This window comes from Dietzia aurantiaca, from assembly GCF_021033825.1.
In the GTDB taxonomy this organism is placed as follows: domain Bacteria; phylum Actinomycetota; class Actinomycetes; order Mycobacteriales; family Mycobacteriaceae; genus Dietzia; species Dietzia aurantiaca.
On the sequence record NZ_JAIFXZ010000006.1, the window covers coordinates 1 to 57,671 of the forward strand.

The following is a 57,671-nucleotide window of genomic DNA, read 5'->3' on the forward strand; positions in this document are numbered from 1 at the left end:
TCGGGCCGCCGTGTCGGGGCTGAGAACCGCACCGTCCCCGACCCCGATAGCAGAGGTAGCCCCATGCAGTTCTCCACCCCGATTGCGTTCAGCCCGATCGACCAGATCCTCGACCTCGCCCGTGCGGCAGAGGATGCCGGTTTCGCGCGGATCACGCTCCCCGATTCGCTGTTCCTGCCGCACCGGCAGGACACCGACTACCCGTACACCCCTGACGGGTCGCGGATGTGGGACGAGAACACCCCGTGGGTCGAACCGCTGACCGCGATCGCAGCCATGGGTGCGGTCACCTCGACCATCCGGTTCTGCCCACAGGTGCTCAAGTTCGGCCCTCGTCAGCCCCTCCTGCTGGCCCGGCAGCTGTCCACGGTCTCCCACCTGACCGGCGGTCGTGTGGACCTGGGCGTCGGCATCGGGTGGGACCCCAACGAGTTCGCCTGGTGTGGCGTCTCCTACCCGGGCCGCGGCAAGCGGGTGGACGAGATGCTCGAGATCCTCCGCCTGGCCGGCGACGGCGGCTGGTTCGAGTACCACGGCGAGCACTTCGACTTCGACCGCCTCACGCTCGACCCGCCGCCTCTCGCCCAGGTGCCCTTCTACGTGGGCGGCCACACCGCCCCGGCACTGCGGCGCGCTGTCCGCATCGGCCAGGGGTGGACGTCGGCGATGATGGGCTTCGACGAGATCGTCACCACGATCGGGCGCCTCGGTGAGCTGCTCGAGGCCGACGGGCGCTCGCTGGCGGACCGCGGCGACGGCCAGCCGTTCGCCATCCAGGTGGCGTGCATCGACAAGTACGGCACTCGTGGGTTCGCCGAGCTCGCCGACGCGGGCGTCACGGACGTCATCGTCATCCCCTGGCTGATCGAGGGCCACGGGTATGACGCCCCCATGGAGGTCAAGCGCGATTCCCTCGCCCGCTTCGGCGAGAAGTACATCACCGCCTGACCCTGATCAACACTCACAACTATCGCCCCTCAGGAGTCCCGAATGACTGACAACGCACCCCTCAAGCTCGGTTACAAGGCCTCGGCCGAGCAGTTCGGTCCGCGTGATCTGGTGGAGTTCGCGGTTCTGGCTGAGCGGGCGGGGATGGATTCGGCGACGGTGTCGGATCATTTCCAGCCGTGGCGTCACGATGGTGGGCACGCCCCGTTTTCGTTGTCGTGGCTGACCGCGGTCGGTGAGCGCACCGAGCGGCTGCAGTTGGGTACGTCGGTGCTCACGCCGACGTTCCGCTATAACCCGGCGGTGCTGGCGCAGGCGTTCGCGACCATGGCGTGCCTGTACCCGGGCCGGGTCTTCCTGGGCGTGGGCACGGGTGAGGCCCTGAATGAGATCGCCACGGGCCATCAGGGTGAGTGGCCGGCGTTCAAGGAGCGTTTCGCTCGGTTGCGTGAGTCGGTCCGGCTCATGCGTGAGTTGTGGACGGGTGAGACCACCAGTTTCGAGGGTGACTTCTACTCGACCAAGGACGCGTTCCTCTATGACGTGCCGGAGGGTGGTGTGCCGGTGTACATCGCGGCGGGTGGTCCGGTGGTGGCCAAGTACGCCGGCCGCGTGGGGGACGGGTTCATCTGTACCTCGGGCAAGGGGATGGAGTTGTACACCGACAAGCTGCTTCCGGCCGTGGAGGAGGGCGCAGCGATCAACGAGCGTGATTCGGCGGCGATTGATCGGATGATCGAGATCAAGATCAGCTACGATCCCGACCCGGCCGCGGCGTTGGAGAACTGCCGGTTCTGGGCGCCGCTGTCGCTGACCCCGGAGCAGAAGCACTCGGTGGACTCGCCGCGGGAGATGGAGCGCCTGGCCGACGAGCTGCCCATCGAGCAGGTCGCCAAGCGCTGGATCGTGGCCTCTGACCCGGATGACGTGGTCGAGCAGGTCAAGCAGTACGTCGACGCCGGTCTGAACCACCTGGTCTTCCACGCCCCCGGCCACGACCAGAAACGCTTCCTGGACCTGTTCTCCACGGACCTCGAGCCCCGACTGCGCAATCTGGCGTGAGCCCTGTCAGTCGGCGATGAGGCGGTAAAGCATGGTGTTGTGCAGGACGTAGTCGTCCGGGTTGTCGGGGGTCTCCGCCTCACCGAACTCGATACGACGACGATGAATTCGTGCCAGGATCACCGCCTGCCTCAGGCCCGCATAGGCGTAATAGAACGGCAGATCGCGGACCGTCCGGCCCGTGAGCTGTTCGTACTGCCGGACCACCTGAGCGTGGTCGAACAGGTCGGGTATGCCGGGGAAACCGTACGTGACCGCCAGATCCTGGAACAGGTCGTGGAAGTACAGGAACCAGCCCAGGTCCACCTCGGCCGGCGCGAGGGCCGCCATCTCCCAGTCCAGCACGGCGGTCGGGGTGGTGCCCTTGTAGAGGATGTTGCCGATCCGGGCATCACCCCAGCTGAGCACGTCCGTGCCGGGGTCCGCGGGCCAGTTGGCCTCGATCCAGGCGAAGGCCTTCTCGATCACCGGGATCCTCAGTCCGCCCTCGCGGACCGTCCACTCGTAGTACTCGCGCTGCTCGTCGACGTGCGCCCGTAGTCCGTCGCCCTCGCCGGGTCGGTCGGAGGCGAGTGAGGGGAGGAGCTCCGCGGGCCTGTCGATCCCGTGGACCGCGGCGAGCACGGCCACGGACTCGCGCTGCAATTCCGCCCGCTGCTCGGGGCTCATCTCGAGCAGCCAGCCGCCGAACACGTACGGGGGATTGTCGACGGGCGCGACGCCGGTGGCCCGGTCCATCACCAGGAACGGCGACCCCAGCACTGCCGGGTCCTCCTCGAGCCAGCGCACGCGCGGGACGGGCAGATCGGTGTGCTCGCCGACGACCCGCATCACGTCGAACTGCCGGGCCAGGTCGTACACCGGGAACACCGGAAAGGCATCGTCGAGCGGGCACATCCGGGCCACGAGCCGCGCAGACTCTCGCTCGCCGGTGTCCGCCGATGTCCAGCAGGCGTCGAAGAGGATCGAGATGTTGGACATTCCCGACGCGTCGGGCCGCGTCACCTCGCCCACCTCGACGCCGCCCCGTCCGTCGGCTGCGTCACCCGCGCCGCCGGCGACCTGGGGGCGGCCCGCCAGCCACGAGGTGAGGCGCCCGCGCAGGTCGTCGAGATCGGCCTCGCCGGACGTCACCGTCTGGTCCAGTGGCTTGTCGGTCTGTGTCATTGTTCGTCAACCCCTCACCGGGTGCCTGATGGCGCGGGCTGTGCTCGCGGCCGACCTTAGTGTGACGTACGGCACATAGGATGGGGCTCGAATCGGAACCCCGGCGGAGGCAATGGTGGGGGAGGGGGAACGGAACGTTGTCGTCGTCGTCACTCCTCCGGCGCCCCCGCCGGCGCTTGGTGATCCGTCACCGACCGGGGGATTTCAGTAGCATCGCGGCATAGTGCCGCGGAGTCCGCCTGCGGGTGTGGACCGTCGCCGCCGGCCCCCTCGACAGCAGAAGGCGAACCCACATGGCCATCCCCCTGAGCATCCTCGACCTGGTCTCCATCCCCGAGGGCTCCACCGCCCGCGACGGCATCGCCGCCTCGATGACTTCCGCCAAGCTCGCCGACGAGCTGGGCTACCACCGACTCTGGTTTGCCGAGCATCACAACACGCCCAACCTCGCCTCCAAGGCCACCTCGCTGCTCATCTCGCAGGCGGCTGGCGTCACCGAGAACATCCGCGTCGGCTCCGGCGGCGTCATGCTGCCCAACCACGCGCCGCTGATGGTGGCCGAGCAATACGGCACCCTCGCCAACATCCACGGCGACCGCATCGACCTGGGCCTCGGCCGCGCCCCCGGCACCGACGGCATGACCGCCCAGGCGCTGAGCCGCTCCTCCGCCGAGCCGCAGGCCTTCGCCCGACACATCTACGACCTGCAGGGCTGGTTCGGCGAATCCGGCACCGCGCACAGCACCCCGATCTTCTCTTCGGTCTCCCAGGGCATGGAGGTGCCGATCTGGGTGCTCGGCTCGACCGTCAACGGTGCCTCCATCGCCGGGCAGCTGGGCCTGCCGTTCTCGCTGGCCTCGCACTTCGCGCCCGACCAGATCGATGACGCCGTGCGCGTCTACCGCGAGACGTTCAGCACCGAGGCGCCCACCGCGCGGATCGACAAGCCGTATGTCATGGCCGGTATCAACGTGATGGTCGCCGACACGGATGAAGAAGCGCAGCGGCAGTTCACCACCATCCAGCAGATGTTCCTCGACATCCGTAGCGGGCGGCAGCGCAAGATCCAGCCGCCCGTCGACCTGTCCGAGTTCCCCGGCGGTGTGCCGTCGATGCTCGACATCAGCGCCGTGGGTTCGCCGGACACGGTGAAGGCTCGGCTGGAGGAGTTCGCCGAGCGCACCGGTGCGGACGAGCTCATCACCGTGACCTACGCCTACGACCCGGACGTGCGCGACCACTCGCTGAAGTTGCTGGCGGACGTCTGGTTCTAGACCACTGGCGCCCGGAGCGTCGCGTCAGATGTGCAGCACCTCGCCCATAACCACTGTGCGGTCGGGCGGTAGGTGGAACACCTCGGTGCGGTTGGCCTGGTTCTTCTCCATGGCGAGGAAGAGCCGCTCGCGCCAGTGCCGCAGGCCCGGCGGGCGCGCCGGCCGGAGAGCGAGAACGGACAGGAAGTAGGTGGCCTCCTCGTGGGCCAGGGCCAGGCCATCCAACCGCTGGGAGGCCCGCGCGAGGTGTAGCGGGATGTTCTGGGACTCGGTGAACCCGACTCGCACGGTGACCCTGACGACCTCGCCCAGAGGGGTGGCGAACGTGTCCATGCGGTACTTGTCCGCGGATCGGGCCCGGGGGACGTTGCGATGCTCCAACCGGACCAGGATCACCTGCTCCGGGAAGATCTTCAGGTCCGACACGCAGCTGACCAGGGCCAGGGGCGTGGTGCCCGGGTCGGAGTGCGGAAATACCGCCACCCGCGGGGAACGCTGCACCGGCTCCTCATTGAGGCAGGCGAGGAAATCGTCCAACGGTCGCTCCAGCCGCCTCCGCGCGGAGGCGACCGTCGCGTGGCCGCGGCGCCAGCACGTCATCACCACCACTACGGCCGCAGCCAGAAGGACGGGAAGCCATCCGCCCTCGGGGAGCTTGGTGGCGTTGGCTGCCAGCAGGACGAGCTCGAGAGTGCCCACCGTCGCGACGTAGAGGGCGACCACCGGCCACCTCCAGTGCCAGACTGACACGGCGAACACCATGAACAGCAGGGACTCGAGCACCAGGGTCCCCGTCACGGCGAACCCGTACGCACTGGCCAGCGACTCGGACGAGCCGAAGAGCAGCACCACGGCCAGGACCGCGACGAAGAGCAGCCAGTTGAGGGCCGGCACGTAGATCTCGCCCGCCCGGCGCCTGGAGGTGTACCGCATCGCCAAGCGCGGCAGGAGGGACAGGCGGACGGCCTGGTGGGCGATCGAGAACGCGCCCGAGATGACGGCCTGCGAGGCGATGATCGTCGCGGCCGTGGCCAGCACGACGAGCGGGATCTGCAGAATGTCGGGGGCGAGGTGGAACAGCGGGTTGCCCACCGCGCCCGGGTGCGAGATGACCAGTGCGCCCTGGCCCAGATAGACCAACGTCAGCGCCGGCAACACGACCAGGAACCATGCGCGCCTGATCGCGGATGCGGAGAAATGCCCCAGGTCGGCGTACAGCGCCTCGGCGCCGGTCACGGTGAGGACGACCGCGCCGAGGAGGACGAACGCCTCGAAGGGATGCCGCAGGAGGAGATCGAACGCCCAGTGCGGCGACAGGCTGGTCAGGATCTCCGGGTGGGCGACGATCTGCGGGACCCCGAGCAGCGCCAGGGCCACGAACCACACGACCATGATCGGACCGAACGCCCCGGACACCCGGGTGGTGCCGTACGGCTGGACGAGGAACAGGGCGATCAGGATCGCCACGGTCAGCGGGACGACAGCCGACTCCAGGCCCGGCGCGCTGACGGTCAGTCCTTCTACCGCACTGAGCACCGAGATCGCCGGTGTGATGACCGCGTCACCGAAGAACAGCGCTGCGCCGAGGATGCCGATGATCGTCACCATCGCGCCGATCCGGTGCCCCGGGAGCCTGCGGCGGAGCAGTGCCACCAGTGCGAGTATCCCGCCCTCGCCGTCGTTGTCCGCGCGGATCACCAGCAGCACGTACTTGACCGTCACGATCGCGGTGATGGTCCACAGGACCATCGAGATGATGCCGTAGACGTTGTGCGGCGTCACCTCGACGGCGTTGTGACGCATGCTGAACGCGGTGTGCAAGGCGTACAGCGGACTGGTGCCGATGTCGCCGAACACCACCCCCAGGGCGCCCACGACCAGCATGGGTCGAGCCGGCGCGCCGCGCTGACCAGCACGTAGGAGGCGGGTAGCGCGCAGGCCCAGTCGTCCGAGACCGTTCACCGGATAAGTGTGCTCCTCGCTCCTGGCTCGCGCCAGGTGCGATGTGCCAGGTCGGTGCGCCGCACTTCGGGCGCGGTGAGGTGTGCTCAGGGGCCGGGCCATTCGTCAGCCTGTCGGGTGGCGGCCAGGATCGCGGAGCTCTCACGGGTGCTGCCCCTTGGGTTACATCCTGCGGGACGCCTATCGGAGCACGTGGAACTGGAGCGACGGCTGTCGGCTTCGCTTGCGTGCCGGTGTTCGGCGCTAGCAGAATCGGTCCTGTGGCCGCATCGCAACAGACCCTCCGCGCCGCCGTCTTTCTCGGGCTGAGCGTCGACGGCCGCATCGCTCGGCCTGATGGCGACCTCGAGTGGCTGACCAGCCGCGGCGCCGCCGCCGGGGACGCGGGCTTCACGCCCTTCGTGGAGTCAGTTGAGGCTGTAGTGATGGGCCGGCGAACCTACGAGGCCATCGCTTCCGACGAGCACTGGCCCTACCTCGATCGGCCGATACATGTGATCAGCACGTCCCTCGCAGCAGACGGAGATCCCCGGATCACCGTGCATCGCTCCGGCGAGGCGGCTATCGACGCGCTGCAGCGGGACGGCTACCGGCGCGTCTACGTCGACGGTGGCGAGACCATCCGTTGGTTCCTTGCCTCCAAACTTGTCGACGAACTCACGCTCTCCCATGTGCCCGTGCTCATCGGCGACGGGCCCTCACTGTTCGGGCCGCTGGGCGAAGACGTGCATCTCAAGCATGTCCGCACCGCGGTTCTCGACGGCGGAATGGTCCAGACCGCCTACCGCGTCCGGGGAGGACCGACGTCGCCCGCAGCCACATAGGGCAAGCGGGAGGTCACCACGCGTCCCGTCCCAGTCGAAGAACCCTCACTGGACGCTCTCGCCCTCGACCCCGATCACAGCGGGCCGCAGCGGCCAGTGTCCTGTTCCAGTGCCGAGCCTTCACCGGGACGGAGCGCGGGCCACGTCTCAATAATTTAAAGGTTTTCGAGACACATGAACTCGCCCGGGGAGGTGGCCAGTTTTTGAACCAGTTTCTTAGACCTACAGTCACCCGCCATTGTCTCACCCAGTCGTTTTGACGGGCTGCTGGCGACACGGCAAAGCTGACCGTGTCTATAGTTGCGTGCAGCAAGCAACTATGAAGGAGTGGCAGTGACTCGACGCAGTGACGCCGGCGAGATTCTCGTGGAGCTTGTCCGCACCTTGCGTCTGTTCCGGTACGCAGGGCAGCACCGCGGACAGGAGGACATCTCTGGCACCAAGGTCGGCGTGATGCGGTTTCTGATCGACGGTGACGAACGATCGGGGGAGATCGCACATCGACTCTTCCTGTCCCCGTCCGTCGTGTCGCGGGCAGTGGACTCGCTCGAGGTGGACGGGCTGGTCTGTCGGCGTCGCGATCCTGACGATGCTCGTGCCTGGCTGATCTCGATCACTGATCGCGGCCGAGTGGACTTGCAACGACGTCAGCAGGCGATTGCCGACCGATTCGCGGAGATCCTCGCCAGAGACACCGAGCTCTGCCCCGCCCGGACGCTCCAGTTACTGAAGAAACTGAACGACCATCTCGACGAGCTCGCTGCGACCATGACCGCGGGAGAGAAATGAGTCAACGACCTATGACTGAACAGGCCAGCGCGCCTCCCGGATACCAGGCGTTACCTCATCGCGAGGTGCTCCAGGTGATGACCGGCCTCTTGGCCGCACTGTTCACCGCCTTGATCTCCAACACCATTGTGTCCACGGCGTTGCCCACGATCATGGCCGACCTCAACGGCACCCAACGCCAGTACACGTGGGTGATCACCACGAGTTTGCTGATGATGACCGTCAGTACACCGGTCTGGGGCAAGCTCTCGGATCTGTTCGACAAGAAGATGCTGGTTCAGCTGACCATCGTGTTGTTCGTGGTGGGTTCTGTTGCGGCGGGCCTGTCCACGTCGGTGGCGATGATGATGGGGGCCCGCGTCGTTCAAGGAATCGCGATGGGCGGGCTGATGGCCCTGGTTCAGTCCATCATGGGTTCGATCATCGCCCCCCGGGAACGCGGCCGTTACGCCGGATATATGGGCGGTGTCATGGGCATCGCGACAGTCTCCGGGCCACTGCTGGGCGGTGTGATCACTGATGGCCTGGGATGGAGGTGGACCTACTTCGTCTGCGTCCCGCTCGCCGTTGTGGCGATGGTTCTCATCCAGGTCAAACTCCGTATCCCGTTGATCGAATCCAGAAAGGTCACGATCGACTACGCAGGGGCCGTGCTGATCGCGCTCTGCGCGGCGCTCCCGATGTTGTGGGTGACCTTCGCGGGCAGCGAGTACGCATGGGTTTCCTGGCAGTCTGCAGCGTTCATCGGCGCGTTCGTCGTCGTGACCGCGGCGGCGGTCATCGTCGAGCTGCGGGCTGCCGAGCCGATCGTGCCCATCCGGGTGCTGCGGACCAACACCGCAGCATTGATGATCGTCGCCAGCTTGGCGGTGGGTGTGGCGATGTTCGCTCCGGCGGTGTTCCTGACTCAGTACTTCCAGCTGGGTGGGGGCTACTCACCGACCCAGGCCGGGTTGCTCATCTTGCCGATGATCGTCTTCCAGACGGCGTCCTCGGCGATCGGTGGGATGATCGTAAGCCGCACCGGCCGGTGGAAGCCGATCATGGTCATCGGCAGCATCCTGATGGTGACTGGTCTCGCGGGCCTGGGGATGGTCGACCACACAACCGGGTATCTGTGGGTCGCGGTGTCGATGGCGTTGATGGGTATCGGTGTAGGAACCCTGATCCAGAACATCGTGCTGGCAGTGCAGAATATCGTCGACGTCCGGGAAGTCGGAGCCGCTTCCGCGGCGATCGCGTTCTTCCGATCCCTCGGCGGAGCGATCGGTGTCTCCGCACTCGGCGCTGTCTTGACCAACGAGGTCGCTGCTCAGATTCGAGACCGTCTCGGCGAGCTGGGGATGACGAGCGGACAACTGGGAAGCAGCGAAGGCTCGGCAGAGACCAGCCTGGACATCAGTGGTCTGCCGGCGCCGATCCAGCAGATCTTCCATGACTCCTACGCTGATGCCTTCGGGCATCTGTTCATGGTCACGGCGCTTATCGGAGTGGTCACCGTGGTCGCGGTTCTGGCCGTTCGCGAGACGCGCCTGCGGACCACTGTGGAGTTGAACCCCACCCCTGCGAGTCAGGAGAACGAATCGCCGTAGCCCCCATCGAACGCTGGCGCCGGACGGAAGCGAGCCGTAGCAGGAAAGCGTCGGCGACGCCTCGCTGGTCCGGTGGTGTGGCGGGTACACCTCTGGCAGAGTCGTCCAACGATTAAGTCACACGTCCAGATGGTGATGAGGCAACGATGAGCCAGACAGTCGGCGGGGACCGGCAGGTCCGTTGGTCGCAAGTGGAGGAGAAGTTCTTCGTCGGCAACTTCAGGGGCAATTTCGTCGGCTACATCGACCAGACTGTCGATGGCACGTTCAGGAAGTTCGACAAGATGTCGGTGCTGCGAGGCGAGGCCAGCACGTTGGAGAGCTCCATGGCGTTTCTGAACGAACTGTACTTCGCCTCGTCTGGTGAAGGGGATCGTCAATGACCGCCGTTGTGTCCACCGATCGGCCGTCTGGGACGGGCGACCTCAAGTATCTGGTGTACTCCAGTGTGGCTACGCGACCGATGTCGCACACCGATCTCGAGTCCATCCTGTTCACCGCCAGGCGGCACAATCTGCAAGCGGGCATCACCGGCGCTCTGCTGTACAGGAGCAATTGCTTCATCCAGTTTCTGGAGGGGCCCCCGTCTGAGATCGACTCGTTGATGGAGAGCATCTGTGTCGATGACAGGCATGCCCGTGTGCGTGTTCTGGTGGTGGAGCGGGCGGTCGAGCGTAGTTTCGCGGACTGGAGAATGGGGTTCGGCGCCCCCGCGGACACCCGGCCGACCGGGGTCGAGGGGGTCCGGGACAGCTTCGATGACCTGACGAGCAGTTCGGACGACGCCGTGGTGCGTCAGGCGGCCGAGGACTTTTCGATCTGGTTCAAAGTCAAAGAGGGTTCGCGTCTGTCCTGAGGCGGCCCCGTGGCCGCGACGATGCGGGCCGTGGGGCCGCAGGACGATTCGAACGGTCGCCTCCATCTCGTTGTCGGATGCCCGGCGGCCCATCATCACCGGCGCCACGTCACCGGAAGCCCGTATCGATCCCGAGCCGTTCGTCCGCTCGGTCCTGGAGCCGATCGGGGTGAGGCACACCAAACGGGTCGCCACCATGTCGTCGCTGGGGTGAGACCGGGCGCTCCGGCCGAGCAGGCTCAGTGCGATTGGCGCGGTGCCCGTGGCGCGTTCCGTGGTCAGCGCGGCGATGGGTCGGCCCGTTCCGCGGTGAATTCGGCAAGGAGGTCGTGGACACGGCGGTCGATGTCGTCGCGAATCAGGCGCATCCTCTCCAGTCCGTCGATGCCCCTACCCGAAGGCTCATCAGTGATCCACGTGATGACGGTGCGGGCGGTGTCGTCGTCGGAGACGCCGACATCACCCCGCGCGACGAGGTCTCGTGCGGCGTCGGCGCCGAGCACCACCACCCGGTCCACGCGGCGCAGAAGATCGGGGTCGATCGCGCGGGGCACCTTACCGGACATGTCCGCGCCGAGCTCGGCCACCGCCTCGGCCGACAGCGCGTTGATCGTGGGCCCGGGATCGGTCCCCGCCGAGTGGACCTCGACCGCGTCGCCGGCGCGGTGGCGCATGAGTGCGGCCGCCATCTGTGACTTGCCGCCGTTGCGTACACACACGAACAGGACGCCGGGGACCCGAGGCTGCGGGGCGTTCGCGGTCATGACGGGTCTGCGCCCGGAGCCGGGGTGGGCACGGTGGTCCGGGCGCGGCGGGGCAGGCTCGAATCGCCGGGGAACAATCGCGGTCCGAGCCACAGCGCGCCGTACACCAGCCCGACCAACACCGGGACCTCGATGAGCGGACCCACCACGCCTGCCAGGGCTTGACCCGAGGCGATACCGAACGTGCCGATGGACACCGCGATCGCGAGTTCGAAGTTGTTGCCCGACGCCGTGAACGCGACGGAAGTGGACTTGGCGTAGTTCAGCCCCACCGCGCGCGAGACCAGCAGACTGAAGAAGAACATGAGCACGAAGTAGAGCAGCAGCGGAACGGCCATCCGGGCCACGTCCAGCGGGCGAGTGGTGATGGCCTCGCCCTGCATCGCGAACAGCAGGACGATAGTGAACAGCAGGCCGTACAGGGCCCACGGGCCGATCCGCGGCAGGAAGGTCCCCTCGTACCACTCGCGTCCCTTCGCGCGCTCGCCGAACACGCGCGTTCCGAAGCCGGCCAGCAGAGGAATCCCGAGGAACACCAGCACCGAGCCGACGATCGCCCAGACCGAGAACTCGGCCGAGACCGTCTCCAGTCCGAGCCACGACGGCAGGACCTGCAGGTAGAACCAACCCAGCGCACCGAAGGCCACCACCTGGAACACCGAGTTGATGGCCACCAGTACGGCCGCCGCCTCGCGATCGCCACACGCCAGGTCGTTCCAGATGAACACCATCGCGATGCACCGCGCCAGCCCCACGATGATCAGTCCCGTGCGGAATTCCGGCAGGTCCGGCAGGAACACCCACGCGAGCGTGAACATGAACGCCGGGCCGACGATCCAGTTGAGCAGCAGCGACAGGCCGAGCAGCTTCCGGTCGCCGGTCACCCGGTGGGTCTCGTCGTAGCGCACCTTGGCCAGGACGGGGTACATCATGACCAGCAGGCCGACCGCGATCGGGACCGAGATGCCACCGACCTGCACCGAATCCAGCGCGCGATCCAGGCCGGGGACGAAGCGGCCCAGGAGCAGTCCGGCCGCCATCGCCGCGAGAATCCAGACGGCCAGGTAGCGGTCGAGGAACGACATCTCCTTGGCGACAGGGGTGACACTGCGCGCAGAAGTGGTGGCGCTCATCGGATGTGCGGCTCCCGTCAGATCGATAGATGTCTATGGATAAGGCTAGGGTGAGGTATTGATGATCGTCAATCTAACCTCGTGGGGAGGCGGTGAGGGTATGACGACGACAACGACGACGACGACGAGTTCAGTGGCAGGCGCGGCGCTGGTCGGCGATCCCCCGGCGGGCGGATGCTGCTCGCTCTCGCGCACGCCCGTCGACTCCCCCACCGCGGAGGCGATGGCCGCCGGGTTCAAGGCGTTGGCCGACCCCACGCGGCTCAGGCTCCTGTCACATATCGCTGCGCGGGGCTGTGAATCCGTGTGTGCCTGCGACCTCCTCGATGTGGTGGACATCAGCCAACCCACGGTCAGTCATCACCTCAAACGTCTCGTCGACGTAGGTCTGCTGAGCCGCGAGCAGCGTGGCAGGTGGGCGTATTACACCGTGGTCCGCGACGCCCTGGACCAGCTGCGCGGATTCCTCGACCTGTCCTGATTCGCAATGGTTCCCGGGGCGGGCGGCTGACAGAGGGGTGCCCGTGCGAGATAGGTAAGGCTATCCTCGGCCCATGGGGAGAAAGAAGAACACTCCGACCGATCGCCAGTTCACCATGGCGCACGTACGGCGCACCGAACGCATCACTCCCGGCTTCGTCCGCCTGACCCTCGGCGGGCTGGACCACCTGGAGCCGCGAGGGCACGACCACTGGTGCCGACTCTTCTTCACGCGCGAGGGGCAGGACTCTCTGCAGTTGCCGACACGTACCAGTGAGATCGGTTGGTACCTGCAGTATCTCGCCACACCCAAGTCGCGGCGCCCGTGGGTCCGGGCGTACACGGTCCGCGCCGTCCGCCCTGACACGGGCGAAGTGGATATCGACTTCGTGATCCACGGAGACGAGACAGGGGGTCTGGGACCGGCGGCTCAGTTCGTGCTCGATGCCAGCCCTGGTGATCGCCTGGGATTCCTGGACCAGGGCATCGGTTTCACGCCTGACCACCCCCACGACTGGACACTGCTCGTCGGTGATGAGACGGCGTTGCCCGCCGTGGCCGGGATCTGTGCCTCACTCCCGGTGGCGGCCCGGGGGATCGCGATCATCGAGGTCCCTACGGCCGCCGACCGACAGAAGTTCCGGGTGCCTCCCGGGGTCGAGGTGCGTTGGGTCCCTCGCGACGAGGCGCCCGCGGGCGCCGATCGGCCGGGGCAGCTCGCGCTGGACGCGGTGAAGACGACCGTTCCACTGGACGGCGTCGTCCATGCGCACCTCATCGGCGAGTCCGGTCTCGCCACGGGGGCTCGCCGTCACCTCGTGCAGGAGTGGGGAGTGCCCAAGCGGAACGTGGACTTTGTCGGCTACTGGCGTCACGGGCGACCTGCGACGACCTGACCGGGCCCTGTTCCGACCGGCGGAGCGGGAGTCGTCGGCTCGACGGCCCGTCCCGCCCTGACGCTGGTAGAACGGGGTATGGCCATCGACGCACTGGAACCCCACCCACTGGTCCGCCTGCTCGGCAAGCCTTCGGCCGACTTCACCGCCGGTGACCTCGCGCGGGCGGTCGAGCAGTTGGAGCTGCACCAGGTCAACCTGCGCTACGTCGGCGGCGACGGGCGCCTCAAGGCGGTGGCTTTTCCCATCAATTCGCGCGAGCACCTCCTCGAGGTGCTGACGCGAGGCGAGCGCGTGGACGGCTCCAGTGTCTTCGCCAGCACTGATACCGAGTCCAGCGACGTCTACATCGTCCCGCGTCACCGCACCGCCTTCCTCAATCCCTTCGGCGAGCGACGCTCGCTCGACGTGTTGTGTTCCTTCTACGACGACGCCGGCAAGCCGCTGCCCCACGCACGCGAGCAGATCGTGCGCCGCGCCGCCGAGGTGCTCGCGCAGGAGACCGGCATGACGCTGGAGGCCTTCGGCGAGCTGGAGTACTACCTCGTCGACGAGCCCGAGAAGATCTTCCCCGTGGAGGAGGAGCGCGGCTACCAGGAGTCGGGTCCGTTCTCGAAGCACCGGCGGGTTCGAGAGGAGGTGCTGGGCCACCTCAGTGCGATGGGCGTGCCGCTCAAGTACGCCCACGGAGAGGTCGGCAACATCCCCGAGGAGGACCGGCAACTGGTCCAGCACGAGATCGAGCTCCAGCCCGTGCCGCTGGAGCAGGCGGCCGACAATCTCGTCCTGGCCAAGTGGGTGGTGCGCGAGGTCGCCTACGCCCATGGTGTCGAGGCGACATTCGCCCCGTTGGTGAGCGGCGAGGGCGCGGGAAACGGTCTGCATTTCCACAGTCGGCTGGTGCGCGATGGTGCCAACGCCATCGTGGGGAAAGACGGTCTCAACGACACCGGGCGTCGACTGATCGCCGGCTACCTGTCCGCAGCGAGGGCGCTGTCCGCGTTCGGCAACACGGTCCCCACGTCCTACCTGCGATTCGCCGAGGGAGACGAGTCGCCAGAGGACATCTGCTGGGGCATGAAGGACCGCACCGGGCTCGTCCGGGTGCCGTTGGCCTGGGGCGGCGGCGTGTTGGCCGACATGGTCGCGCACGCCAATCCCGGCAGCACCGAACCCATCCCCGAACCCGCCACGGATCACCAGACCGTCGAGTTCCGGCTCGGGGACGGCTCGGCGGATGCGCACCTGCTGCTGGCCGGCATGGCCGTCGCGGCGAAGCGGGGGCTCAGCGATCCGGAGAGCCTGGAGCTGGCCGAGCGGCTCAGCACCCACGATCACGATGACTTCGAGAGTCTGCCCACCTCGCGCCGGGAGGCCGCCGACGCACTCGAGGCCGAGCGCGAGATGTTCGAAGCCGACGGCGTCTTCCCCGGTGCACTCATCGATGCCCTGCTCGCGGATCTCCGCGACTCCGATGAAACCTACGACAACGACGGCAACGACACCGCCGCGGCCGGAGACGATGCGGCCGATCGCGAGGAACTCATCCGCCGTCACTGGCACGTCGGCTGAACTGTGGTGGCCGAGCAGAGCGGGGACGGTGTGACCGCCTGCCCGGCGAGCCCCGGAGTGCCGCGTCAGGTGCGGTAGACGTGGGCGCGATGGTCAATGTCGATGATCACCACGGTGTGCTGCTCCTCGTCGACGCGGAGCAGGACACGATAGTCCCCGCGCCGTGCGCTGCGTAATCCCTCGAGCTCGTGTCGCAGGGGCTTGCTCAGTCTCAGCGGATTCGCCGCAAGGGGGCCCGAGATGAACTCGATGATCGCGTGGACGACGCGCCCGGGCAATCTCGACAGCGCTCGCCGGGCCGGGGAGGCGACCTCGACGTTGTACGGTGACGCGTTCTCTGCGCTCACCGTGGTGGCAGACCGTATGCGGAGCGAAGGTCGGCGAGGGATGTGGTGTCACCCGCGGCGTACTCGCGCTCAGCGTCGGCCACGGCCTCTCGGGTGTCCGTACGGGAGAGCCAGTAGATCGTCTCGCGCAGGGACTCCAGATCGTCAGCCGACATCAAAACCGCAGCCGGCCGGCCATGCCGGGTGATGGTGATGATGTCGTGGGTGGTCTCCGCGCGTTCGACCAGTGCCGACAGTGTGTTCTTGGCCTCGCCCAGCGGGATCGTATCCATGATCGACACTATAGGCTGATCAATAGCCTTTCGATAGCTCAAAGTGAGGCCTAAATAGGGGCCCGGGCGTTTCGCCCGTTAGCCTCCTCGGACCACCGCGAGGGCGCCATGGTCGGCGATCGCCCGGCAGGACCGCCGCATGAGCAGCGCGAACATCTCGTCACCCCGCGCGGTCCGGGTGCCGTACATCCACCCGAAGATCCCGACCACCGGAGTCTGCAGTAGCCCGTAGACGTAGTCGTCCCAGCACTCGTCGACCGTGTAGTCCGTCACGCCGTACCCCACGAGGGCGCGGTGGTAGTCGGCGACGATCCCGCGCTCCGCGGCCCGCCGATCGTCCACCGTGAGGCTCGAGCCGAGGAACCCGCCGAGGTCCCGGCCGGGCAGCCCCGTGGTGAGCGTCTGCCAGTCACACGCCAGCGAGGGCAGCCGCCCCGCGGGGTCGATCAGCATGTTGTCGGCCCGGTAATCGGCATGCAGGAGTCCGAAGCGCTCGGCCCGGCCGTTGGCCCACTGGGCGATGAGTGGCGCGATCTCGGACAGGGCCTGCCGCTCGTCGGGGGAGAGGCGATCCCCGAGTTCGGCGAGGAATGCCTCCAATGCGGGCCCTCCCAGTTCCTGCAGGGCCACGTTGTCGTCGTCGGACGGCACTGACAGGTCCGCGGTCTCGCGCAGGGACGGATCGCACCACCGCGGGCCGTGGAGGCCGGCGAGATTCACGGCGCTGTCACGCGCGTCGGCGACGGACAGTCCGGCCAGCTGGTCGCCCTGCACGCGAGGCGCGACGTCGTCGAGCACGAGCGTGAACTCGCCGTCCCGCTCGCCGAGGGCCGCGAACCGGCAACGCGGCACCCGCACGTCCACCGTCGGCGCGAGGTCGCGGTAGAACAACACCTCGCTGCGATACACGCCGTGCAACAGGGGACGCATGCCCTCGTCCGGGTTCGGCAGCTTGACGAACAGCGTCGGTGGGAGCTCGTCGCCCTCGACATGGGCTCGGACGCAGCACCCGATCTGGCCGGTCTCGATCGTCTCCGTGCGCACCGAGTGCACAGTTGTGGCGAGCGCCGTGGAGAGCCACTCCGCGGTGACCTCCTCCGGAGTGCAGGCGACGGCGGGGCGGGCCGCGTCCGCCTGTGGGGTCTCGACGACGGTCATGACGGGGTGTCCTTCCGGGAGAGGAATCTTCCTGGATTGAGATCGAGGTGGGCGAAGCGTGCGGGGTCCCGCCGTGGCCGCCACGCCTCGAGCACGGGCGCGAGTTCGTCCGGGGTGGCGCCGTGCAGGACCACCGAGTCCGCACCGAGCGCCAGCTGGGCCTCGATCCGGTCCGCGCAGTGGCTCGCACTGCCGACGGCGGCGCACTCGAGCCACTCGTCCGGCAGCACGTCACGGGCGTGCCGGAGGATGTCGAGATCGTCGGTCGCGTCGAGCGCACCCGCGTGGGCGGACAGGCGCTCGTCTGAGCGAAACGTCTCCAGCCCGGCCGCGTCCCAGCCGTTCACGCGGACCAGGACGTCGCCGTATCCGGTCAGGTAGGTGGCCAACCGGCCGGCGAGCTTGCGCAGGCGCGCGGCCTCATCGAGCGAGTCCTCGATGGTCGCCATCACCGACCAGATCCGCACCGATGCGGGATCGCGACCGGTCTTCTCGGCGGACTCGCGGACCAACCGTACCGACCGCTCTACCGCGGCGTCCGACATGAAGGTGTGCAGCACCACCCCGTCGGCCAGCCGCCCGGCCAGGCGCAGCGAATTGTCGCCCATCGCCATGAGCAGGATCGGGATGTCCTCGTCGAAGGAGGTGTCCTGCACCAGGTAGGGGTAGGTGCCGGCGGGGCCGTCGTGCCCGGCTACCGCTCCGCCGCGCCACAGGGTGCGGTAGATGCCCATGGCGTCGGCGAGCTGCGCCGAGGTGACGTGGGGCAGTCCCATGATGTCGAACAGCAGCGGGATGCCCCTGCCCAGTCCGAACGCGTAGCGTCCGCCCGACATCCGGTGCAGCGTGGTGGCCATGGTGGCTGTGACCAGCGGGTGACGGGTGTTGTGATTGGTCGCGGCCGTGCCGATGCCGATGCGGCTCGAGGCGGCGACCGCGGCTCCGGCCAGCACTCCGGCGTCCTTGAGGGCGAAGCGCTCCGACAGCAGAATCGACCCGAGTCCGAGCTCCTCTGCGCGGGCCGTCTCCGTCAGCAGGTCGGCCGGTGATGCGGAGTGGCCGGCCAGCCCGTAACAGGCGAGTTCCGGCATGAGCGGGGCGGCGGGGTCTTCTGCGGTGACTTCTGCGGGCATGGGTGCTTTCCGGCGGCGGGGCCTCACGGGTCGTCGGCAACGGACGCCCGGTGATGCGGGTCACATGGTCGTGTCGATCGTACGGCCGGGAGAGGGCGGCGGGGCCGGTTCGCGGGCCCGGGTAGCGGTCGAGGAACGACAATCCCGTGGCAATCTGTGGCTCCACGGCTTGCGCGATCTCTCCTGGCCGACCGCCGACGTCGGGAATACTCGAGCCCGGTGGAGCGGTGGCCGTGGCGGCGAAAGGGATCGGGCATGGACATCTGGAAGGCGACGCACCAGGCGCGTCAGGATCTCGCGGATGACCTGGCCGGGCTCGATGATGCGCAGTGGCGTCAGCCGACTCTGTGCGCCGAATGGGACGTCGAGCATGTCGTCGCCCACCTCAGCGCGGCGGCATCGGTCGGAAAATGGGCGTGGATGCGCAGTATCGTCGGGTCTGGGTTCCGGCCTACCGTGCACAACGACCGCCGACTGCGTGAGCATCTGGGGTCAACGCCCCGGGAGACGCTCGAGATCTTCGGTGCGGTGATCAACTCGACAGTTGCCCCGACGGGTGATCTTCCGGCGTACCTGGGCGAGGTGATCGTGCACTCCGAGGACATCCGATATCCACTGGGGCTGCCGAGCCGATGCGACGTCGACGCGGCCACCGAGGTCGCGCGGTTCTATGTGTCCCGGAACTTCACGGTGAACAGCAAGTCCGCCGCCGCCGGGCTGAAACTGCGCGCCACCGACGGGCCGTTCAGCGCCGGCGACGGGCCCGAGGTGAGCGGCCCGACCCTCGCGCTGGTGATGGCGATGGCCGGCCGCCGGAGCGATCTCGACCAGCTCACCGGCGACGGCATGCCCCTGCTCGTCGACCGGCTGGACCGCGGCGCCGCCAGGTAGCACCATAGCTGGCGGCAACGAGAACTCGCTCGACGAAATGCGCGAGGAACGCCGAGAAATCGAGCACCGTGTCGAGCGAACTCCGCCGCGTCGTGGGCGGTCGCACTCAGGTGCTGATCGCCGCCGGTAGAGAACGCTCGAGCGTGGCGACCGTGCCCGCCTCGAACCAGTCCGGAGCGCGACGGACGAACTCGTCGGGAGTGAGCCCGCCGGCGCCGTACGGGACACGGCCCAGCACCGGCACGCCGGTCAGACGCGGCAGGTCCTCGAGGTTGCAGCGGTCGGCCAGATTCGGATCGAACGGCCACGAGCCCACCACCACTCCCGCGCATCGCAGTCCCGAGGCGTCGATCGCGCGGACGGTGAGCTCGGTGTCCGACAGCGTGCCCAGACCGGCCCGCGCCACCACGACGAGCGGGGCGTCGAGGGCGGCGGCCAGGTCGAGGATCGTCAGGTCGGTCCCGAGGCGCACGAGCAGCCCACCCGCGCCCTCGACCAGGTCCAGGCGCCGCGGCGGCGACCCGGTGGCGTGGTCGCCCGTGCCGGGCGAGCCGAGCCAGTCGCGAATCGGACCGAGCAACTCCTCGCGCGTGGACTGCGGCAACCCGGCCACTCGGGCGGCGGTCTCGGGCGCGAGCGGATCGGGGAGCCTCCGCACCTCGAGTACCCGCTCCACGCCGGACAGCCGCGCCGCCTCGTGGGCGTCGCCGGGCTCGCCGGGCACCAGCCCGGTCTGGACCGGCTTGCAGATGCCCACGTCCAGCCCGGCCGAACGTCCCAGCGCCGCCAGTGCCGCAGTCGCGATGGTCTTACCGACGTCGGTCCCGGTGCCGGTCACAATCACCGGACGGTCGACGGCCGTCATGCCGGGACCCTGCTGTCGGCCAGTACCTCGGTGAGGACATCGCACGCGGTGGCCAGGTCGGCATTGGAGAGGTCGGCGCGTGCGGTGAGCCGCAGCCGCGCCGTACCCTCCGGGACCGACGGCGGCCGGAAGCAGCCCACGCGGAGCCCCAGCTCAGCGCAGCGCTGCGAGGCCGCGTAGGCGCGTTCGGCGTCGCCGAGGATCACCGAGACCACCGCCGACGAGGGCCGGTCCGCGCCGGTCACCTCCGCCAGGTGTTCGGCAACCTCAAGCACGCGGCGGGCCCGCTCGGGCTCGCGACGCAGCACCGCCAGGGCCGCTCGCGCCGCGCCCACGCTCGCCGGCGCCAGCCCGGTGTCGAAGATGAAGGTGCGCGCGGTGTCGATGAGGTGGTCGCGCACCCGCTCCGAGGTCAGCACCACCCCGCCCTGCGACCCGAGCGCCTTGGACAGCGTCGCCGTGACCACCACGTTCTCGTGCCGTGTCAGCCCGAGCTCATCCACGAGCCCGCGCCCGCCGGCCCCGCGGACGCCCAGCCCGTGGGCCTCGTCGACGAGCAGTACAGCCCCGTATCCCTCGCACGCCGCGTGCAACGCGGTCAGTGGTGCGAGGTCGCCGTCGGCGCTGTACACCGAGTCGGTGACGACCAGCGCCCGCTCCTCGGATCGCCCCGCGAGCGCCCGCTCCACGGCCGCGACGTCACCCCGTTCGACGACGACGACGCGCGCCCGCGACAACCTGCACGCGTCCACGAGCGAGGCGTGCGAACCACCGTCGGAGACGATCAGCGACCCGCGCCCGGACAGTGCCACGACCGCGCCGAGATTGGCCGTGTACCCGGAGGAGAACACCAGCGCCGAGGGGCGGCCGGTGAAGCCGGCGAGCTCGTCCTCCAGTTCCTTGTGGTCGGTGGTCGTGCCGGTGACCAGTCGAGATCCGGTCGCGCCGGCGCCCCACCGGCGGGTCGCGGCGATCGCGCCCTCGAGCACCTCGGGGTGGGTGCCCAGGCCGAGATAGTCGTTGGAGGCCAGGTCGAGCACGCCGTCGCCGGCCGTTCGCGGGCGCAGGGCTCGGTGCAGGTGGCGGGCCCGCCGGTTCGCTGCGGCGGCATCGAGCCAGTCGAGCGTGGGGGAGTGGGTCATCGTGTTGCTCCTACCCGCGCCCCGGCGAGGGCTGCGGCACAGATCGTATCGATCTCGTCGTCGCTACAGATGTAGGGCGGCATCGCGTAGATGAGATCCCGGAAGGGGCGCAGCCACACGCCTCGCTCGGTGATGGCTGTTGTCGTCGTTGTCATCTCCACCGGCCGGTCCAGCTGGATCACGCCGATCGCTCCGAGGACCCGCACATCCACCACACCCGGGAGGTTGAGCGCCGGGGCCAGGCCGTCGCGCAAGCGCGCGGCGATCCGCGGCACCTGCGTGCGCCACTCGCCGGCCTCGATGAGGTCGAGCGAGGCACACGCGACCGCGCACGCCAACGGATTGCCCATGAACGTCGGGCCGTGCGCGAGTCCGCCCGCCTCGCCCGCGCTGATCACCTCGGCCACGTGATCGGTGGTGAGCGTGGCTGCCAGGGTGAGGTATCCGCCGGTCAGGGCCTTGCCCAGGCACAGGATGTCGGGCGCGACGCCCGCGTGGTCGGCGGCGAACAGCTCGCCCGTGCGGCCGAAGGCGGTGGCGATCTCGTCGAAGATGAGCAGGGTGCCGGTCTCGTCGGCCAGTCGCCGCAGATCGCGCAGGTAGTCAGGGTGGTGGAAGCGCATCCCGCCCGCGCCCTGGACCACCGGCTCGACGATGATCGCGGCCAGTTCGTCGGCGTGGTCGCGGATCGTGCGCTCGAGTTCGGCGACGTAACCGGGACGATAGTCGGCGGGCGGGGCGGGGGCGAACACCTGCTCGCGGACGACCCCGCGCCACAGGCTGTGCATGCCGCCCTCGGGGTCGCAGACGCTCATCGGGCTGAGCGTGTCGCCGTGGTAGCCGCCGCGCCAGGTGGCCAGCCGGGTGCGGCCCGGGCGGCCCAGCGATCGCTGGTACTGGATGGCCATCTTGGCCGCGACCTCCACCGACACCGAGCCCGAGTCCGCGAGGAAGACCTTGTTCAGCTCACCTGGCGCTATCCGCGCGAGCCGTTGCGACAGCTCCACCGCCGGTGCATGCGTGAGCCCGCCGAACATGACGTGGCTCATCGTGTCGACCTGCCGGTGCGCGGCCGCATCCAGGTGCGGGTGCCGGTAGCCGTGGACGGCCGCCCACCACGAGCTCATGCCGTCGATGAGTTCGCGGCCGTCGGCCAGGCGCAACCGGACCCCGTCGGCCGAGGCCACGGGCAGCGGCTGCGTGGACGCCGGGAAGCCGCCGTAGGGATGCCAGACGTGCGCGGCGTCGGCGGCCAACAGTGCTTCGGTCGGCTGCGGGTCCGCGGTCGACCGCGGGTCTGTGGCACACCCCGCGGAGATGGTCCCCGAGGTGGCGATCTGCGTGGGCATGTCAGGCGTTCGCGGGTTCGCTGGTGCCCGCGCCCCGGGTGCGGATCGCGACCGGATTCTGCTTGGACCCGGCGGCGGACTCGGCCGTGCCGGCCGGCTCCGGCGCTGCGTCCTGGCCGGTGGGTGTCGGCGCGGTGGTGGCGTTGTCGTCGTCGCTGTCGCGGCGCCCGGCGCGCCCGCCCTCTGCATCGGTATCCATACGCAGGACCTCGAGTCCCGCGTCGGCGATCATCTCCAGGTCGGCCGCGCCCGGCTGGCCCTCGGAGGTGAGGTAGTCGCCCAGGAACAGCGAGTTGGCCACGTACAGCGCGATGCCCTGCAGGTTGCCGAGGTGACGCTCGCGGCCGGCGGCCACGCGGATCTCGGTGTCCGGCGCGACGAAGCGGACCATCGCGAGGATGCGCAGGCAGTCGCGCGGGTTGAGCGTGTCGACGCTCTCGAGCGGAGTGCCGTCGAAGGGCAGCAGGAAGTTGACCGGGATCGAGTCGACACCCTTCGCGCGCAGGTCGAAGGCCAGCTCGACCAGCTGCTCGTGGGTCTCGCCCATGCCGGCGATGAAGCCCGAGCACGCGGACAGGCCGGCGCCGTGGGCCTGGCTGACGGTGTGCTCGCGGTCGGTGTAGGTGTGCGTGGTGCAGATCTCCTCGTAGTGGCTCTCGGCCGTGTTGAGGTTGTGGTTGTAGGCGTCCGCGCCGCTCGCGCACAGCGACTCGGCCTGGCCGTCCTTCAGTGCGCCCAGGCATGCGCAGACCTCGACGCCAGGCGTGTCCGACTTGATGGCCTCGATGATGTCGGTGACCTTGCCGACCTCGCGGTTGCTCGGGCCCGTTCCGCTCGCGACCAGGCAGACGCGCGAGGCGCCTGCCGCGATGCCTGCCTTGGCCGCGGTGACGGCCTCGTCGGTGTTCAGCCACGTGTAGCGCAGGATGCCGGCCGTGGAGTTGAGGCGCTGCGAGCAGTAGAAGCAGTCCTCCGGGCACAGGCCGCTCTTGAGGTTGACCAGGTAGTTGACCTTGACCTTGTTGCCGAAGTGGTGGAAGCGCAGGCGGGAGGCGGCGGCCACGACCTCCATGAGCTGGGCGTCCGGGGCGCGCAGGACGGCGAGAGCGTCGGCGGCGGAGATCTGGTTGCCGGCCAGGACGTGGTCGGCGAGCTCGTGCCAGCGCGGGGTGGCGGGTTGCGGGGTGGCGGACTCGATATTGGCGGCCATGGCTTCCTCCTGAACGGCGTTCATTGAACGGTGTTCAAGGTAGCGGGGCCGGCCCATCTTGTACAGCGTTCAGGCGCGGGGGTGCCCGGTCGGTAGGATCGGCGATCGTGGCCCTTTCCAAGACGTCGGTCGTCGATACCGCCCTCGAGCTCCTGCGCGAGTCCGGGCTGGCGGGCATGTCGATGCGCACGCTCGCGACGCGGATCGGCGTCCAGCCCAGTGCCCTGTACTGGCACGTCCCGTCCAAGCAGGCGTTGCTCACCGGCGTCGCCGAGCGCGTGTTGGCCTCCATGCGGCCGGTCGAGGCGGGCGACTCCGCCGCTGCCGAGCTGCGGGCGATCGGCGAGGCGCTGCGCGCGGCGGTGACCGGCGTGCCCGACGGCGCCGAGATCGTGGCGCTCGGGCTCGCGGCGGGGGCTGTGAACCCGGTGGCCGACGCCGTCGAGGCGGCCTGCGCGCGGTACGACGAGGCCGACCGGGCGCCCGGGCTCACCACCGCGCTGACCGGCTACGTCATCGGGCTCGGGCTCGAGGAGCAGACGCACCACAACCTGCGGGCCGCGGATCCCGGGATGGCGGCCGTCGACTTCGGGCCGCGTTTCGGGGCCGGGCTCGAGGCGCTGCTCGCCGGGGTGTGAGGCACTTTAGGGTTCCAGGGTCGCGGTCACTGTCGGTTCTCCACGTGGTCGACCGTGGGTTCTACCCGAAAAGCAGAAAACCCTCTTCTCCAGCGCGAGTCGAAAGCTCGGTTCGCGAGGCGAACTGGGTCTTGTCAAGGATGTTCTCGAGGTGCTTCGCGACCGTGGGCGGCGAGATGCGCAGCTGCCTGGCGATACGAACATTGGTGTCACCACGCGCAGTGGCGGCGACGACCTGCAGTTCGCGATGCGTCAGCGAGTAGGGAGGGGCCGTCTCGCTGACCATCAAGAGCAGCCCCTCGGACACTGAGACTGTCTGAACCTCCAGCCAGCCCCCGTCGTCGTGTCGCCAGAGCCAGCGTCCCAATCGCCGATCAGTCAATCCCGCCCATTGCTGCGCGATCATCGGGATCAACGGCTCATACAGTTCGGCCGGTACAGGGTGTGGACCTTGTCGGAGCGGTTGCACTCGCCCGTCTTTGTTGACGAGTACCGCAGTCGCCTCGGAACTCAGCTCTTCTGACAGGCCCCTGTGGGCCGCGATCCGATCGACCAGTGGAGACAACAAGCGCTGCATCCAGCCAGCAGCCTGCATCACGGAGTCTTCCAGTGCGGCCCGGTCGTCGACGCTGACGTGAAGTGTGCCGGTATAGCGCCCTCGCGCACTGTAAAGGCACACCGAAAATCCTTCATCGAATCCAGCAGGGATAAAGACCTCCCTTGCCGACTCTGATTGACGGTAGTTGAACGGGGTGTCCGCCCACCGCAGTGGCGCGGAGCTGTCACTCCTCATCAATTTGTAGAGCTCGTCACGTTCTATGAACCCCTCGTCGAGGTAGTTCGCCACCGGCTGCGGGTAACCCCGATCAGCAATGGTGTAATGCTTGGATTTCAGTGGGTCATATCGTGAGATCTTGGCTGCTACGTAGGGCACGATCTCGTGGATGACATCGAGGACATCGTGGGCCCGCGACGAGGCGACACGGTCGTCTGCAACTATCGTCCCGATCGTGAGGAGTTCTGGAGCATGCGGTGTTGACGGCGACTGACGCCCGGGGGAACACGCGCGAGATATTGGGTAGACGGACGGGTTCATATACTTACCTGGAGGCTTAAGAGGGATGTGATCCAGGTTACTCCCAGATGCACGTGCCGGTCGAGCCCGCGCGACACCGCGGGCCCGACCGGGACGTCAGCTACCGGCCCCGTACGGCGCCGGGCCGTCGGCGGCGAAACGATCCAGGACGTTTTTCGTCAGCCGCGAAATGTTGTTGTCGTACTGGTTGTGGGACAGGGAGCCGCAGTAGGCGATAGAACTGACTGACCACACACCGCCACCGTTCGCTGTGGGGAAGTAGACGATATCGCCACGCACGCGGGGGTTATGCGTGCCCGTCGTGCCGGCCGTGTTGAAGAACAGTTCTTCCGTGACTTCGGCGTAGGCGTCGGTGTGTGCTGCGGACGCTGCCACGACGAGTGTTTCGGGAGGTGTACCCAGGCTCGCATCGCAGATATCCAACTCCAGTCCGGCGGCGCCGTCGCCGACGAGTCCGAAATCGCCCAGTACCTCGTCCTCGATCCCCTCGAACATCCAGCTGGCTTCGCTGGAGTAACCATCGGGAGTTCGGTAATAGGGTTCGGAGACATCGAAGCCCTCGGATCCGAAGCCCACGCCGAAGAGCCGCTGAGGAGCGCGGCCACGGTGCCGCCACAACGAGCCGTACTCACCGCTGAATGACAAGTGATATTCGCCAGCGGCGGCTTTCCACGCATTATTCCCGTGACCCTTGCGTACTTCGATGACATCGCCCTCATCGCCATCGTAATTTGTGACCCAGTAAAATCCATTCGCCCCCATGTACATCAATCGGCCGCCCTGTTCGGTGTACTCGTGGAGTCCGTCGAGCATTTTTGCCGAGTAGTACTCTGGGTGCGTTCCGGTGATCACCACGTTGTAGGCCTCGAGGGTGCTCGGGCCTTCACGGTGGAGGTCGAAATCGGTCATCACGTCGAAGTCATACCCGAGTTCGATCATCCAGTCGATGAGGTGAAGGTCGGCATTGAATTGCCACAGCGACGGCGAGAGCCAGTGACGGAATCCCGGTCGCATGTTCAGAATCGGGCGCAGTCTGCTGGAGTGCGCCACTCCGGAGCCGTCTGAATGGTGATCATATGTCGACAATCCGAATTCGCGTTCTCGCGAGAGCGTGATATTCGCTTCCTGGAGGACCGGCACCCGCGCTGTCATCAATTGTGCGAGTGGTACGTCGAGTGCGACGTGGTCATTCGCATACGCCATGTAGCTCGCGGTGGGGGCCAGGAAGAGGATCTTTTTCTCCTCTCCCTTTTTCGGACGGACATAGAACGGGACGTAGTCGGTGTCGTTCTCTGCTCGTAGCCTGACTGCGTACAATGCGGAGGGGAGGTCATCAGCGATGGGCAGCGTGAAATCGACCTTCCACCGAGCGTCATCCAGGTCATCCTCATGGAAATGAATCGCGCCATATTGTTCGGGCGCGTGGATGAAGTTCTGTTCGTCGGCGAGCCAGTTGTACCCGGTGACGCCGCGGGTGGGCATATTGACCGTTCTGCCGTGCAGTTCGTTGCCGGAGGTGTCTGAGATCCTGCGTGGCTCGTCGAGTCCTCGCTTCGTGATCTCGTTCTCGAAGTCCCAGGCTCCGACGAGCCGGGGGAGGGAGGCCGGATCGGCGATTGCGGTGTGTAGATCGTCGAAAGGCACCCACGCTGCATACGCACGAGGGCTATCGATCTTACCGTTGAACAACGCGCCCGGAATCTGACCGATCAGTTCGTCCGTGTCCTTGCCGACGTGCGCAGCGAACTGGAGAGGTGCCTCGTTATGGAGGCGAGGAACGACGCTAGTGGTGTCTTCGGCACGGGCGGTCGTCGAATCGAATGAGCTCGCGATCGCGAATCGACCGTTGGTCCTGGTCACATACGGCAACTGGGTCACCTCGACCTTGCCATTGCGGTAGGCCCCGGCGACCAGGTACCAGATTCCTTCCAGGAGGGGCTTGTCGGTTGAGTGTCGAGATACGCCACCGTCGCCATCTCCGAGTCGAAGCTCGATGCAACGCTCTTCGTTGATGTACAGGCCGAATCCCGACTCGGTGGGCTGGTGCCACTTCGACATGATGGCTTGCACGCCACTTGCCAGCCGGGTCGGACAGACCATCGCGACGAAGGTGATCCCGTCTTCCGACCTGAGATCATCGGCGCGCTCCACTACTGCAAAGGAGCCGGTGTAGATCCGCTGTACCCTGCCTTCGTAGGAGTCCGGCAGATCGGTCTCTATCTCGCGGATCTTGAAGCCGGGGCCGTCAGGATTGGTGTCGCCGTGAATGAGTTGAACCACGTCTGCCCGGTAACTCTCCGCGTCGCAACTGACCAGGACGTCGAGAGCGTCTCCGGGGAAGGCGCTGAACCTGTCCGCGTAACCGATGATCTTCATGATTCCTCCTCGATCAGTCCTGCGTCCCGGAGCCGCATCAGGAATATGCCGTGCTCCGCCTCGTCGCGGTCGGAATACGCTTGGTCAAGTAGCTGTGGGAGCTCTTTGGGCATTCCAGTGATTCGGGCGACTCGCCATTCTTCGTGTGGAATGGTGCAGACGAGAATGTACTTTCCCGACATGGTTCCGTGATGCTTCCGGAGGTGGATGAGCACCCGCTCCAGCTCGTCGGAATGGTGACCGATTGGCCGTTCTCTGTGCTCCGCGATAATCGCTGAGGTGACCCGCGGACTGATGTGCTTATCGAAGATGATGCGCTCGGCAACGGCATGGACTTCGTTCTCGCGACGTCGCTGGTCGCTGAGGCTTGGTAGCGTCGGCAATTCCGATCCTTTCTAGGCCCAAACTAGGATGTGTGATCCACATCACCTAGAAAATTAATGTGTGGCTGCAGGCGCCGCTATACGCAGTAATGCGTACGGGGCCGCGTCGCAGAACCGGGCGGCAGGGCTGATCTGGTGCCGCCGCGAGGGCGACCGGGCCTGCGGTGTGTGCGCTGGGCTGAGCCGTGATCGGACAGGTCCCGCCCCGAGCGGGCTCAGTACCGCGCGAAGACCTGCGTGGCGTAGAGCTTGCTGTTCTCGGCCACCGCCACGCCCACTCCCATGTCGGTGTGGTCGGCGCGCAGCAGGTTGACGCGGTGGCCGGGGGAGGCCATCCACTGGTCCACGAGCTGCTGCGGGGTCGCGCATTTGTAGTTCTGCAGTACGTTCTCCGACCAGCTCCTCCAGCCTGTCGGGATCTGCGCGGCGACGTCCGGGTTGTGGAACATGCGGTTCTCGCGAGCCTGCGCGCCGCTCCAGTCGGCGGCCACCCGGGAGAGGGCATCGTTGACACGGATCGGCTCGCGGTCGTAGGCCACGCGCGCGGCGTTGGTGGCGTCGGTGAGCTGTGACCGGTACTCGGCGCTCGTCGGATCGGTCTCGAATCCGGTGCACTGGTTGCCGACGGTGAACCCGAAGGAGGAGCCGGGGACGAAGAGCTGCTGCGCGGACGCAGCGGGCGCTCCGGCCAGGCCGATCGCCACGGCGACGGCCGCGGCGGCGACGAAGGGGCTCCGGGGGCGGGAAGAAATACGGTTCACGGGCGGGTCTCCCAGTGTGTGCGCCCGAGGGGTGGGCATGGAGCGACCCTGAGGGGTGGGGCCGACGACCTGAGGGATGGGCCGCAGCGCACACGGTAGACGCCGGCGGAGGGGCCGCGCCACCCGTCGGTCCCGCCGGTCGACTGCCTGTGTTATGGGAGTTGTTCCTGGGGCCTATGCGAAGTCGAGCACCACGTGGATGGAGCCGTCGGCTGCGGTTGCCGTACCCGCTCCTACCTGCGTGAACCCGCCGTCGAGCATCCGCTCGCGCATGCCGGTATCGGCCAGCAGTGCGGTGAGCACGTTCGGAGGCGTGGCCTGGGCCGGGAGCGCGAGAGTGGTGCGGTCCGTGGTCGACACAGCGTCCGGCACGGGTAGGTCGCCGGTCGCCGTATCGCCCGCGGCCAGTTCCCCTGCGCGGTCGAGGGCGCCGGTCTCGAGGGCGGGGGAGGTCGTCAGCCGGTCCGCGCCCACGGCGGTCCGCGCCTCGTTGATGCCGGCCACGACCGTGCCGGCGAACGCCTTCTGGTTGATCTCGTCGGGTATCGCGGCGAGGTGGCCGGCCTGCTCTTCGGGGGCTGGGTCTCCCGGTGCGGTCGGGGCGGGCGCAAGCCCGAACAGCGCGGCGATTCCTGCCAGGTCCACCGAGAGCGGAGCGGTCGGCCCGAACGAGCTCTGCGCTGCGGCGGTGCCGGCGCCCATGGCGAGAAGGAGGGCGGAGGTTCCCGCGACGACGGCGGAACGGATCGGGTGACGCACGTGATGTCCTTTCCTGGGCGGCTGCCGGACCCGGATGGGCCGCTACTGCTCGACTCTAGAGCCGCCGAATCACTTACGCATCATTCGTCACATGAGTCACATTCGTTACAGCGTGCGGCCCGGCACAATGGGGGCCATGAGCACGAGCCATCCGCACCTTCTCAGCCCCCTCTCCGTCGGGCCCCTCACCCTGCGCAACCGCCTGGTCATGGGGTCGATGCACACCGGGCTCGAGGACCGCAGCAGGCACCTGCCCGAGCTCACGGCCTACTTCGTCGAGCGGGCCCGCGGCGGCGCGGCGATGCTCGTGACCGGCGGATACGCGCCGAACGTCGAGGGGTGGCTACTGCCCGCCGGTTCGATCATGGCCTCGCGCCGTATGGCCGACAAGCACCGCGCGCTCACCGACGCCGTCCACGCCGAGGACTCGCACATCCTGCTGCAGGTCCTGCATGCCGGGAGGTACGGATACCAGCCGTTCGTGCGCTCGTCGTCGTCGTCAAAGTCCCCCATCAGCCCCTTCCGGGCCCGCGGCCTGTCGGCGCGCGGGGTGGAACGCACGATCGACGACTGGGTGCGCGCGGCGCGGCTGGCCAGGCGGGCGGGCTACGACGGCATCGAGATCATGGGCTCCGAGGGCTACCTCATCAACCAGTTCCTCGCCGCCCGCACCAATCATCGCGACGACGCCTGGGGCGGTACCGCGAGCGCGCGTATGCGCTTCCCCGAGGAGATCGTGCGCCGCGTCCGCGACGAGGTGGGCGCCGATTTCCTTCTGCAGTACCGCATCAGCCTGCTCGACCTCGTCGACGGCGGCCAGACCTGGGAGGAGACGGCCGAGCTCGCCCAGCGCCTCGAGGCCGCGGGCGTGGACGTGTTCAACACGGGGATCGGCTGGCACGAGGCGCGCATCCCCACCATCGTCACCTCGGTCCCGCGCGGTGCGTTCGTCGACCTCACCGCACGGCTCAAGGAGACCGTCGGCGCGCCGGTGATCGCCTCCAACCGCATCAACACCCCGGGCCTGGCCGAGCAGATCCTCGCTGCCGGGCAGGCCGACCTCGTCTCCATGGCGCGGCCGCTGCTCGCCGATCCGGCGTTCGCGTCCAAGGTGGCCGAGGGGCGGGCCGACGAGATCAACATCTGCATCGCCTGCAATCAGGCATGCCTCGACCACACTTTCGCGAACAAGCGCGCCTCCTGCCTGGTCAACCCGCGTGCCGGCCGCGAGACGGAGCTTCTCCTGACAGTCGCGCCCGCCCGTCGCCGGGTGGCCGTGGTGGGCGCCGGGCCCGCCGGGCTCGCGTGCGCCGAGGCCGCCGCATCGCGCGGGCTCGCGGTGGAGGTCTTCGAGGCGGAGTCCGAGCTCGGCGGGCAGTTCCGCTACGCGATGCGCGTGCCCGGCAAGGAGGAGTTCGCCGCGTCGCTGGACTACTTCCGTCGCCGCCTCGAGGTGCTGGGGGTGCCCGTCCACCTGGGCCGCCGCGCCGAGGCCTCCGACCTGGCCGACTTCGACCACGTCGTGGTGGCGACCGGCGTCCGCCCGCGCGAACTCGACCTGCCCGGCGCCGACCACTCCATGGTCATGACCTACCCGCAACTGCTCACCGGCGAACGCACCCCGGGCCGGCGCGTGGCAGTGATCGGGGCCGGCGGGATCGGCGTGGACGTCTCCGAGTTCCTGCTTGCGGGCGGCCCCGGCATCGCGATCGACGGGCGCGAGCCGCACGGCCACTCCACAGATCTCGCGGCATGGAACCGCCGCTGGGGCGTGGTCGACCCCGCGACCGAACGCGCCGGCCTGGGGGCCGCCGTGCTCGATGAGCCAGCGCACGAGGTGCACCTGCTGCAGCGCAAGACCTCGAAGATCGGCCGCGGGCTGGGCAAGACCACCGGGTGGGTGCATCGCGCCGAGCTCGACGCCGGCGGCGTACACAAATACACCGGGGTGACCTACGTGAAGATCGACGACGACGGGCTTCACATCCTCGATTCGGAAGGCCGGCCGCGGCTGGTCGGTGTCGACTCGGTTGTGGTGTGCGCCGGTCAGGAATCGGTCCGCGATCTCGCCGATGAGCTATCCGGTGAGCCGGGTGGTGCCCGTGCCGAGGGCGGCGCCCGAGCTGTGCCGCGGGTGCACGTGATCGGCGGGGCCGATGTGGCCGCCGAACTCGATGCCAAACGGGCGATCAAGCAGGGCGTCGAACTGGCGGCTGCCCTCTAGGGATGCTTCTACGTTCGTCCAGCGTGCGCATCCCCGCCCGGGAGTCGCTGTCTTGCAACCCGCGGAGGAGGGCTCGGGGGCGGAGGACCCGTGGCAACCCGGGGCGGAGGATGCGTGGCAACCCGCGGCGGAGGACGCGTGGCAACCCGGGCCGGAGGACGCGTGGCAACCCGCGGCGGAGGGCCGGGGGCGATAAGCCGGTGGGGTCTCAGGCGGCGGGTGGGTCAGCTGGGGGCCCCGGCGCCTTCCCGGTCGGCCCGTACCTCGCGGCGACGGTCGACGATGCTGAACGCCAGCGCCCCCGCGGCCAGAGCGGCAATGATCCCGAGTGCCGCACGGAACGCGAGCAGCCAGTCGCCGTTCGCCGCGACGATCCCGAACAGCACGCCCGGCACGATCGCCGTGCCCACCGCCGTGCCCATGCGCTGGCCCAGCGAGATGATGCTGCCGGCCACGCCTCCGTACGCGGGGTCCACGGCGCGCAGCGTGAGCGTCTGATTGGGCGAGATCGTCATGCCCTGCGCGATGCCGACGAACGCCGCCGGCACCATGAACACCAGGTAGTGCAGCGCGCCTGACTCAACGAACCCTGCCAGAACGATGAACGCCAGGAGCGCGCAGATCGTGAGCGTGAACCCGGCGACCACCATCCGCCGTCCCAGCTGCAGCACGAACCGCCCCGCGACCTGCGCCGACACGGCCGCGCAGATCGAGGCGGGCAGGCTGATGAAGGCCGAATCGATGGGCGCATAACCCAGGTGGAACTGCAGGTAGAGCGGCATGACGATCCACAGGCTCGTGCCGCCCACGAAGTAGATCGACACGATCACCATGCCGTTGCGAAAGCCCGCGTCGCGGAAGATGTCCGGATTGACCAGCGGGGGCCGGCCGATCCGCTCGTAGCGACGCTCCCACCAGGCGAACATCCCGAGGAGCGCCAGCCCGGCGGGCACGAGGGCCCAGAGCGCGGGCGGGGCCTCGCGGCTGAGGAACGGCAGCATGATCGTCAACACGGCCACGCCGAGCAGGAGGATGCCGACCGGATCCAGGTCCAGCCGCTGACGACCGGGCCTGATGGCAGGAGCGCGGGCCGCGGTCGAGGCGATCGCGCGATCGGACGCGAGTGCAGCCGCGGCGTCCTCGTCGGTGTCCTTGTCGTAGTCGTCGTCATCCAGTCGCGCCGACGCCCCGGCGCGGGCCCGGGACAGCCCGACGTCGCGCGCGGCGTCCTCGCCCGTGGGGGTCGGGATCCGCCGGTCGTCCGGCAGCCACCGGTACCCCAACGCCAACGCGAGCACGCCGAGCGGCACGTTGACCAGGAACATCGCGCGCCAACCCAGGTTGTCGCCGAGCGCCTGGATGAGCAGTCCGCCGACCAGGGGCCCCGACGCGGTGGCCACGGACACGGTGGTGGCCATGGTCGCGAACGCGCGCGCCCGGGCCTCCTTGCGGAAGTACTTCTGGATGAGGCCGAACGTCTGCGGGTTGAGCATCCCCGAGCCGACGCCCTGGACCAGGCGGGCGGCGTTGAGCATCTCGATGCCCTGGGCGAACCCCGCGATCACCGCGCCCACGATGAACACGGCGATTCCCGCGAGGAAGATCCGTTTGCGCCCGGTCGCGTCGCCGAGCCGCCCCGACGGCACGAGCAGCAGCCCGAATGACAGCGCGTACCCGGACACCACCCACTGCAGGCCACTCGAGTCCGCCTGCAGCGAATCACCGATCACCGGCAGCGCGACGTTGATCACTGACAGCGCGATCAGTGCCATGAACAGCGGCACCATGAGCGTGACGAGGATCCGCGCGGAGCTCACCGCGGGCTGGCCCGCTGGCGACGTCGGTCGCCGGTCGGCGGGGGTAGAAGGCGGATCGGTCACGACCGCGATGGTAGCCGCGTGTGCCAAGGAGAGGCCCCGGGAACGACGACGACGAGGTGCGCACCTGCCCGGCCGGTGAACCGGTCGCGGCCCACCGGGCACATCAGTAGCGTCGGGTCATGGCTGATATCACCCGCACCGCAGAAGCCGATTCGATCACCAAGGCCGATCTCGCCGAGCTGGGGAACGTCACCGGCCCGGCCGTGTCGATCTACATGCCCACCGCGCGCGGTGGTGCCGAGGTCCGCGAGAACCCGATCCGCGCCAAGGCCCTGATCAAGGACGCCGAGGCCGGTCTCAAGGCCAACGGCGCGAGCGCGGAGGCGGCCGCCGAGATCCTCGGCCCGCTGGTCGCGCTGCTCGAGGACGACGAGTACTGGCGCTACCTCGCCGACGGGCTGGCGATGTACGCCGCCGAGGGATTCTGGCGGGCGTACCGGCTGACCATCGACTTCCCCGAGGTGGCGTACGTGAGCGACCGGCTGGCCGTGCTGCCGGTGGTATCCGCGGGGATGCACCAGGACGACTTCCTGCTGCTCGCGCTGAGCCAGAACAAGGTCCGCCTGTTCGAGGCGACCTTCGCTACCATGCGCGAGATCGACCTGGGGCCCATCCCCGCCTCGATCGAGGACATCAGCGGCGAGACCACCCCACCCCCACATCAACAGCAGCACTTCGGCGCCGGCGGCGGGGGCGTCATTCACAGCCACGGCACCGGCGCCGAGGTCGGAGACGTGCAGCTCGACAAGTTCCTGCGGCAGGTCGCGCAGGGGCTCGGGGAGGTGCTGGAACCCAACGACCGCCGGCCCGTCGTGGTGGCGGCGGTGGCCGAGTACCTGCCGACGCTGCGCGAACACCTGGCCTACCCGCACCTGCTCGGCGAGGCGGTGGCCGGCAACCCGGACGCCTCGCGGCCGGATGAGCTGCACGAACGGGCCTGGGCGATCGTCCATCCGGCGTTGCGGGCGCGGTCGGAGGCCGACGCGGAGCGGTTCGGCGACGCGATCGGGGCGGGGCGCGCCCTCGCCGGCGGCGGTTCGGACATCCTGCACGCGGCCCGCGACGGCCGGGTCGACACCCTGTTGCTCACGCGCCGCCGCTGCACCGCCGACCACGGCCCCGATGACCTGGATTCGGCGGTCGGCCAGGTGCTGGCGACGTCCGGCACGGTGCTCGTGGTGGACACGCTGCCCATGGACGTGGCCGAGGGCGCGATCCTGCGGTTCTGACGCGCGTGCACAGGGTCCGCCTAACTCCGATGTGTAGCCTCGGCGGACCGATGCACCCATCAACGTCAGGAGATCGTGTGCTCAAGCAGAAATGGCGGCTGGCAGTGGCCGCGGCGGGGTCCGTGCTCATCGTGGCGGGCTGCAGTGCGCCCGGCGACGGCGACTCCGCACAGCCCGAACCGCAGGCCGCGACCGAGCAGGCCGCCCAGGACCAGGGCGAAGGCGCCGACGGCGGTGCCGCGCAGGGCCAGGGCCCGGACACCAGCAACATCCCGGACCCGGTGGCCGTGGTCAACGGCGAAGAGATCACCAAGGCCGAGTTCGTCTCGGTGCTCGAGGGCCAGTACCAGCAGATGTCGATGCAGGCCCAGATGTCCGGCCAGCCGGTCGACGAGGAGCAGATCAAACAGCTGTCCATCGAGGGGCTCGTGGGCAGCGCGCTGCTCGAGCAGGAGGCCGCCGACCGCGGCATCGAGGTCTCGGACGAGGAGAAGGACGCCTCGCTCCAGGAGTTCGCCGACACCAACCAGGTGAGCAAGGACGAGTTCGTGGCCAAGATGGGCGAGCAGGGGATGGACCGTGCCGGCGTGATGGACCAGATCGCAAAGCAGCTGCGGGTGGAGAAGCTCATCACCGAGGAGTACGGCGAGTTCTCCCCGAGCGACGACGAGGTCCGGGCCGCCTATGACCAGGTGGCGCAGCAGCAGTCGATGATGGGCGGCGCCGAGGGTGGCGCCGGCGCCCAGCAGCTCCCACCGCTCGAGCAGGTCCGCCCGCAGGTCGAAGAGCAGCTCAGAGCCGAGAAGCAGGCCGAGCAGATGCAGACCATGTCCGACGAGCTGCGCGAGGGCGCGGACGTGACAGTGAACCTGTAGAAGGCCTGCCGGGGTGGTTCCGGGGTGCCGCCGCCGGGTCGCCAGCACCGGTTGGCGTAGGTGCCTGCCCTACACGGTCACGTCCGTGTAGGGCAGTTGCGCCGACACCCACGGGAACACGACTTCCATGAGCAGCAGGACAAGTGCTGCCAGGAGCACGATCAGCAGCACGATCTTGACCGGCTTCGGTCCGGGCAACGATCGCCACAGGTAGGCGTACATCAGTGCTCCTCCAGTGCGGCGGGCCGGGTGTCGCCCGCCTTCGGGATGGTCTCGACGAGGGCGGCGTGGACGATCAGACGCTCCGCGTTGGAGAACTGCGGATGGCACGTCGTGAGGGTGAGCAGGCGTTCGGCCGCGGCTTTGACGGTGTCGTCGTCCTCTTCTCCCCACGCGGTACCCGGCACGGGGCTGATCACCTCGATCGCCTCCGGCGTCGTGATGTGGCGTCCCTGCACGTGGGAGTAGTCGCCCGCGTTGACGCGCGCGGCCTGCTCAGGCGTGAGACACCGCTCGGCCGCGGCCCGGCGCTGCGGCCCGTCGGCCTCGACGGGGAGCAACCGGTACGTCATCCACTGGGACGCGGTCTCCACCACCACCGCGTCGCAGGAGTTCAACTGATCGAGATGCTGAAACACGGCCCCGGAGCCGTTCCGGTGGCCGGCGAGGGCGAAGTTCCCGCGCTCGCCCGGCATCTGGGTGTCCACGTAATGGCCGGGACCGGTGCGCAGATCCTCGTCGCGGGTGCCCTCGAGCACGGTATAGGCGGCGTCCTCGCCGAGAGTCGGCAGATGGACGCGGGCGAAGGCCTGGCCGGGCGGGGGAGCGACCGGCGGGGCGGGCTCGGTTCCTGCCGCCGGGTCGGCGTTGTTCCAGCGATCCTCGAGCTGCGCGGTCGCCTCGTCCTGCAGGTGGCCGGAGGCGAGGTTCGTCCAGAACGCCTCGTAGATCACGAACAGCAGCAGGAGCGCCCCGGCGGTGAGGAGGAGTTCGCCGGCGACCTGACCGGTGCCGGGCCTGCGGCCGGTCTGCGCCGACGGTGGCTCGGCCGGGTCCGGTTGACGGGCCGGCGCCACGGGATCGGTCACGGGCTCGGCTCCCTTCGACGAGCGCGCTCGGTCGCGAGCGGGACGGATGAATGGTCTCATGACGCGCCCGGCCCCCGGCGCAGCGTGGCTGCGCCGAAGGCCGGGGCGAGCATAGGCGGTCTGCGCCTAGAAGGGCAGGTCGGACGAGCTCACCGTGGAGCTGCCCAGGTCACCGCCGAGCAGGTCGTACAGGAAGATCGACAGTCGGCCGAGCAGGTCGACCCCGGCGGAGCCGGTGGTCTGGACGTCCTCGATGACGCTGCCGAGCGGGATGCTGAACATGGGTACTCCTCTGGGTTGGTTCGAACAAACAAGGGACCTGATGCCCCGACGCGGTGTGCGCGTGCTGGTGAACCAGGATGCACACACCGCGTCGGGGTGGAACTGAAGCGGACTACTCGACCGCCTGGTTCCTGCGGTTACGCAGTATCAGCCACGTGCCGCCAGCGATCAGCACGAGCGCCGTACCGCCGAGCCAGGCGACATTGGCACCGGTGACCGCGAGCGACTGACCGGACTTGCCCGGCCGCGCGGGAGCCGGTTTGCCGGGCGCCCCGTTGTGGCCGGACGGCTTCTGCTGGCCGCTCGGACGATGGTGCTTCTCCTGCCCGCTCGGACGCTGCGGCTTATCCGGGCGGCTCTGGCCCGACGGTGCCGGCTCACCCGGACTCTGGGGTCCCGACGGATCGACTGCACCCGGTCCCGGCGGGGTCGACGATCCACCATCGAACGGCGGCAGCGGGATCGGGATCGGGATGAAGATCAACCCCCTGCTGCTGGTCTCGTTCTCCAGTTCCAGACTCACCGGCTCGTCACCGGTGAGAGTGACGACGACGCCGGTGGGCTCGTCCGCGATCGGGCTGGCTTCAGCGCCACCACCGGCGACACTCCAGGTGACATCGCCCCAGTTGACGTTGCTCACGTCCGTGTGGGCACCGGTCTCGACGAAGGCGATCTCGGTATCCACCGGGAACTGCACCCGATTGCCGACTACCACCGCGTCACAATCGACGGTCGGCGTCATCCCTCCGTTCGGCGTCACGTCGAGGATGCAGGAGCGCTCCTCGCCATCGACATCGGTCCAGCTGGTGGTTACCTGGAAGGTCGTCGACTCGTGGCCAGCGACCTGGCGGCCCTTCGGTCCGGTGACGATCTTGTCGATGTCCACGTCCGCGGTCGGGATCGGGCGGTTGTGGATCTCGACCACGGCATGCTCGCCGGGCACGATCGTCGCGGTGTTGCGCGGACCCGGCTCACCCGCATCGGCCGTGACGAAGTAAGTCGGCCGCGCCCAGTCGGTTCCGTCCAGAGGAGCGGGATCGACCTCGGAGAAGGTGACCACGGTATCCCTGGGCAGAACTTCGCCCGACTCCCAGCTCCAGCCGTTAGCGGCATCCAGGGTGACGGTGTCGCCCACCGCCGGGAAGTCGACGTCGGCAGGGAGGGCCGGGTCGATTCCGTCGATCCGGACCTCGAACTCGGCGTCCGCGGGAAGACCGGCCTCGGACGCGGGGACCGGGTCCTCGCCGTCCAGGACGAACTTCTCGAAGCCGACCGAACCGAACTGCCACAGTGCCTCGTTGGTGAGGGTGATGATGCGGCCGTCGTTGGGGTCGTCGGAGACGATGCCGGTAGCGGTGCCGTCGCGGTTCGGCCTGAGCCACGAGGCGCCCGCCGGATTGGTGCCCCACGAGCTGCCACCCCACTCCACACCGGGGATCTCGGGAAGGCCGATTTCGGAGAAGGTCACCTGGGTGCCGACGGGGAGGTTCACACCCAGCGGCGTGGACTCGCCCTCGCGGACGGTGAGCAGCGTGGTGCCGAACTCGGTGCCGGCCTGCCAGTTCGCCTCGACGGTGTACTCGGCCTCTTCACCGACGGCCTCGGCGGCCTCGCCGCTGACCTGCTTGGTCAGGCGGAGAGTGCCGTCGTTGGTGTCGACGTAGTTGCCCACCACGACCCGGATCTCCTCCTGGTCGATTGTGAGCACGGCCGAGCCGGCCTCGTTGATCGTGACATCGCCGCTGTACGAGGGGAGTCCCCATGCGAGACCGTTCCCGTCCGCCGGAACCACCTCGGTCAGCGTGACCTCGGTGCCGCCAGGAAGGTCGTACGGGAACTCCACGGTGGCCCCGTTCGAGGGGACCATCAGGGTCTCCTCCTGCTGGGTGCCGTCCGCGTCGGTCCAGGTGGCGAGCACCTCGAAGGACGTCGGAACTGCGTCGTTGTGCTGCTCCGGACCGGTGATCTGCTTGGAGATGCCGAACGTGCCCTCCGTCAGGTTGGCCTCGTTCTCCAGCTCCAGGGTCACACGCTCGTCCGAGTCACCGGTGAGGGTGACAAGGGCACCGGCGGGTTCACCGTCGAGCTCGTCGGTGTCCGCGCTGCCGTCCGCGACGCCCCACGAAACATCGCCCCAGGAGACGTTGTCGACGCGGGTCCGTGAGTCCGTCTCGACGAAGGTGATCTCGGTGTCCAGCGGGAATTGGACCCTGTCGCCGACCACCACGGCATCGCAGTCCGCGGTCGCCCTCATCGTCCCGTTCGGGCGGACATCGAGGACGCAGGTACGCGCCTCATCATCCGGGTCCGTCCAGGTGGCGGTGACCTCGAAGGTCGAGGACTTGTCGGCCGCGACCTCCTCGCCCTTCGCTCCCGTGACTAACTTCTCGATCAGCACGTCGGCGGTCGGGATCGGGCGGTTGCGGATCTCGACCTCGGCGCGCTCGCCGGACTCGATTTCCACCGAGTTGCGGTCCTCCGGCTCCCCTGCGTCCGCGGCCACGTAGTAGAACGGTCGCGCCCAGTCAGTTCCGTCAAGGGGCGCGGGGTCGACCTCGGAGAAGGTGACCACCGTGCCCGTGGGCAGCACGTCCCCGGACTCCCAGCTCCAGCCGTTGTCAGAGTTGAGCGTGATGGTGCGACCCACTGCCGGGAAGTCGGTGCCCGCGGGCAGAGCGGGTGAGATGCCGTCGATCCGGACGCGGAACTCGGTTCCGTCCGGCAGATCGGACTCGACCGCGGGGACCGGATCCTCACCGTCGAAGAGGAACTTCTCGAACGCGAGCGAGCCCGTCTGCCACCCGGCCTCGTTGGTCAGTGTGATGAGGCGGCCGCCGGTGGGGTCGTCGGAGACGATGCCGGTGGCGGTGTCGTCCGGGCCTGTGACCAGCCAGGAGTCCCCCGCGGGATCCGTGGCCCACGACGGGGATCCCCAGTCGAGTCCGGCGATCTCCGGGATAGCGGTCTCAGTGAAGGTCACCTCGGTGCCGACGGGGAGGTCGAGGCCGAGCGGCGTGGACTCACCCTCGCGGAGGGTGAGTACCTCGGTGCGGTAGCTCGTGCCGTCGCGCCATCGCGCCTCGACGGTGAACTCGGCGTCGCCGACGGCGTCGGCGGCCTCGCCGCTGACCTGCTTGGCCAGGCGCAGGGTGCCGTCATTAGTGTCGACGAAGTTGCGCACCGTGACCGTGCCAGGCTCTTGGCCGACGGTCAACACTGCTGAGCCAGCGCCGTCGACGGTGACGTCCCCGACGTACGAGGGCGTACCCCAGGCGAGTCCGTTTCCGTCAGCCGGGACGCTCTCGGTCAGCGTGACCTGGGTGCCGCCGGGCAGATCCTCGCCGAACGGGATCGGATTACCGTTCGACGGCAGCAGGAGGGGCTTCTGCTGCGTTGCGCCGTTCGCGTCGGTCCAGGTGGCCAGCACCTCGAAAGACTCCGGCACCGCGGCGTTGTCCGCCTCCGGTCCGCGAAGATCCTTGCTGATCGTGAAGCTGCCCTGCGTGATGGACACCTCGTTGGTCACGGTGACGACGTTCGCCGATTGGTCGGCACTGATCACCAGCTCTGCCGGCTCGAAGACCGGATCTGACCAGGTGATGCGGTCGGTGTCGGCCGGCCGAACCTCGTTGAACGTCACCGTCGTGCCGATGGGCAGGTCGCCGAGGTCGTAGAACTGGCCGTCTCGTAGCGTGAACTCGCGCAGCTCCGTGCCGGAGCCCTCGACGCCGGTATCGACGTTCGCCTGGATGACGAACTTCTCGTCGCCGGTGAGCTCACCGGCGGCGTTGCCGATGACCTCCTTGGACACCCTCGCGCCGCCGAGCTGCGCGTTGTTGACGAGTTCGACCGCGACGTTTGTCCGCGGCTGGATGGTGATCAGCGCCTCTGTGCGGTCCTCATTGAGTTCCACGCCGTCGGCCGGGTGGAAGATTCCGGGCTCGAAGAACACGCCGTTGCCGTGCGGGAGGTTGATCTCCGTCAGTCGGATCTGCCATCCGGCACCGCGTGCGTTGAACCCGCTGACCGGCGTGCCGTCGGCCTTGACCTCGACGGTGTACGTCTCGTCAGCGGCTCCGGACTCGGGATCCACCCCCGGAGCGAACTCCTCGACGCGCACCGAGAACACGGTCTCGTCGATCGGGAACGGCTCGGAGAACGGTGCGACCAACTTCTGCAGCGAGAACGAGCCACGGGCCACGCCCTGGCCGGTACCGCCGGCGCCGGAGCTCCGCTCGACCGAACGGTTGAACCTCGCGCCCTGCCAGGTCGCCTCGTTCGTGTAGGAGGTACCTCGGGAGTCGACTCCGCCGCTGGCGGTACAGAGCGTGTAGTCGATGTCGTAGACGACCTCACGGTTGTAGTCGCCCTCTTCCTTCGGAAGGGTGAACTGCAGAGTGTTCCCGTTGAGCGCGACGGCGGTGTCGGCCGTGAGATCGCGCCGCTCGATGGGACCGCCTCCCTGGAAGTCTCGGGCGATCACACTCAAGTTGAGGCTCTGCTTCAGATCGTCGCCGATCTCGCACACCGCCAAGGTGCCTGAAAAGGTGTCGTTGATGACGGCGTTGGTGCCGAGGTTCTCGAGATCGTGGCCCGGAACATCGAGGGACCAGTCGATAGTGGTGTTCGCTGGTTGTATCTCGCCGCCCACCTCGCGCGGCGCAGTGTTGAAGGTGCCGCGCTTGCTGCCGGGGAAATTATGACCAGTCACGGAAGCATCGACTGGCGCACCATTGACGGTCGCAGCGTTGCTGAAGGTGACATCGTTGTTCGGCACCTGCTCACTGGTGACGCAGGTGCGGTACTGCACGACATAGTACTTCTCGGGGTCGAACTCCCCGGTGCCGTTCCAGGTCAGGCCGAGGGTGAAGCTCGCGGCGCCCTCGGCAGGCTGCCCGGTGAGCGTGAACTGATCGGTCACGTTCACCGCCACGGGGGCGTTTGCCCCGGGCAGCGGCAGATAATCCCGCATCGTGACTGTCAGGCCCAACCCATCGCTACACACCGCATGGTTGGAGCTGAGCTGCTCGGCGATGTTGATGACGCCGTCCGGAGCCATGGTGCCGGGGACGGTGACCGTCCAGTTGAGTCGCGAGAATCGCGAGCCTCCTGCCCAGGAGCCCGACTTCGACGGGGCGGTGGTCGGCGTCCAGTCCTGACCGATGCCCTTGCCCACAGTGGCGCCGCCGATGTCCACGGAGTTTGAGTACTGGGTGCCGGCGGGGTCGACCACGCCACTGGTGGTGCACGTCGTGTATTGGACGCGGTAGAGCTGCTCGGGGTTGAAGTCGGCGCCGGTGTCGATCACGATCGAGAGTGGCGAGCCGGCTTCTTCCTGAGTGACGGTGACGCCACCGGGAACAATAGGCATGTCGTTGCCGCGGCCGGCTCGCAGTGTCGGCGCCGGTCGGCCGCGGTCGGCATCCACACAGAGCGCAAGGTTCGGGGACAGGTCGTCCTCGAGGGTGACTGCGCCGTCCTCGTCGGCCAGAGCAGCGAGCTCGCTGCCCGGGATCTCGATCGTCCACGTGATGGCCTGGCGGTCCGGGGTGAATGCGCCGGTCTTGGTGGCATCGCCGATAACGACCCCGTCGCTGATGCCGCCCTCGCCAGGCAGGTCCACGGCTTGGACTTCTCCGTTGACGCCGAAGTCGATCGTCTCCGTGGTCACACGTTCGACCGCTTCGGAGAACATGGTGAACGTGCCGCCGACGTCGGAGAGACCGTTGACTATGTCGGTGAGTGTGCAGGTCACCCTGTTTGTGCTGAGGTCGATCTCGCAGTTGCCCCAGATTTCGCCGTCATCGCCGTTGAGCGTGAAACTCTGCGCCTCGACCTCGAGCTCTCGGGGGAAATTGATGAAGAACTGGTCGCCACCGACTGCGTCCTCCGGCGCGGTCCATGTACCGACGACACGGACGGTGTCGCCGACCAGGAGGGACCCGCCGGGCCCAGTGGCGGGGTCCCCGTCGAGTTCCTTGATCTTCACGATGATGCCGGGGTTCAGCGCGTACGGCTGAACATTCCGCGGGCTGCCCTGTGGCATCTGCCGAACCGTGCTCACGGTCGGAGTTGCCGCCGGGGCCGGGCGCGCCGACGTGGTCGTGCGCTGCTGAACCGGCGTTGCGGAGCCGTCAACCCGCCCGGTCGGCGAGGCCGGCGATGTCTGGGTGGAGGTCGCGGGCGCGGTGGCGGACGTTGTCGCCCCGGGTGACGTCGTCGCCTCCTGTGCGGACGCCGCCCAGGGGAACGTCAGCGACGTCGCGACGAGCGCCAACACAGCCAGGATCACGGGTATCGCGATCCACCGAGCCACCCCCTCTCCATCACGATGGTTCAGGAGGCGGTTGAGCATGAGAGGTCCTTTCAGGGGCCACAGATTGACGGCCCAGGGGGGGGCCGGGTAATCGCGAGCTGAAGCCGGCGGCGCTGGCCGCCGGTGTGTACGGGGGGGGGGGCATTCCACGCGAGCAGGAGGCTGAAATCCGCCGTCGGCACGGACGGCGGCCGCAGAGTGCTCAGTTAAACCTTAGTGAGCGAAAAGGGTCTGAATCCAAGTGCGATACGGAAATCACCCGGGTGAAAGCGGGTGAATTCTAAGAATGCTCTGAAATGCTCGGGCTAGGGCTGCATGAGGCCGCGTCGCCGGGCTACAACCACTGCATCGCCTCGCGAGCTGACACCAAGTTTCCGGAATGCCGACCTGAGCTGCGTCTTCACGGTATTGATGCTGACGTGTCCAGCTTCGGCGATCTGCCTGTTCGTCGCCCCGGACGTCAGTGCGCGCAACACCACGAGCTCGCGTTCCGAGAGGGGGCCGAGTTCACCGGCGGGGGGAACCCTCGTCCCCCCTTCAGCCCCCGAAGGGTGGTGCTGCGCCCCGGCGGGGAGACTGAACAGCCCGGTGTCCGCGGGATAGGCCCCCTCATCGACCGGTAGTTCTGCGCCGAGCCCGGCCAGTGTACGGAGCACCTCGCCGGGCAGGAGGAGGAAAGGGCACCGCATTCCGGTCGACCGGCATGCGCTGACAGCCGCGCTGAGGTAGCGCTCGGCCGCCAGGTCATCCCCTGTCGCGCACGAGGCCGCCGCGGCGACGATACGCAGTTCCGCGGCACCGCGGGTGGTGATACGCAGATCGCTCAAGGCGTCGGCCGCGATTGCCAACGCCTCGTTAGCGTCGCCTGCCAGGAGCAGTGTTCGAGCGCGCGCCGGGGCGGTCACCGGATGCGTCGACCGCTCGATGAGTTCGCCGGCTCCGGTGACATCCAGGGAGGATAGGAGGAGATCGGCCAGGGCCGCGTCGAGCAGAGGCCCCGCCACCGCGCCATGTCCGCGGGCCCCGGCGAACCGCGGAAGTTCGGTTCTCAACAGGCGCACGCCATCGGTCGGGGTTCCGCGCAGTAGGGCCAGACGTGCATGGGCGTAGAGGATGAAGCCCCAGAACTCCTCGCGGTCGGCCGGCAGGCCGAGATCCCCGAGTATGTCCGCAGCGGCGGTGAGATCGCCACGCTCCAGCGCGAGGAGCGCGGCCGCGACATCGCCGGCAGGCCGTACCAACTCTTCGGTCCCGGCGGGCAGGGCGGCGTGCCGCCGTTCCTCCTCGAGCCACGGCTCGGCCTCGGTGAGTCGCCCCGTGACCGCGTAGGTCAGGGCGAGCTTGCCCGCCGCGTCACGGCGGACGAAGCTCTCCTCGGGCGCGACCGAGAATCCTCGGCGCGTCACCCCGATCGTGTCCGCGAACCGCCCGGTGAGCATGAAGCTGTTACCGATATGGACCAGCCCCATCGCCAGTAGTTCGCGCTCGTCCCGGCTCGCCTTCTCGGGCACGGCGATCTGGTCGACAAGAGGATCGCATGCCTGGGCGGATTTGGCGAACTGCCCCGCCACTCGGAGTTCGACCGCATGCAGGAGCCTTGAGGAGATGTTCTCGTCGGTCTCCTCGCCGACCGGTTCGACCGTCGCAGGGAAAGGGGCATCGCGCGGAGCGGCGAAATTGTGGTGCATCGAGTACAGGCGGCGGGTCACCGGATCGTGGGACACGATTTCCGGGGGGATACGGGCGAGGACCTGGTCACCCATTGTGACGGGGTAGTCACGGGTGTAAAGGGTGCCCGCGTGCTCGCGGACCACCGCTATCGCCCGGTCCCAGTCTTCAAGGTCTGCCGCGGCCTTCAGTGCGTCGTTCGGTTGGTCCAGGTCCAGCCAGACATTGATCAACCCGTTCCGGTATTCGCCGAGATCCACTGGCAGCTCATAATGCGCCAGTCGCAGCAGCGAATCGCCCACGGGAGCGGGGAACAGCCAGCGACGATCGGTCGGGGAGCCGTCGGTGGCCGCGATTCCCAGGTCGTCAAGCACTGCCGTGAACTCAGCCGCACGTGGCCCGGCGAGCAGCGCGACCGAATCCCGGTTCAGGGGGGACGCCGCGGCGGATAGGATCAATTCGCGCCGCCATCGACCCAGATCGGTGCTGCCTCGTATCTCCGCATCCATCCTGCGGTCGATCGCGCCGGGCACATACTGCGCCAGATGCTCGGGCGAGGCCAGCTGTGCCGCAGGTACCGCGTCGAGCACCGCGTGGACCAATGCGGGCAGGCCGTCGGTCAGTCGGTGGATGATTTCCGGTGAGCGGACGTTGACGCTCAGGCCCCGCTGCCGCGCCAGGGCGGGGATCTCCTCGACGCCGTAACAGAGCGTGTCTGGAGTAACGACTCTCCGACTCGTCACGCAGGGGATCGGACCGGGCAGGTCCCGCTGCCTCCGGCAGGCCACGATGATCCGCACGCCCGCTGGCGGGGCGTGGTCGAACAGATCGGTCAGACGTGCGGGGGCGTCGGAAATCAGGTGCATATCGTCCAGTACCAGAACTGCGGGTTGCTCCAGTGCTGACAGCCGCGCCAGGACGGCTGAGTAGGGACTGTCGTCGTCCCTTTCGGCCACATCCGCACGCGGCGGCAGGCGCGAGGCGAGGGCGGACCAGTAGGCGCGCTCGTCCGTGCCCCGCCCCGGGTCGATCACCGGGGCGACTGCCACATTGGCCGGAGCCGCTGTTTCCACCCAGTCCCGAAGAAGCGTGCTCACGGCCAGGAAGCGCGGAGCGTAGACCACCACCAACTGCTCGCCGCCGGACAGCGAGGCCAGCGCGTCCGGACGTAACACAGGACTGTGCGGTGGGGGCTCTGGACCTCCCATCCGGCACCTCCTTGACGCTCGGCTGTCGCGCAGCCGGGCACCGGCGCTACCGGTGTACAAATGTATCACCGAATGTACTCATTCCCGGACGTGGCCACGGCCGATGATTTCGGTCGTTTGTCCAGTAACCTGCGCGTACCGTGTAAATGGGCGCCCGGACCGGACTAGCTAACGATGGCAGTGCGCGGTGTGGACGGCCGACCAACTCGACGGGATGTCCGGCGGATGACGTGTCTACGTGGTGGGATCAAACCATGAGGATTCCGAGACGGACGCTGGCGGCAGTCGGCGCAACGATCGCGGCAACGGTATTGGTGATACCCCACGCGCCGGCCGCAGGAGCGCAGTCGACCGTCGCGGGTGCCGGGACGGCCGGAGCGCAGGCGGCGTCACCACCCGGACTCGGGCCAGCCGGTACCGCTACGGTGCACGGCGACGCCGCGTCCACAGACACGCTGCCCGGCCGGGGCCCTGGTGCGAACCCGGCGATCACCTCGTCGCTCACCGGCGCGACCTGCTCGACAGTGTTCATCGGATCCGACGGCATGCCGGTCGCCCTGTGCACGTCCTACGTCGGTATGAACCCGCCCACCCCGCTGGCGCCGACGGTCAAGCTCTTCCACCCCGACACCGCTGACGTGCTGGCGGAGGTGCAGCTGGCCAAGGGGGCCCTTCTGGGCGGCGTGTACGGCTACCTCGATGACCGCGACCGGGTGGTGGTGGCCGACGGAAACCGCAGACTGCTCGCAGTCGGGCATGAACGCACCGCCGAGGGGCCGTGGCGGATGACGGTCGAGGTCCTGGCCGATCTGTCCCCGGCCGTGCCGGAGGGCGACGCGATCACCGGTCTCATGCCCGCGTTCGACGGGCGCGTGTGGTTCGCGACGTCCAACGGCGTGGTGGGAACCGTGCGACCGGCCGGCGCCGGCCCCGAGGGTGGGGACGGAAGCCATGGCGACGACGACAACGACCCGGAACTGCGATTCCTCGCACTTCCCGCCGGTGAGCGGATAACCAACGGACTGACGATCCGCCCCGGTGGCGCGTCGGTGATCACCACCCGGGCGCTGTACGAGATCGATTCCGAGGCCGACGGGACGCCGGTGGTGCGCTGGCGGCACGGCTACGAGGTGGGGCCGGGACGCAAGCCGGGCCTGCTGGCCTACGGATCGGGCACCACGCCCACGTACTTCGGCCCGGACGATGGGCTGATCGCGATCACCGACGATTCCGAGCACCCCGACCTCATCGTGCTGCGTCAGACCGACGGATCCGAAGTGTGCCGGATGCCGGCGTTCGCCACGACGCTCGACCCGTCCACGGCGGCTGCGGACGGCGTGCTGATCGACGGGCCCGCGGCCACCGAGAACTCGATCATCGCGTTCGGTGACGCGTTGGTGCTGGTCAACACCTATGGCTTCGAGTACCCGCCGTTCGCGGTGGACGGGCCGGCGGTGCCACCGTCCGCCCCGTACACCGGCGGCATGACCCGCATCGATGTGGATGTGAACGGGTCGGGCGCGGACGGGACCTGCTCGCGCGCCTGGACCTCGCTGGCCCGGACCGCATCGCTGCCCAAGCTCACCACCGGTGACGGGCAGATCCACGCGATGGCCTATGGCCCGGCTGCGGCTGATGCCGCGTTCGGCCCGGCAGGCTCGCAGGTCGGTCCGCTACCGGGCCAGGAGTTGCTCGATCTGGGGCTGGCGCAGAAGTTCGGACCGGTGTTCGCGACCTCCACGGATATCGAGACCGGCCAGGAGGTCATGCGGACGTTCATGGGCCACGCCCCGCTGGACGAGCCCATGGAACTCACCGGCACGCTGGCCTCCCGGGGCGACGCGCCCGGCGTGATGTGGCAGCCCACCCTGACCCGCATGCTCCGCATCGGCCCCGCCTGACTCCCCAGCGACGGCGGGGTTGACCTGCGTGTTGGCGTGTGACGAGTGTGGCTCCGCAGATGAAACGCCAACAAACAGGTCAATCGGCATTCGGCAGGGGAGTCGGCTGCAGACGATGAGGTGACGCGGCGGCTCAGTCGACCGGGCGGATCACAGCGACAGCGCAGGGCGCGGTCTGCAGTAGGCGGCGGCTGACCGAGCCGAGTAGAAGCCCGGCAAAACCGCCGTGACCGCGCGATCCCGTGACCAGCAGCGACGCGCCGTCGGCCTCGTCAGCAATGGTGGTGGCCGGATCTCCCACCACCAGGATCAACTCGAGCGAGACCCCCGGGTGCCGGGTCTCGTGCGGGGCCAGGGCGCTCAGGACCTGCTCCTCGTCCTCGGCGAGCACGCTCTCGGCCAGCGTGTCAAGGTCGAACAGCGATGCCCCCGGCAGCTTGGGAACTTCCACCGAGTGGACGGCCCGCACGCTCGTGCCACGCCGCTGCGCCTCGGTGAACGCGAACGCCGCGGCCGGGTCATTGGCCTTCGAGCCGTCGGCGGCCAGCACGACCGGGCCGCTGCTGGGGCTCTCCGGTGTCCGGGGCGTGATCACGATGACCGGACAGGTCGCATGCTCCACTACACCTGCGGAGGTGGAGCCCATGGCGAAGTCCTCGCGCGCGGTGAGCCCACGGCTGCCAACGATGATCGCCGACGCACCCCGGCCGGCTTCGATGAGCGCGCCCACGGGACTGTCCGCGATCACGCGGAACGACGCCTGCACGTCTCCGGTGAGCTCGACGAGTTGGTCGCGCATCGCGCCCTCGACGTTCGCGCGGGCCGTCTCGTCGAACGCCACCACGCGTCCGACCGCCCGGTCGGCGGAGATCACGTTCAGCGCCACATCGTGGTCGCGAGCCCACTCAGCCGCCCACGCGACGGCCCGCCGGGCGTCCCGCGAGCCGTCGTAGCCGCACACCACCGGCCCCGCGGTGGCCTGCGGCGTTGTGTTGTCAGCGGTCTCCGACATGGCGTCCTCCTGCAGTGGCTTCGGTCGCGGGCCAGCCTAGTCGGCGCCCACGGTGCGGGTAGGGGCGACGACGACAACGACCGCCCACATCGACACCCGCCACCGGGCACGGCACGTCCGCGAGAAGATCGTAAAAGCGATTCTCTCCAAATCTGGACGAATTCCAGATAGCCGACTATGGTAGTGGTCATGACGACAGCGATGGAAGGTCCGGAGCAGCTGCTCCGCAACGCCGGGTTGAGGGTCACCTCTCCGCGGCTGGCTGTCCTCGTCGTCGTCGGCATCAACCCCCACATCGCGGCGGAGGACGTCGCCACCCACGTCCGCGAGCGGCTCGGCGCCGTGTCCACCCAGACCGTCTACGACGCGCTGCGGGTCTGCACCGACGCCGGGCTGATGCGCCGAATCGAGCCCGCCGGATCTCCGGCGCGCTACGAGCGACGCACGGGCGACAATCACCACCATCTCGTCTGCCGCCGGTGCGGCCGGATCGAGGACGTCGACTGCGCGGTCGGGCACGCCCCGTGCCTCGCGGCCGACGACGATCACGGCTTCGAGATAGATGAAGCCGAGGTCAATTACTGGGGCATATGTCCCGAATGTCGGGCGAGCGAGGCCCTTCTCGTCGCAGACTGAGACGCAGACCACATCCCAGATGTCACAGGCTGGGACCCCCGACCACCTCACCACCACCCAACCCACGAGGAGCCACAGACGTGACCACGCACCCCGCCGATCGCGGCGTACGCAACATCGAGCCCAAGGCACCCACCACCACCGACGGCGGCGTGCCGGTCCCGCACGACGAGTTCAGCGCCCAGGTCGGCCGTCAGGGCCCGCAGCCGCTGCACGACTTCTACCTCATCGAGAAGCTGGCCCACTTCAACCGCGAGAACGTGCCCGAGCGCCTGCCGCACGCCAAGGGCTCCGGCGCGTTCGGTGAGTTCGAGACCACCGAGGACATCTCCGACATCACCTGCGCCGGGCTGTTCCAGAAGGGCGTCAAGACCCCGATGCTCGCCCGCTTCTCCACCGTCGCCGGCGAGAAGGGCAGCCCCGACACCTGGCGCGACCCGCGCGGCTTCGCCCTGAAGTTCTACACCGAAGAGGGCAACTACGACATGGTCGGCAACAACACGCCGATCTTCTTCATCCGCGACGCGATCAAGTTCCCGGACTTCATCCACTCGCAGCGCCGCAAGAACGGCTCGGGCCTGCGCAACCACGCCATGCAGTGGGACTTCTGGACCCTGAGCCCGGAGTCGACCCACCAGGTCACCTGGCTCATGGGCGACCGGGGCATCCCGCGGACCTGGCGTCACATGGACGGGTTCAGCTCGCACACGTACCAGATGATCAACGCCGAGGGCGTGCGTCACTGGGTCAAGTTCCACTTCAAGACCAACCAGGGCATCGAGTTCTTCACCCAGGACGAGGCCGAGCGCAAGGACGGCGAGAACGCCGACTTCCACCGCGAGGACCTCTGGGTGAACATCCGCGAGGGCAACTACCCCTCGTGGGACCTGCACCTGCAGGTGATGCCCGTGGACGAGGCGGAGAACTACCGGTTCAACCCGTTCGACCTCACCAAGACCTGGTCGCAGAAGGACTACCCGCTCCGCAAGGTCGGCACCATGACGCTCAACCGGAACCCGGAGAGCCACTTCGCGCAGATCGAGCAGGCCGCGTTCGCGCCCACCAACATCGTGCGCGGCATCGGCTTCTCGCCCGACAAGATGCTGCTCGGCCGCGTGTTCGCCTACCCGGACATCCACCGCTACCGCATCGGCGCCAACTACCAGCAGCTGCCGGTCAACTCGCCGCTGTCCCCGGTCAACTCCTACTCCAAGGAGGGCCACATGCAGTACGAGTTCAACCACCCGGCCGTGGCCGAGTACCACCCCAACTCGATCGACGGGCCCACCGCCGACCCGGCCAAGGCCTACGACTTCGGGGCCTGGGACGCCGAGGGCTCGGAGATCTTCCGGGGCGACGTCAAGCCGCACGCGGAGGACACGGACCAGGCGCAGGCCACCACCCTGTACCGCGAGGTCATGGACGAGGCGGCCCGTGAGCGCCTTCAGAACAACATCGCCGGCCACGTGAGCGCGATCGACCCGTCGGAGACCGACCTGCTCGAGCGCGTGTACGCCTACTGGATCGCGGTCGATCCCGACCTCGGCGCAGCGGTCAAGACCAAGGTGGAGGCCTCGGAGCGCGGTACCCACCGTCTGCGCGACTGACCCACTGCACACCGACGGGAAGGGCCGAGCAGGAATCGGTCCTTCCCGTCGGGCGTTGATACACAAGTAGAGAACCGTGCGGCCCGGAAATGCCGGGCCAGAGAGGAGCCATCATGGCCACCGATTCCAAGAATGGTCCGATTACCTCGTTCGTCCCGGCCGAGCACCAGGAGGCCGTCTCGGGCGCCCTGCAGGAATCGCTCGTCGACCTGATCGACCTGTCGCTGGTCGCCAAGCAGGTGCACTGGTCGGTCGTCGGCCCGCGGTTTCAGAGCGTGCACCTCGCGCTCGACGAGCTCGTCGCGGACGCGCGCGGCTTCACCGACGAGGTCGCCGAGCGGGCCACGGCCGTGGGCGTCAGCCCGGACGGTCGCGCCAAGACGGTCGCCGCAGACTCGGCGCTCGACGAGGCCTCGTCGGAGTTCGCCTCCGATGACAAGGTCATCCGCGTGATCACCGAGGCGCTCGCGGCCACGATCGTTCGTCTGCGCGCCAACATCGCGAAGGTCGGCGGTGATCCGGTGACCGAGGATCTGCTCATCAGCGTCAGCGCTCGACTCGAGCAGCTGCACTGGATGTGGGAAGCCAAGTCGGTCTGACCCGCTTGCCCCGCCCGGCCGCTCCCGGCCAGCTGGAATCCGCTGGCCGGGGGCGGCTGCCCTTGACTTGCGCGCCCGGTTTGGTCCAAACCGGGCGCGCAGGTCCGTCGAAAACCGGCAGATAGGACGCGTAAGTCAGGCCGGGCGGGCGGCGGCCCAGGGCCGGCACCGGGCCCGGCCTGGCAACGGACCCGGCCCGGGGCCGCCTACAGTCCGAGCACCGCGCGCGCGATGAGGAAGTAGACGATCAGCCCGGTGGCGTCGACGAAGGTCGAGATGAACGGGTTGGAGAACACCGCCGGATCCGCTCGCACGGTATTGGCGAGCAGCGGCATGATCCCGCCGACCGACGCCGCGATCGTGCACAGCGACAACAGCGTCAGCCCGATCACCAGCCCGAAATCGACCCCATAGACCAGACCCGCGACCGCGAACGCGACCGAGCCGAGAATCAGCCCGAGTGTGAATCCCGTGCGGGCCTCCTGCCAGAGGACGCGGGCCGTGTCCCGTGGTCGCACATCGCCGAGCGCGAGGGCTCGCGTCACGGTGGTGGCCGCCTGGTTTCCGGTGTTGCCGCCGGTGCCGATGATGAGCGGGACGAACAGCGAGAGTGCCACGACCTGCTCGAGGGTCGACTCGAAGACCTCCAGCACCTGGACAGTGAGCGTGGCGCCCACGGCCAGCACGAGCAACCACAGCACACGAGAGCGCACGAGCGAGCGCATCGGGGTGGACAGGTACGGCCGACGTAGTGGCTCGACACCACCCTGGCGGGCCGTGTCCTCGGAGTCGGCGTCCTGGAGAATTCTCAGGGCGTCGTCGAAGGTGAGGATGCCGACGAGCCGGTTCTCGTCGTCGACGATCGGCAACACGATGAACCGCTCGCCCGAGCACCGGCGGGCGGCCTTTTCGTCGGACTCACGAGCGCGCGCCGACACGGCCTCGTTCATCAGCTCGCGGATCGGGGTATCCGGGTCCGCCCGCATCACCGAGCGCAGGCCGACGATCCCCACGAGGTGCCGCTCGTCGTCGGTGACGGGCAGCGCGTAGATCGTCTCGGTCCGGTCGATCCGCTGAAGGACCCGTTCGAGGGTCTGCCCGGCCGTGGTGTCGGGGTGCGTCGACACGTACTCCGGGCTCATGCGGCGCCCGACGGAGCCGACCGGGTAATCGAGGACGGCCGCGGTCAGCGCCTGCTCCTCCGGGTCGAGCTCGCGCATCAGGCGGGTGGCGACCTTGGCGGGCAGCTCGTCGATCAGACCGGCGCGATCGTCCGGGTCGAGTTCGGCGAAGATCTCGCTGACCCGGCTGTCGTGCAGGTCGTGGATGAGCTCGGACTGCAGCGGTGGGTCGAGCGACTCGAACACGTAGGTCGCGGTGTCCTTGGGCAGGAGCCGGAACATCACCGCCCGGTCTTTGGTGCCACTTCGCTCGAGGACATCGACCACCAGCCACGGCGGCATCTCGTCCAGAACCTCGGCGGCGTTGCGCAGATCCCCGGCGTCGATCAGGGTGTCGACGCGACGTGCGGCCAGTACCGGGTCGTAGGCGATCCGGTCCGCCGGGTCGTCCGGGGACTCAGAGGGATCATTGACTCCACGGGACGGGGCGCTCACGTCACTCCACTCCTGACAGGTCGTCGTATGCGGTCCGGGGATCGAGCCGCGGGTCCGCCCGGTATGCGGCCCGGGCGAGCGTGATGGAGGCGACGGAGGTCACCACCACGGTCGCGCCGAACGCGACCAGCGCCATTATCAGTCCCGACCAGCGGAAACCGCCGGTGAGGTCGTCGACGTACGCGGCCACGATGAACAGCATCATGCCCAATCCGGTGGCGACGGACAGTATGTTGATGCGGGTCAGCGCGTCGCGGGCCCGATTCATGGACACCGCGGCCACGAGGAAGCACAGCGAGCCCAGCAGTGCGGGCACGCCGATCAGCAGGTCGCTGATCACCGAATCGCCCATCTGACTCACCTCCGTCCTCTCGACAGCAGCCGCGCCAGAGCGACGGTGGACAGCACGCCGAGGAGCGAGCCGAGCATCACCACGTCCAGGGAGACGGCCGACCCCGTGCGGATCACGAACATCACGAACAGCGCAACGGCGCAGAAGTACGTGAGGTCGGCCATCACGGCGCGGTTGGCATCGCCAGGGCCACGCATCGCGCGGTATGCCGCGACCAGCATGCTCGCCGCGACGATCATTGTGGCCAACCCCAGCAGAACGGTGAGCAACGGACTCATGACTTCTCACCTCGCAGGACGGACAGGATGCGGTCCTCGGTCTCGGCGAGCATCTCGACCATCTCCTCGCGCGGCCCGCCGAGCACCACGTGCACCCACAGGTCGGTCTCGCCGATCACCGTCACCAGGGTGCCCGGCGTGACGGTGATGGCCCAGGACAGCGCGGTCACCTCGATGTCGGTGCGGCAGCGCATCGGATACCGGACCAGGACCGGGCTGCCCACCGGGCCGGGGGTCATCGCGGTGACGGCCAACGCCCACGACGACGCCACCACGTTCCACAGCAGCCACCCCAGCACGAGCGGGGCCCGCACGATGCGCCCGATCACGAGACACCCCCCACGGTCGTGGCGGTCAGCGCGTCGGGACCTCCAAGCACCGCCTGCACATATGCCGCGGTGTCGACCAATCCGCCCACGGCCCGGTCGACCTCCGGGGCCACCGCGCCGTAGCCGAGGAACATCGCCACCGAGACTGCGACGAGCGCGCCGCCCGGCACGAGAAGCCGGCCCGGTATGCGGGGACGGGTGGGCGCGTTGTCGTCGTCGTCCCGGACCGGCGCGGCGTCGCCGGACGCGTCACCGTCGGGCGCGTCACCTCCGGGCGCGGCGTCGCGCCACATGATCCCCCGCCACAGGCGGAGCATCGCCACGAGGCCGATGAGGGACCCGAGCAGGACGACGACGACGGTGACGACCCCCCACACCGTGCCGGGGTCGAGGGCGGCGGACAGGACCTCGAGCTTGCCGACCAGACCCGAGGTGGGCGGCAGTCCGACGAGGGCCGCGATCGCGATCACCATGAGCACGGCGAGCGGCCGCTCGCGGTTCCACAGATCGGTGAGCGTGCCGAGGCGGTCGCTGCGGTAGAGGTGTTCGGCCGCCCCGACGAGCAGGATGAGCGCGCCGATCGTGACCATGTGGTGGATCATGTAGACGATCGCCCCGCCCGGCGCGGACGCGACCACCAGCGCGGCGAGGATGACACCGACCCCGGAGACCATCTGCCAGGCCAGGATCTCGCGGGCGTCGACGGGCGCCGCCGAGGCGATGGCGCCCCCCAGGATCGTGATGAGCGCGACCACCAGGATGACGCGGCCCCACGCGGGGTCCAGGTCGAAGGCGGTGGCCCAGATGCGGATGACCGCGTACAGCGCGACCTTGGTGTGCAGCGCCGAGAACAGGGCCATCACGCCGGCCGAGGTGCCGGGGTAGGCCCGGGGCAGCCAGCCGTGGACGGGGACCGCGCCGGCCTTGATGCACAGCGCCATCACCACGATGCCCAGCGCCGCGGCGACGCGGCCGTCCTCGCTCGCCGCGCCCGCCAGCGCCGCGAGGTTGACCGCCCCGGCCGAGGCGTAGACGAAGCCCACGCCGGCGAGCAGCACGGTCGAGGTGAGGAGGTTGACCACCACGAACAGGCGGCCCACACCCAGACGCCGCCAGCCTCCGGTCATGGCGATGAGCGCGTACGAGGGCAGCAGCATGACCTCGACGAACACGAACAGGTTGAACAGGTCTCCGGTGAGCAGGGCCCCGTTGGCGCCGGCCAGGAGGAGCAGCACCAGGGGGGCGAAGTAGCGGCTTCGGGTGAACTCGCCGGTGAGGTCGCAGAACAGGATCGCCGCGGCCGCCACGACGCCTGTCGCGACGAGCATGATGGCGGTGAAGGAGTCGGAGACCATCGGGATGGCCACTCCGGGGACGAACGCGCCCACCTGGGCGGCCACGACGGGTTCGGCGTGGTGGTGTACGAGCAGTCCGATGCCCGAGACGGCGGTGACGACGGGGACGGCCAGCGCCAGCAGGCGGCCGACGATCCGCCACGGCATCATCGCGGCGAGCGCCGCGGCCATGACGGGGACGGCGGCCAGCAGCGGCAGGAGCAGAGCGATCACGCGGCACCCTCCCGTCCGGTGGTGGTGAAGGCCTCGTCGCCGGTGTCCGGGACGTCGTGGGTGTCGTCGTCGCGCCCCACCACGGCGAGCGACAGCATGAACACCGTGACCGCCATGGTGATGACGATCGCGGTGAGCACGAACGCCTGGGGGAGCGGATCGGCGGAGATGTCGCTGCTGTTGACGTCCGCGAGTGGTTCGCTTCGCCACGCGGACACCCCGGACGACAGCAACATCAGGTTGACGGCGTGACTGAACAGTCCGAGCCCGAACACCACGCGGACCATGCCGCGCTGCATCATCAGGTAGACGCCACCGCCGGTGAGGACACCGATCATGATCGCCAAGGTCATCGGCTCGCCTCCACGGTCTGGTCGGTTCCGGGGACCGCGTCGACGGCGGTGCCCTCCGCGCCGAGGGTGTTGAACGCGGTCATGACCAGGCCCAGCACACCGAAGAAGACCCCGAGGTCGAAGAACAGTGCGCTGCTGATGTGCTGGCCGAGGATGTACCAGTGCGCGGGCTCGAGGAACTCGCCCAACGCGTAGCCGCCGACCCCGGTGAGGCCGGCGAGGATGAGCCCGCCGCCGATGAACGTGACCGGGGTGGACGGCTTGCTGACCGGGGAGTCCGACTCGCGGGACAGGTAGTAGAGCGCGAACGCACAGGAGGCGACGAGCGCGGCGATGAATCCCCCGCCCGGCTCGTTGTGCCCTCGCCAGAGCAGCAGCACCGAAACGACGGCGAGGGTGGGTGCCACGCCGCGGGACAGCAGGCGCAGAGGCATGGTGTTGCGGTCGGCGTCCTCGAGCGCCGTCTCGGCCTTGCCGGTGGCCTGCTCGGTGCCGGGGAGGAAGTCGTCGTCCTGATTGTCGACGGTGTTGTTGCTGGCGCGGCTGCGGACCGAGCCGAGGACGGCGAGGATCGCGATCCCGGCCACGCCGAGGACGGAGACCTCGCCGAAGGTGTCGAGCGCACGGAACTCCACGAGGATCGTGTTGACCACATTGGCGCCGCCGGTGATGTCCGGCCCGTTCTCGAGCAGGTACATGCCGATCGGCGAGCGCTCGCGGCGCCCGCTGAAGACCAGCGCTGCGGCGGTGGCGACCAGGCCCGAGGCCACGCCCAGCACGATCGCCGCGGTGCGGCGGGTGCGGGTCGGGGCGATGAAGTCCTTCGGCAGCCGGCGCAGGACCAGCATGAACATGATGATGGTCAGCGCCTCGACCAGCAGCTGGGTCAGGCCCACGTCGGGGGCGCCGAGCCCGAAGATCTGGATGGTCACCGCGATGCCGACGGCCGAG

The 57,671-nt window shown here is 68.5% G+C and carries 51 protein-coding genes (1 of these 51 running past the window's edge); 20 read left to right on the forward strand and 31 right to left on the reverse strand.

The annotated features are described in order from the left end of the window. The first annotated feature begins 63 nt into the window (after positions 1–63). Together K3888_RS08300 and fgd are read left to right on the forward strand one after the other, a co-directional pair. Positions 64–948, forward strand: a complete 885-nt coding sequence (locus K3888_RS08300) for a TIGR03619 family F420-dependent LLM class oxidoreductase (protein ID WP_230929939.1) — start codon at positions 64–66, stop codon at positions 946–948. A gap of 42 nt (positions 949–990) precedes the next feature. Then, on the forward strand, positions 991–2,010 hold the full coding sequence (gene fgd / locus K3888_RS08305; protein ID WP_230929792.1) for a glucose-6-phosphate dehydrogenase (coenzyme-F420): 1,020 nt from the start codon (positions 991–993) through the stop codon (positions 2,008–2,010). Positions 2,011–2,016: 6 nt separating this feature from the next. Here fgd and K3888_RS08310 read toward each other — a convergent pair whose 3' ends face one another. Further along, the gene (locus K3888_RS08310) at positions 2,017–3,177 is read right to left on the reverse strand and encodes a phosphotransferase family protein (RefSeq protein ID WP_230929793.1); all 1,161 of its coding nucleotides are present in this window, start codon (positions 3,175–3,177) and stop codon (positions 2,017–2,019) included. A 293-nt stretch (positions 3,178–3,470) separates the two neighbouring features. Here K3888_RS08310 and K3888_RS08315 point away from each other — a divergent pair, with 293 nt between their 5' ends. Continuing rightward, positions 3,471–4,451 (forward strand): LLM class flavin-dependent oxidoreductase, encoded by a 981-nt coding sequence (locus tag K3888_RS08315; protein WP_230929794.1) that lies wholly within the window; start codon positions 3,471–3,473, stop codon positions 4,449–4,451. Positions 4,452–4,475: 24 nt separating this feature from the next. Here the strand turns inward: K3888_RS08315 and K3888_RS08320 are convergent, their stop codons facing one another. Then, positions 4,476–6,413, reverse strand: coding sequence for a potassium transporter Kup (locus K3888_RS08320; RefSeq protein ID WP_230929795.1), 1,938 nt, complete (start codon positions 6,411–6,413; stop codon positions 4,476–4,478). Positions 6,414–6,673: 260 nt separating this feature from the next. Between K3888_RS08320 and K3888_RS08325 the strand changes: the two genes are divergently transcribed. The 5 genes from K3888_RS08325 to K3888_RS08345 all read left to right on the forward strand — a co-directional run bounded on the left by K3888_RS08325 (position 6,674) and on the right by K3888_RS08345 (position 10,474). Continuing rightward, positions 6,674–7,237 (forward strand): dihydrofolate reductase family protein, encoded by a 564-nt coding sequence (locus K3888_RS08325; RefSeq protein ID WP_230929796.1) that lies wholly within the window; start codon positions 6,674–6,676, stop codon positions 7,235–7,237. Between the two features lie 333 nt (positions 7,238–7,570). Further along, positions 7,571–8,026, forward strand: coding sequence for a MarR family winged helix-turn-helix transcriptional regulator (locus K3888_RS08330; protein ID WP_230929797.1), 456 nt, complete (start codon positions 7,571–7,573; stop codon positions 8,024–8,026). A 110-nt stretch (positions 8,027–8,136) separates the two neighbouring features. Further along, positions 8,137–9,618: an MFS transporter gene (locus tag K3888_RS08335; protein ID WP_230929940.1), complete on the forward strand. Its 1,482-nt coding sequence runs from the start codon at positions 8,137–8,139 to the stop codon at positions 9,616–9,618. Between the two features lie 146 nt (positions 9,619–9,764). Further along, positions 9,765–10,001, forward strand: coding sequence for a hypothetical protein (locus K3888_RS08340; RefSeq protein ID WP_230929798.1), 237 nt, complete (start codon positions 9,765–9,767; stop codon positions 9,999–10,001). Further along, a complete protein-coding gene (locus tag K3888_RS08345; RefSeq protein WP_230929799.1) occupies positions 9,998–10,474 on the forward strand; it encodes a BLUF domain-containing protein in 477 nt (158 codons plus the stop codon). The genes K3888_RS08340 and K3888_RS08345 overlap by 4 nt, the downstream gene beginning before the upstream one ends. Before the next feature lie 278 nt (positions 10,475–10,752). On the opposite strand, the gene K3888_RS08350 is transcribed toward K3888_RS08345, so the two are convergent. Together K3888_RS08350 and arsB are read right to left on the reverse strand one after the other, a co-directional pair. Then, a complete protein-coding gene (locus K3888_RS08350; protein ID WP_230929800.1) occupies positions 10,753–11,238 on the reverse strand; it encodes an arsenate-mycothiol transferase ArsC in 486 nt (161 codons plus the stop codon). Beyond that, on the reverse strand, positions 11,235–12,371 hold the full coding sequence (arsB, locus tag K3888_RS08355; RefSeq protein WP_230929801.1) for an ACR3 family arsenite efflux transporter: 1,137 nt from the start codon (positions 12,369–12,371) through the stop codon (positions 11,235–11,237). The genes K3888_RS08350 and arsB overlap by 4 nt, the downstream gene beginning before the upstream one ends. 100 nt (positions 12,372–12,471) lie before the next feature. Between arsB and K3888_RS08360 the strand changes: the two genes are divergently transcribed. From K3888_RS08360 to K3888_RS08370, 3 genes are all read left to right on the forward strand, one after another. Next, complete coding sequence (locus tag K3888_RS08360) at positions 12,472–12,852, forward strand: ArsR/SmtB family transcription factor (RefSeq protein WP_230929802.1); 381 nt, start codon at positions 12,472–12,474, stop codon at positions 12,850–12,852. A 73-nt stretch (positions 12,853–12,925) separates the two neighbouring features. Further along, positions 12,926–13,747 (forward strand): siderophore-interacting protein, encoded by an 822-nt coding sequence (locus K3888_RS08365; protein ID WP_230929803.1) that lies wholly within the window; start codon positions 12,926–12,928, stop codon positions 13,745–13,747. A 78-nt stretch (positions 13,748–13,825) separates the two neighbouring features. Further along, complete coding sequence (locus K3888_RS08370) at positions 13,826–15,319, forward strand: glutamine synthetase beta-grasp domain-containing protein (RefSeq protein WP_230929804.1); 1,494 nt, start codon at positions 13,826–13,828, stop codon at positions 15,317–15,319. 65 nt (positions 15,320–15,384) lie between these two features. On the opposite strand, the gene K3888_RS08375 is transcribed toward K3888_RS08370, so the two are convergent. From K3888_RS08375 to K3888_RS08390, 4 genes are all read right to left on the reverse strand, one after another. After that, positions 15,385–15,666, reverse strand: coding sequence for a type II toxin-antitoxin system RelE family toxin (locus K3888_RS08375; protein ID WP_230929805.1), 282 nt, complete (start codon positions 15,664–15,666; stop codon positions 15,385–15,387). Beyond that, entirely contained in the window at positions 15,663–15,938 is a 276-nt protein-coding gene (locus K3888_RS08380) for a type II toxin-antitoxin system Phd/YefM family antitoxin (protein ID WP_230929806.1), read from the reverse strand. Before K3888_RS08380 ends, K3888_RS08375 begins: the two co-directional genes overlap by 4 nt. 78 nt (positions 15,939–16,016) lie before the next feature. Further along, positions 16,017–17,096, reverse strand: a complete 1,080-nt coding sequence (locus tag K3888_RS08385; protein WP_230929807.1) for a phosphotransferase family protein — start codon at positions 17,094–17,096, stop codon at positions 16,017–16,019. Further along, positions 17,093–18,229, reverse strand: a complete 1,137-nt coding sequence (locus K3888_RS08390) for a TIGR03857 family LLM class F420-dependent oxidoreductase (RefSeq protein ID WP_230929808.1) — start codon at positions 18,227–18,229, stop codon at positions 17,093–17,095. Before K3888_RS08390 ends, K3888_RS08385 begins: the two co-directional genes overlap by 4 nt. A gap of 255 nt (positions 18,230–18,484) precedes the next feature. Here K3888_RS08390 and K3888_RS08395 point away from each other — a divergent pair, with 255 nt between their 5' ends. Next, a complete protein-coding gene (locus K3888_RS08395; RefSeq protein WP_230929809.1) occupies positions 18,485–19,120 on the forward strand; it encodes a maleylpyruvate isomerase family mycothiol-dependent enzyme in 636 nt (211 codons plus the stop codon). 106 nt (positions 19,121–19,226) lie between these two features. Here K3888_RS08395 and bioD read toward each other — a convergent pair whose 3' ends face one another. Genes bioD through bioB form a run of 4 tightly spaced genes read right to left on the reverse strand, consistent with a single transcriptional unit; the run spans position 19,227 to position 23,686 of the window. Continuing rightward, a complete protein-coding gene (bioD, locus tag K3888_RS08400; RefSeq protein WP_230929810.1) occupies positions 19,227–19,985 on the reverse strand; it encodes an ATP-dependent dethiobiotin synthetase BioD in 759 nt (252 codons plus the stop codon). Further along, positions 19,982–21,127, reverse strand: a complete 1,146-nt coding sequence (locus K3888_RS08405) for an 8-amino-7-oxononanoate synthase (RefSeq protein ID WP_230929811.1) — start codon at positions 21,125–21,127, stop codon at positions 19,982–19,984. Before K3888_RS08405 ends, bioD begins: the two co-directional genes overlap by 4 nt. Then, positions 21,124–22,476, reverse strand: a complete 1,353-nt coding sequence (locus tag K3888_RS08410; protein WP_230929812.1) for an adenosylmethionine--8-amino-7-oxononanoate transaminase — start codon at positions 22,474–22,476, stop codon at positions 21,124–21,126. Before K3888_RS08410 ends, K3888_RS08405 begins: the two co-directional genes overlap by 4 nt. A 1-nt stretch (position 22,477) precedes the next feature. Further along, positions 22,478–23,686: a biotin synthase BioB gene (gene bioB / locus K3888_RS08415; RefSeq protein WP_230929813.1), complete on the reverse strand. Its 1,209-nt coding sequence runs from the start codon at positions 23,684–23,686 to the stop codon at positions 22,478–22,480. A 107-nt stretch (positions 23,687–23,793) separates the two neighbouring features. Here bioB and K3888_RS08420 point away from each other — a divergent pair, with 107 nt between their 5' ends. Further along, on the forward strand, positions 23,794–24,324 hold the full coding sequence (locus K3888_RS08420) for a TetR family transcriptional regulator (RefSeq protein WP_230929814.1): 531 nt from the start codon (positions 23,794–23,796) through the stop codon (positions 24,322–24,324). 61 nt (positions 24,325–24,385) lie between these two features. On the opposite strand, the gene K3888_RS17840 is transcribed toward K3888_RS08420, so the two are convergent. The 5 genes from K3888_RS17840 to K3888_RS08445 all read right to left on the reverse strand — a co-directional run bounded on the left by K3888_RS17840 (position 24,386) and on the right by K3888_RS08445 (position 29,699). Then, complete coding sequence (locus K3888_RS17840) at positions 24,386–25,258, reverse strand: helix-turn-helix transcriptional regulator (protein ID WP_230929815.1); 873 nt, start codon at positions 25,256–25,258, stop codon at positions 24,386–24,388. Between the two features lie 258 nt (positions 25,259–25,516). Next, positions 25,517–27,796 carry a N,N-dimethylformamidase beta subunit family domain-containing protein gene (locus K3888_RS08430; RefSeq protein ID WP_230929816.1) on the reverse strand — a complete coding sequence of 760 codons (2,280 nt, stop codon included), beginning with the start codon at positions 27,794–27,796 and terminating at the stop codon, positions 25,517–25,519. Further along, positions 27,793–28,179, reverse strand: coding sequence for a N,N-dimethylformamidase alpha subunit family protein (locus tag K3888_RS08435; protein WP_230929817.1), 387 nt, complete (start codon positions 28,177–28,179; stop codon positions 27,793–27,795). The genes K3888_RS08430 and K3888_RS08435 overlap by 4 nt, the downstream gene beginning before the upstream one ends. Positions 28,180–28,394: 215 nt before the next feature. Further along, positions 28,395–28,940 carry a CAP domain-containing protein gene (locus tag K3888_RS08440; protein ID WP_230929818.1) on the reverse strand — a complete coding sequence of 182 codons (546 nt, stop codon included), beginning with the start codon at positions 28,938–28,940 and terminating at the stop codon, positions 28,395–28,397. A 174-nt stretch (positions 28,941–29,114) separates the two neighbouring features. Beyond that, positions 29,115–29,699: a CAP domain-containing protein gene (locus K3888_RS08445; RefSeq protein WP_230929819.1), complete on the reverse strand. Its 585-nt coding sequence runs from the start codon at positions 29,697–29,699 to the stop codon at positions 29,115–29,117. A gap of 136 nt (positions 29,700–29,835) precedes the next feature. Between K3888_RS08445 and K3888_RS08450 the strand changes: the two genes are divergently transcribed. Beyond that, entirely contained in the window at positions 29,836–31,923 is a 2,088-nt protein-coding gene (locus tag K3888_RS08450) for an NADPH-dependent 2,4-dienoyl-CoA reductase (protein ID WP_230929820.1), read from the forward strand. 224 nt (positions 31,924–32,147) lie between these two features. Here K3888_RS08450 and K3888_RS08455 read toward each other — a convergent pair whose 3' ends face one another. Continuing rightward, a complete protein-coding gene (locus K3888_RS08455) occupies positions 32,148–33,803 on the reverse strand; it encodes an MFS transporter (RefSeq protein ID WP_230929821.1) in 1,656 nt (551 codons plus the stop codon). Between the two features lie 119 nt (positions 33,804–33,922). On the opposite strand from K3888_RS08455, the gene K3888_RS08460 reads away from it, so the two are divergent. Further along, positions 33,923–35,032, forward strand: coding sequence for a baeRF3 domain-containing protein (locus K3888_RS08460; protein WP_230929822.1), 1,110 nt, complete (start codon positions 33,923–33,925; stop codon positions 35,030–35,032). A 77-nt stretch (positions 35,033–35,109) separates the two neighbouring features. Next, the gene (locus K3888_RS08465; RefSeq protein WP_230929823.1) at positions 35,110–35,907 is read left to right on the forward strand and encodes a SurA N-terminal domain-containing protein; all 798 of its coding nucleotides are present in this window, start codon (positions 35,110–35,112) and stop codon (positions 35,905–35,907) included. Between the two features lie 69 nt (positions 35,908–35,976). Here K3888_RS08465 and K3888_RS08470 read toward each other — a convergent pair whose 3' ends face one another. The 5 genes from K3888_RS08470 to K3888_RS08490 form a co-directional block, all read right to left on the reverse strand. Then, positions 35,977–36,129, reverse strand: a complete 153-nt coding sequence (locus K3888_RS08470; RefSeq protein WP_230929824.1) for a hypothetical protein — start codon at positions 36,127–36,129, stop codon at positions 35,977–35,979. Next, the gene (locus K3888_RS08475) at positions 36,129–36,983 is read right to left on the reverse strand and encodes a class E sortase (RefSeq protein ID WP_372459553.1); all 855 of its coding nucleotides are present in this window, start codon (positions 36,981–36,983) and stop codon (positions 36,129–36,131) included. The genes K3888_RS08470 and K3888_RS08475 overlap by 1 nt, the downstream gene beginning before the upstream one ends. A gap of 138 nt (positions 36,984–37,121) precedes the next feature. Next, a complete protein-coding gene (locus K3888_RS08480) occupies positions 37,122–37,277 on the reverse strand; it encodes a hypothetical protein (protein WP_230929826.1) in 156 nt (51 codons plus the stop codon). Between the two features lie 112 nt (positions 37,278–37,389). Beyond that, positions 37,390–43,323 carry a DUF5979 domain-containing protein gene (locus K3888_RS08485; protein ID WP_230929827.1) on the reverse strand — a complete coding sequence of 1,978 codons (5,934 nt, stop codon included), beginning with the start codon at positions 43,321–43,323 and terminating at the stop codon, positions 37,390–37,392. 575 nt (positions 43,324–43,898) lie between these two features. Next, complete coding sequence (locus tag K3888_RS08490; RefSeq protein WP_230929828.1) at positions 43,899–46,469, reverse strand: helix-turn-helix transcriptional regulator; 2,571 nt, start codon at positions 46,467–46,469, stop codon at positions 43,899–43,901. 254 nt (positions 46,470–46,723) lie between these two features. Between K3888_RS08490 and K3888_RS08495 the strand changes: the two genes are divergently transcribed. Further along, complete coding sequence (locus K3888_RS08495) at positions 46,724–48,370, forward strand: hypothetical protein (protein ID WP_230929829.1); 1,647 nt, start codon at positions 46,724–46,726, stop codon at positions 48,368–48,370. A 133-nt stretch (positions 48,371–48,503) separates the two neighbouring features. Here K3888_RS08495 and K3888_RS08500 read toward each other — a convergent pair whose 3' ends face one another. After that, positions 48,504–49,382 carry a universal stress protein gene (locus tag K3888_RS08500; protein WP_230929830.1) on the reverse strand — a complete coding sequence of 293 codons (879 nt, stop codon included), beginning with the start codon at positions 49,380–49,382 and terminating at the stop codon, positions 48,504–48,506. 189 nt (positions 49,383–49,571) lie between these two features. On the opposite strand from K3888_RS08500, the gene K3888_RS08505 reads away from it, so the two are divergent. The 3 genes from K3888_RS08505 (at position 49,572) to K3888_RS08515 (ending at position 52,224) form a co-directional block, all read left to right on the forward strand. Next, a complete protein-coding gene (locus K3888_RS08505) occupies positions 49,572–50,018 on the forward strand; it encodes a Fur family transcriptional regulator (protein WP_230929831.1) in 447 nt (148 codons plus the stop codon). A gap of 80 nt (positions 50,019–50,098) precedes the next feature. Further along, the gene (locus tag K3888_RS08510; RefSeq protein ID WP_230929832.1) at positions 50,099–51,625 is read left to right on the forward strand and encodes a catalase; all 1,527 of its coding nucleotides are present in this window, start codon (positions 50,099–50,101) and stop codon (positions 51,623–51,625) included. A 113-nt stretch (positions 51,626–51,738) separates the two neighbouring features. Next, on the forward strand, positions 51,739–52,224 hold the full coding sequence (locus K3888_RS08515; RefSeq protein WP_230929833.1) for a Dps family protein: 486 nt from the start codon (positions 51,739–51,741) through the stop codon (positions 52,222–52,224). Positions 52,225–52,430: 206 nt separating this feature from the next. Here K3888_RS08515 and mgtE read toward each other — a convergent pair whose 3' ends face one another. The 7 genes from mgtE to mbhE form a co-directional block, all read right to left on the reverse strand. Continuing rightward, positions 52,431–53,777, reverse strand: coding sequence for a magnesium transporter (mgtE, locus tag K3888_RS08520; protein WP_308281951.1), 1,347 nt, complete (start codon positions 53,775–53,777; stop codon positions 52,431–52,433). 64 nt (positions 53,778–53,841) lie between these two features. Beyond that, on the reverse strand, positions 53,842–54,192 hold the full coding sequence (locus tag K3888_RS08525) for a cation:proton antiporter (RefSeq protein ID WP_230929834.1): 351 nt from the start codon (positions 54,190–54,192) through the stop codon (positions 53,842–53,844). A 5-nt stretch (positions 54,193–54,197) separates the two neighbouring features. Then, entirely contained in the window at positions 54,198–54,470 is a 273-nt protein-coding gene (locus K3888_RS08530) for an MrpF/PhaF family protein (RefSeq protein ID WP_230929835.1), read from the reverse strand. Further along, positions 54,467–54,799 (reverse strand): Na+/H+ antiporter subunit E, encoded by a 333-nt coding sequence (locus K3888_RS08535; RefSeq protein ID WP_230929836.1) that lies wholly within the window; start codon positions 54,797–54,799, stop codon positions 54,467–54,469. The genes K3888_RS08530 and K3888_RS08535 overlap by 4 nt, the downstream gene beginning before the upstream one ends. After that, positions 54,796–56,367 (reverse strand): proton-conducting transporter transmembrane domain-containing protein, encoded by a 1,572-nt coding sequence (locus K3888_RS08540; protein ID WP_230929837.1) that lies wholly within the window; start codon positions 56,365–56,367, stop codon positions 54,796–54,798. The genes K3888_RS08535 and K3888_RS08540 overlap by 4 nt, the downstream gene beginning before the upstream one ends. After that, positions 56,364–56,720, reverse strand: a complete 357-nt coding sequence (locus tag K3888_RS08545) for a sodium:proton antiporter (protein ID WP_230929838.1) — start codon at positions 56,718–56,720, stop codon at positions 56,364–56,366. Before K3888_RS08545 ends, K3888_RS08540 begins: the two co-directional genes overlap by 4 nt. Beyond that, positions 56,717–57,671, reverse strand: the 3' end of a protein-coding gene (gene mbhE / locus K3888_RS08550) for a hydrogen gas-evolving membrane-bound hydrogenase subunit E (RefSeq protein ID WP_230929839.1). Its footprint extends 2,033 nt past the window's final position; only the last 955 of its 2,988 coding nucleotides appear in the window; its start codon lies off the right edge, out of view; the stop codon is at positions 56,717–56,719. Before mbhE ends, K3888_RS08545 begins: the two co-directional genes overlap by 4 nt.

Bases quoted from the DNA above. Each gene is read 5' to 3' on its own strand.
- K3888_RS08300 (WP_230929939.1), top strand. From the start codon at position 64: ATGCAGTTCTCCACCCCGATTGCGTTCAGCCCGATCGACCAGATCCTC.
- fgd (WP_230929792.1), top strand. From the start codon at position 991: ATGACTGACAACGCACCCCTCAAGCTCGGTTACAAGGCCTCGGCCGAG.
- K3888_RS08310 (WP_230929793.1), bottom strand. From the start codon at position 3,177: ATGACACAGACCGACAAGCCACTGGACCAGACGGTGACGTCCGGCGAG.
- K3888_RS08315 (WP_230929794.1), top strand. From the start codon at position 3,471: ATGGCCATCCCCCTGAGCATCCTCGACCTGGTCTCCATCCCCGAGGGC.
- K3888_RS08340 (WP_230929798.1), top strand. From the start codon at position 9,765: ATGAGCCAGACAGTCGGCGGGGACCGGCAGGTCCGTTGGTCGCAAGTG.
- K3888_RS08345 (WP_230929799.1), top strand. From the start codon at position 9,998: ATGACCGCCGTTGTGTCCACCGATCGGCCGTCTGGGACGGGCGACCTC.
- K3888_RS08350 (WP_230929800.1), bottom strand. From the start codon at position 11,238: ATGACCGCGAACGCCCCGCAGCCTCGGGTCCCCGGCGTCCTGTTCGTG.
- arsB (WP_230929801.1), bottom strand. From the start codon at position 12,371: ATGAGCGCCACCACTTCTGCGCGCAGTGTCACCCCTGTCGCCAAGGAG.
- K3888_RS08360 (WP_230929802.1), top strand. From the start codon at position 12,472: ATGACGACGACAACGACGACGACGACGAGTTCAGTGGCAGGCGCGGCG.
- K3888_RS08365 (WP_230929803.1), top strand. From the start codon at position 12,926: ATGGGGAGAAAGAAGAACACTCCGACCGATCGCCAGTTCACCATGGCG.
- K3888_RS08370 (WP_230929804.1), top strand. From the start codon at position 13,826: ATGGCCATCGACGCACTGGAACCCCACCCACTGGTCCGCCTGCTCGGC.
- K3888_RS08380 (WP_230929806.1), bottom strand. From the start codon at position 15,938: ATGGATACGATCCCGCTGGGCGAGGCCAAGAACACACTGTCGGCACTG.
- K3888_RS08385 (WP_230929807.1), bottom strand. From the start codon at position 17,096: ATGACCGTCGTCGAGACCCCACAGGCGGACGCGGCCCGCCCCGCCGTC.
- K3888_RS08390 (WP_230929808.1), bottom strand. From the start codon at position 18,229: ATGCCCGCAGAAGTCACCGCAGAAGACCCCGCCGCCCCGCTCATGCCG.
- K3888_RS08395 (WP_230929809.1), top strand. From the start codon at position 18,485: ATGGACATCTGGAAGGCGACGCACCAGGCGCGTCAGGATCTCGCGGAT.
- bioD (WP_230929810.1), bottom strand. From the start codon at position 19,985: ATGACGGCCGTCGACCGTCCGGTGATTGTGACCGGCACCGGGACCGAC.
- K3888_RS08405 (WP_230929811.1), bottom strand. From the start codon at position 21,127: ATGACCCACTCCCCCACGCTCGACTGGCTCGATGCCGCCGCAGCGAAC.
- K3888_RS08410 (WP_230929812.1), bottom strand. From the start codon at position 22,476: ATGCCCACGCAGATCGCCACCTCGGGGACCATCTCCGCGGGGTGTGCC.
- bioB (WP_230929813.1), bottom strand. From the start codon at position 23,686: ATGGCCGCCAATATCGAGTCCGCCACCCCGCAACCCGCCACCCCGCGC.
- K3888_RS08430 (WP_230929816.1), bottom strand. From the start codon at position 27,796: ATGAAGATCATCGGTTACGCGGACAGGTTCAGCGCCTTCCCCGGAGAC.
- K3888_RS08450 (WP_230929820.1), top strand. From the start codon at position 29,836: ATGAGCACGAGCCATCCGCACCTTCTCAGCCCCCTCTCCGTCGGGCCC.
- K3888_RS08460 (WP_230929822.1), top strand. From the start codon at position 33,923: ATGGCTGATATCACCCGCACCGCAGAAGCCGATTCGATCACCAAGGCC.
- K3888_RS08470 (WP_230929824.1), bottom strand. From the start codon at position 36,129: ATGTACGCCTACCTGTGGCGATCGTTGCCCGGACCGAAGCCGGTCAAG.
- K3888_RS08480 (WP_230929826.1), bottom strand. From the start codon at position 37,277: ATGTTCAGCATCCCGCTCGGCAGCGTCATCGAGGACGTCCAGACCACC.
- K3888_RS08485 (WP_230929827.1), bottom strand. From the start codon at position 43,323: ATGCCACAGGGCAGCCCGCGGAATGTTCAGCCGTACGCGCTGAACCCC.
- K3888_RS08490 (WP_230929828.1), bottom strand. From the start codon at position 46,469: ATGGGAGGTCCAGAGCCCCCACCGCACAGTCCTGTGTTACGTCCGGAC.
- K3888_RS08495 (WP_230929829.1), top strand. From the start codon at position 46,724: ATGAGGATTCCGAGACGGACGCTGGCGGCAGTCGGCGCAACGATCGCG.
- K3888_RS08500 (WP_230929830.1), bottom strand. From the start codon at position 49,382: ATGTCGGAGACCGCTGACAACACAACGCCGCAGGCCACCGCGGGGCCG.
- K3888_RS08505 (WP_230929831.1), top strand. From the start codon at position 49,572: ATGACGACAGCGATGGAAGGTCCGGAGCAGCTGCTCCGCAACGCCGGG.
- K3888_RS08515 (WP_230929833.1), top strand. From the start codon at position 51,739: ATGGCCACCGATTCCAAGAATGGTCCGATTACCTCGTTCGTCCCGGCC.
- K3888_RS08525 (WP_230929834.1), bottom strand. From the start codon at position 54,192: ATGGGCGATTCGGTGATCAGCGACCTGCTGATCGGCGTGCCCGCACTG.
- K3888_RS08530 (WP_230929835.1), bottom strand. From the start codon at position 54,470: ATGAGTCCGTTGCTCACCGTTCTGCTGGGGTTGGCCACAATGATCGTC.
- K3888_RS08545 (WP_230929838.1), bottom strand. From the start codon at position 56,720: ATGACCTTGGCGATCATGATCGGTGTCCTCACCGGCGGTGGCGTCTAC.